This window comes from Ensifer sp. Root127, from assembly GCF_001425225.1.
Classification (GTDB): Bacteria; Pseudomonadota; Alphaproteobacteria; order Rhizobiales; family Rhizobiaceae; genus Ensifer; species Ensifer canadensis.
In genome coordinates this window covers 169763-226963 of the sequence record NZ_LMDX01000034.1, presented here as the reverse complement: position 1 = coordinate 226963, position 57201 = coordinate 169763, and the positions used below count along the sequence as shown (strand labels likewise).

General features: G+C 63.0%; 53 protein-coding genes (2 of these 53 only partly in view). 15 read left to right on the top strand and 38 right to left on the bottom strand.

Annotation, left to right across the window (positions count from 1 at the left end; all coding sequences use genetic code 11):
• On the bottom strand, window positions 1-966 hold the 5' portion of the coding sequence (locus ASD03_RS28545; protein ID WP_025427685.1) for an efflux RND transporter periplasmic adaptor subunit. It extends 219 nt beyond the left edge of the window; only the first 966 of its 1185 coding nucleotides appear in the window; it begins with the start codon at window positions 964-966; its stop codon lies beyond the left edge, outside the window.
• A gap of 316 nt (window positions 967-1282) precedes the next feature.
• On the opposite strand from ASD03_RS28545, the gene ASD03_RS28540 reads away from it, so the two are divergent.
• The 4 genes from ASD03_RS28540 (at window position 1283) to ASD03_RS28525 (ending at window position 5906) form a co-directional block, all read left to right on the top strand.
• Entirely contained in the window at window positions 1283-2104 is an 822-nt protein-coding gene (locus ASD03_RS28540) for a cyclase family protein (protein ID WP_025427686.1), read from the top strand.
• A gap of 132 nt (window positions 2105-2236) precedes the next feature.
• Window positions 2237-2641 carry a carboxymuconolactone decarboxylase family protein gene (locus tag ASD03_RS28535; protein WP_025427687.1) on the top strand — a complete coding sequence of 135 codons (405 nt, stop codon included), beginning with the start codon at window positions 2237-2239 and terminating at the stop codon, window positions 2639-2641.
• Window positions 2642-2776: 135 nt separating this feature from the next.
• Window positions 2777-5221 (top strand): UvrD-helicase domain-containing protein, encoded by a 2445-nt coding sequence (locus ASD03_RS28530; protein WP_025427688.1) that lies wholly within the window; start codon window positions 2777-2779, stop codon window positions 5219-5221.
• 382 nt (window positions 5222-5603) lie between these two features.
• Window positions 5604-5906 (top strand): hypothetical protein, encoded by a 303-nt coding sequence (locus ASD03_RS28525; protein ID WP_128090488.1) that lies wholly within the window; start codon window positions 5604-5606, stop codon window positions 5904-5906.
• 34 nt (window positions 5907-5940) lie between these two features.
• Here ASD03_RS28525 and ASD03_RS28520 read toward each other — a convergent pair whose 3' ends face one another.
• From ASD03_RS28520 to ASD03_RS28505, 4 genes are all read right to left on the bottom strand, one after another.
• On the bottom strand, window positions 5941-6387 hold the full coding sequence (locus ASD03_RS28520; protein WP_025427690.1) for a DUF488 domain-containing protein: 447 nt from the start codon (window positions 6385-6387) through the stop codon (window positions 5941-5943).
• 51 nt (window positions 6388-6438) lie between these two features.
• Window positions 6439-6900: a GNAT family N-acetyltransferase gene (locus tag ASD03_RS28515; protein WP_025427691.1), complete on the bottom strand. Its 462-nt coding sequence runs from the start codon at window positions 6898-6900 to the stop codon at window positions 6439-6441.
• 190 nt (window positions 6901-7090) lie between these two features.
• Entirely contained in the window at window positions 7091-7732 is a 642-nt protein-coding gene (locus ASD03_RS28510; protein ID WP_225906331.1) for a cysteine hydrolase, read from the bottom strand.
• Between the two features lie 130 nt (window positions 7733-7862).
• Window positions 7863-8537, bottom strand: a complete 675-nt coding sequence (locus tag ASD03_RS28505; protein ID WP_025427693.1) for a phosphoribosyltransferase — start codon at window positions 8535-8537, stop codon at window positions 7863-7865.
• Window positions 8538-8785: 248 nt separating this feature from the next.
• Here ASD03_RS28505 and ASD03_RS28500 point away from each other — a divergent pair, with 248 nt between their 5' ends.
• Entirely contained in the window at window positions 8786-10030 is a 1245-nt protein-coding gene (locus tag ASD03_RS28500) for a GGDEF domain-containing protein (RefSeq protein WP_025427694.1), read from the top strand.
• 107 nt (window positions 10031-10137) lie between these two features.
• A complete protein-coding gene (locus ASD03_RS28495; protein ID WP_025427695.1) occupies window positions 10138-10638 on the top strand; it encodes a CreA family protein in 501 nt (166 codons plus the stop codon).
• An 82-nt stretch (window positions 10639-10720) separates the two neighbouring features.
• Here ASD03_RS28495 and ASD03_RS28490 read toward each other — a convergent pair whose 3' ends face one another.
• From ASD03_RS28490 to ASD03_RS28475, 4 genes are all read right to left on the bottom strand, one after another.
• Window positions 10721-11017: a hypothetical protein gene (locus tag ASD03_RS28490; protein ID WP_025427696.1), complete on the bottom strand. Its 297-nt coding sequence runs from the start codon at window positions 11015-11017 to the stop codon at window positions 10721-10723.
• A 247-nt stretch (window positions 11018-11264) separates the two neighbouring features.
• Complete coding sequence (locus ASD03_RS28485) at window positions 11265-11729, bottom strand: chemotaxis protein CheW (RefSeq protein WP_018326507.1); 465 nt, start codon at window positions 11727-11729, stop codon at window positions 11265-11267.
• A gap of 2 nt (window positions 11730-11731) precedes the next feature.
• Window positions 11732-13867 (bottom strand): methyl-accepting chemotaxis protein, encoded by a 2136-nt coding sequence (locus ASD03_RS28480; RefSeq protein ID WP_038577246.1) that lies wholly within the window; start codon window positions 13865-13867, stop codon window positions 11732-11734.
• Between the two features lie 179 nt (window positions 13868-14046).
• Window positions 14047-14460 carry a MarR family transcriptional regulator gene (locus ASD03_RS28475; protein ID WP_309141651.1) on the bottom strand — a complete coding sequence of 138 codons (414 nt, stop codon included), beginning with the start codon at window positions 14458-14460 and terminating at the stop codon, window positions 14047-14049.
• A gap of 148 nt (window positions 14461-14608) precedes the next feature.
• Here ASD03_RS28475 and ASD03_RS28470 point away from each other — a divergent pair, with 148 nt between their 5' ends.
• The 4 genes from ASD03_RS28470 (at window position 14609) to ASD03_RS28460 (ending at window position 17848) form a co-directional block, all read left to right on the top strand.
• Window positions 14609-15808, top strand: a complete 1200-nt coding sequence (locus ASD03_RS28470; RefSeq protein WP_057217695.1) for an NAD(P)/FAD-dependent oxidoreductase — start codon at window positions 14609-14611, stop codon at window positions 15806-15808.
• 64 nt (window positions 15809-15872) lie between these two features.
• Window positions 15873-16031, top strand: a complete 159-nt coding sequence (locus tag ASD03_RS40060) for a hypothetical protein (RefSeq protein WP_200957361.1) — start codon at window positions 15873-15875, stop codon at window positions 16029-16031.
• A gap of 186 nt (window positions 16032-16217) precedes the next feature.
• Window positions 16218-16817: an SCO family protein gene (locus ASD03_RS28465; RefSeq protein WP_025427701.1), complete on the top strand. Its 600-nt coding sequence runs from the start codon at window positions 16218-16220 to the stop codon at window positions 16815-16817.
• A 155-nt stretch (window positions 16818-16972) separates the two neighbouring features.
• A complete protein-coding gene (locus ASD03_RS28460) occupies window positions 16973-17848 on the top strand; it encodes a 50S ribosomal protein L11 methyltransferase (protein ID WP_025427702.1) in 876 nt (291 codons plus the stop codon).
• A gap of 66 nt (window positions 17849-17914) precedes the next feature.
• Here ASD03_RS28460 and ASD03_RS28455 read toward each other — a convergent pair whose 3' ends face one another.
• Complete coding sequence (locus ASD03_RS28455) at window positions 17915-19678, bottom strand: adenylate/guanylate cyclase domain-containing protein (RefSeq protein ID WP_025427703.1); 1764 nt, start codon at window positions 19676-19678, stop codon at window positions 17915-17917.
• Window positions 19679-20414: 736 nt separating this feature from the next.
• Between ASD03_RS28455 and ASD03_RS28450 the strand changes: the two genes are divergently transcribed.
• Complete coding sequence (locus tag ASD03_RS28450; protein ID WP_025427704.1) at window positions 20415-22250, top strand: aminopeptidase P family protein; 1836 nt, start codon at window positions 20415-20417, stop codon at window positions 22248-22250.
• A 259-nt stretch (window positions 22251-22509) separates the two neighbouring features.
• Here ASD03_RS28450 and ASD03_RS28445 read toward each other — a convergent pair whose 3' ends face one another.
• From ASD03_RS28445 to ASD03_RS28420, 6 genes are all read right to left on the bottom strand, one after another.
• Window positions 22510-22749: a hypothetical protein gene (locus ASD03_RS28445; protein WP_025427705.1), complete on the bottom strand. Its 240-nt coding sequence runs from the start codon at window positions 22747-22749 to the stop codon at window positions 22510-22512.
• A gap of 228 nt (window positions 22750-22977) precedes the next feature.
• Window positions 22978-23292, bottom strand: coding sequence for an AzlD family protein (locus ASD03_RS28440; RefSeq protein WP_025427706.1), 315 nt, complete (start codon window positions 23290-23292; stop codon window positions 22978-22980).
• Window positions 23293-23295: 3 nt separating this feature from the next.
• Window positions 23296-24015 (bottom strand): AzlC family ABC transporter permease, encoded by a 720-nt coding sequence (locus ASD03_RS28435; RefSeq protein WP_025427707.1) that lies wholly within the window; start codon window positions 24013-24015, stop codon window positions 23296-23298.
• 418 nt (window positions 24016-24433) lie between these two features.
• Entirely contained in the window at window positions 24434-25255 is an 822-nt protein-coding gene (panB, locus tag ASD03_RS28430; RefSeq protein ID WP_025427708.1) for a 3-methyl-2-oxobutanoate hydroxymethyltransferase, read from the bottom strand.
• 2 nt (window positions 25256-25257) lie between these two features.
• Window positions 25258-26133 (bottom strand): pantoate--beta-alanine ligase, encoded by an 876-nt coding sequence (panC, locus tag ASD03_RS28425; RefSeq protein ID WP_025427709.1) that lies wholly within the window; start codon window positions 26131-26133, stop codon window positions 25258-25260.
• 196 nt (window positions 26134-26329) lie between these two features.
• Window positions 26330-26716: a VOC family protein gene (locus ASD03_RS28420; RefSeq protein ID WP_025427710.1), complete on the bottom strand. Its 387-nt coding sequence runs from the start codon at window positions 26714-26716 to the stop codon at window positions 26330-26332.
• Window positions 26717-26787: 71 nt separating this feature from the next.
• On the opposite strand from ASD03_RS28420, the gene ASD03_RS39775 reads away from it, so the two are divergent.
• The 3 genes from ASD03_RS39775 (at window position 26788) to ASD03_RS28410 (ending at window position 28379) form a co-directional block, all read left to right on the top strand.
• Window positions 26788-26979: a hypothetical protein gene (locus ASD03_RS39775; protein WP_144239155.1), complete on the top strand. Its 192-nt coding sequence runs from the start codon at window positions 26788-26790 to the stop codon at window positions 26977-26979.
• 124 nt (window positions 26980-27103) lie between these two features.
• Complete coding sequence (locus ASD03_RS28415) at window positions 27104-27514, top strand: VOC family protein (RefSeq protein ID WP_025427711.1); 411 nt, start codon at window positions 27104-27106, stop codon at window positions 27512-27514.
• Between the two features lie 211 nt (window positions 27515-27725).
• On the top strand, window positions 27726-28379 hold the full coding sequence (locus ASD03_RS28410; protein ID WP_198956844.1) for a CatB-related O-acetyltransferase: 654 nt from the start codon (window positions 27726-27728) through the stop codon (window positions 28377-28379).
• Window positions 28380-28413: 34 nt separating this feature from the next.
• Here the strand turns inward: ASD03_RS28410 and ligA are convergent, their stop codons facing one another.
• The 10 genes from ligA to aqpZ all read right to left on the bottom strand — a co-directional run bounded on the left by ligA (window position 28414) and on the right by aqpZ (window position 41907).
• Window positions 28414-30567 (bottom strand): NAD-dependent DNA ligase LigA, encoded by a 2154-nt coding sequence (gene ligA / locus ASD03_RS28405; protein WP_025427713.1) that lies wholly within the window; start codon window positions 30565-30567, stop codon window positions 28414-28416.
• 81 nt (window positions 30568-30648) lie between these two features.
• Window positions 30649-31611, bottom strand: coding sequence for a hypothetical protein (locus tag ASD03_RS28400; protein ID WP_025427714.1), 963 nt, complete (start codon window positions 31609-31611; stop codon window positions 30649-30651).
• Window positions 31612-31694: 83 nt separating this feature from the next.
• Window positions 31695-33368, bottom strand: coding sequence for a DNA repair protein RecN (recN, locus tag ASD03_RS28395; protein WP_025427715.1), 1674 nt, complete (start codon window positions 33366-33368; stop codon window positions 31695-31697).
• Window positions 33369-33388: 20 nt separating this feature from the next.
• On the bottom strand, window positions 33389-34255 hold the full coding sequence (locus ASD03_RS28390; RefSeq protein WP_025427716.1) for an outer membrane protein assembly factor BamD: 867 nt from the start codon (window positions 34253-34255) through the stop codon (window positions 33389-33391).
• A 172-nt stretch (window positions 34256-34427) separates the two neighbouring features.
• Entirely contained in the window at window positions 34428-35381 is a 954-nt protein-coding gene (lpxC, locus tag ASD03_RS28385) for a UDP-3-O-acyl-N-acetylglucosamine deacetylase (protein WP_025427717.1), read from the bottom strand.
• Window positions 35382-35718: 337 nt separating this feature from the next.
• The gene (gene ftsZ, locus ASD03_RS28380) at window positions 35719-37488 is read right to left on the bottom strand and encodes a cell division protein FtsZ (protein ID WP_025427718.1); all 1770 of its coding nucleotides are present in this window, start codon (window positions 37486-37488) and stop codon (window positions 35719-35721) included.
• A 207-nt stretch (window positions 37489-37695) separates the two neighbouring features.
• A complete protein-coding gene (gene ftsA, locus ASD03_RS28375) occupies window positions 37696-39027 on the bottom strand; it encodes a cell division protein FtsA (protein WP_025427719.1) in 1332 nt (443 codons plus the stop codon).
• Entirely contained in the window at window positions 39024-39929 is a 906-nt protein-coding gene (gene ftsQ / locus ASD03_RS28370) for a cell division protein FtsQ (protein WP_225906334.1), read from the bottom strand. The genes ftsA and ftsQ overlap by 4 nt, the downstream gene beginning before the upstream one ends.
• A gap of 32 nt (window positions 39930-39961) precedes the next feature.
• The gene (locus ASD03_RS28365) at window positions 39962-40888 is read right to left on the bottom strand and encodes a D-alanine--D-alanine ligase (protein ID WP_025427721.1); all 927 of its coding nucleotides are present in this window, start codon (window positions 40886-40888) and stop codon (window positions 39962-39964) included.
• A gap of 332 nt (window positions 40889-41220) precedes the next feature.
• On the bottom strand, window positions 41221-41907 hold the full coding sequence (gene aqpZ, locus ASD03_RS28360; RefSeq protein WP_025427722.1) for an aquaporin Z: 687 nt from the start codon (window positions 41905-41907) through the stop codon (window positions 41221-41223).
• 323 nt (window positions 41908-42230) lie between these two features.
• Here aqpZ and ASD03_RS28355 point away from each other — a divergent pair, with 323 nt between their 5' ends.
• A complete protein-coding gene (locus ASD03_RS28355; protein ID WP_025427723.1) occupies window positions 42231-43541 on the top strand; it encodes an MFS transporter in 1311 nt (436 codons plus the stop codon).
• Window positions 43542-43659: 118 nt separating this feature from the next.
• On the opposite strand, the gene ASD03_RS28350 is transcribed toward ASD03_RS28355, so the two are convergent.
• From ASD03_RS28350 to rsmH, 12 genes are all read right to left on the bottom strand, one after another.
• Window positions 43660-44106, bottom strand: coding sequence for a hypothetical protein (locus tag ASD03_RS28350; protein ID WP_025427724.1), 447 nt, complete (start codon window positions 44104-44106; stop codon window positions 43660-43662).
• A gap of 280 nt (window positions 44107-44386) precedes the next feature.
• Window positions 44387-45361, bottom strand: coding sequence for a UDP-N-acetylmuramate dehydrogenase (murB, locus tag ASD03_RS28345; protein WP_025427725.1), 975 nt, complete (start codon window positions 45359-45361; stop codon window positions 44387-44389).
• Window positions 45362-45363: 2 nt separating this feature from the next.
• Window positions 45364-46773, bottom strand: coding sequence for a UDP-N-acetylmuramate--L-alanine ligase (murC, locus tag ASD03_RS28340; RefSeq protein ID WP_025427726.1), 1410 nt, complete (start codon window positions 46771-46773; stop codon window positions 45364-45366).
• The gene (gene murG / locus ASD03_RS28335) at window positions 46770-47894 is read right to left on the bottom strand and encodes an undecaprenyldiphospho-muramoylpentapeptide beta-N-acetylglucosaminyltransferase (RefSeq protein ID WP_025427727.1); all 1125 of its coding nucleotides are present in this window, start codon (window positions 47892-47894) and stop codon (window positions 46770-46772) included. The genes murC and murG overlap by 4 nt, the downstream gene beginning before the upstream one ends.
• A gap of 3 nt (window positions 47895-47897) precedes the next feature.
• Window positions 47898-49052 (bottom strand): putative lipid II flippase FtsW, encoded by a 1155-nt coding sequence (ftsW, locus tag ASD03_RS28330; RefSeq protein ID WP_025427728.1) that lies wholly within the window; start codon window positions 49050-49052, stop codon window positions 47898-47900.
• A gap of 99 nt (window positions 49053-49151) precedes the next feature.
• A complete protein-coding gene (gene murD / locus ASD03_RS28325) occupies window positions 49152-50543 on the bottom strand; it encodes a UDP-N-acetylmuramoyl-L-alanine--D-glutamate ligase (protein WP_057217693.1) in 1392 nt (463 codons plus the stop codon).
• A gap of 7 nt (window positions 50544-50550) precedes the next feature.
• Window positions 50551-51651, bottom strand: a complete 1101-nt coding sequence (gene mraY / locus ASD03_RS28320) for a phospho-N-acetylmuramoyl-pentapeptide-transferase (protein WP_025427730.1) — start codon at window positions 51649-51651, stop codon at window positions 50551-50553.
• A 236-nt stretch (window positions 51652-51887) separates the two neighbouring features.
• The gene (locus ASD03_RS28315; RefSeq protein WP_025427731.1) at window positions 51888-53327 is read right to left on the bottom strand and encodes a UDP-N-acetylmuramoylalanyl-D-glutamyl-2,6-diaminopimelate--D-alanyl-D-alanine ligase; all 1440 of its coding nucleotides are present in this window, start codon (window positions 53325-53327) and stop codon (window positions 51888-51890) included.
• A 1-nt stretch (window position 53328) separates the two neighbouring features.
• Window positions 53329-54792, bottom strand: a complete 1464-nt coding sequence (locus ASD03_RS28310) for a UDP-N-acetylmuramoyl-L-alanyl-D-glutamate--2,6-diaminopimelate ligase (RefSeq protein ID WP_025427732.1) — start codon at window positions 54790-54792, stop codon at window positions 53329-53331.
• A 67-nt stretch (window positions 54793-54859) separates the two neighbouring features.
• A complete protein-coding gene (locus ASD03_RS28305; protein ID WP_025427733.1) occupies window positions 54860-56608 on the bottom strand; it encodes a penicillin-binding protein 2 in 1749 nt (582 codons plus the stop codon).
• Window positions 56608-56991, bottom strand: coding sequence for a hypothetical protein (locus tag ASD03_RS28300; protein WP_025427734.1), 384 nt, complete (start codon window positions 56989-56991; stop codon window positions 56608-56610). The genes ASD03_RS28305 and ASD03_RS28300 overlap by 1 nt, the downstream gene beginning before the upstream one ends.
• Window positions 56992-56998: 7 nt before the next feature.
• Window positions 56999-57201: the 3' portion of a 16S rRNA (cytosine(1402)-N(4))-methyltransferase RsmH gene (gene rsmH / locus ASD03_RS28295; protein WP_025427735.1), read on the bottom strand. 823 nt of this gene lie beyond the right edge of the window; the window shows 203 of its 1026 coding nt (coding positions 824-1026); its start codon lies beyond the right edge, outside the window — the gene reads right to left on this strand; its stop codon occupies window positions 56999-57001.

Here is a 57201-nt window from a genome sequence, read left to right as displayed (position 1 = left end):
TTCGGAGCTCCACTGGATCGCGAGCGGATCGACGGTCGGATAGGTGTCGCCATCGAATGCCATGGTCACCGAGAAGGACATGCCCGCCCGCAACGTGTCGTCAGGATTTTCCAGCCGCGCCCGCACGCGCAGCGTCCGGCTTGCCTGGTCCAGGCGGTTGTCGATGGCGTGAATGACGCCCTCGAGTTGGCTGCCCGGCTGGGCAATGGCGTGCGCTGTCACCGGCTGGCCGACGACGATCTTGCTCGCAAAACGCTCCGGCACCCAGAAGTCGACGAGGATTTCCGAGCGGTCGTCGACCACGGCGATCGGCGTCGTCGTGGTGACGTAGTCGCCGACATTGACGGTGATGATGCCGACAACGCCCTGCGACGGCGCAACGATATCGCGGCGCTTGAGGTCGAGCTCGGCGGTCTTGAGCGCAAGCTCCGCGGCCTGCATGGCGATTTCGGCGTCGCGCACGTCGACGGCGGTCACCGCGCGCGCTGTGCTGAGGTTGCGATAGCGCTCCAGTTTTTCGCGGGCACTGTCGCGCGTCAGCCGCGCCTGGTCGGCAGCAATCTTCTGGTCGTCGCTATCGAGCTTGGCGATCACCTGCCCCTGCGCCACCTTTTCGCCGGAGCGCACGAGAATTTCGGTGAGGTTGCCGGTGGCCGTCGGCGTCACGGTGACGGAGTGGATCGCCTCGCCGTTGCCGATCGCGTTCAGCCGGTCATTGACGACAGACGTTGCCGAAGGGCGAACCATGACGAGGATGGCGTCGTTGCCGCCCTGCCTGCGTCCGCCGCTGCCTTGGCCGCCCTCGCCCCCAGCGGCACCGCTCTGCTTGGAGATGGCATCGATCAGCGGATGCGAGACACCGATCGCGGCCAGCGTTTCGCCTGCTCCGGGCACGAACCGCACCCAGACGCCGGCACCCACCAAAAGCACAACGGCGCTCACCGCCAGCTGTTTCCAAACCCGCATTCATGTCTCCAAATATGCAAAACGCGCTCCTGCGCGGCACGCGCCGGCGGAACGTTCCGATTTGCCCAGAGTATCGTTGTTCGCACCTTTGTGGGCAACGGCGGAATGCCATCATTACGCAATTGTAATAAAAGCGTATTTGTTGGCGGCATGATGACATCAGCGCCATCGTGCGCCGGCAATCGCGATCGCCGTGTCATTCCATCAAAACGCACGGGACAAAGACCGTTTACAGCGATTTCCTCTGAGGTATCCTGCAACCGCTGGCAGCCATTGCCATCAGGTTTCGACCGCTTCTTGAGAGGGAAGCAAAGACATGTGCGATGCGTGCGTCGTGGAATCCGTAAAGCAGAAAATGTTGTCCCGCCGCAGCTTCTTCAAGGCAGCAGCCGTCGGCACAGCGGGCATCGCCGCCGCGAGCGCCGGTATCGCCCCGCCGGCGCTCGCCCAGGGACACACCGGCGTCACCGACCTCACCCACGAACTCTACGAGGAGTTCCCGACCTTCTTCGGCCAGCAGCAGTTCTTCCGCGAGCAAAAGTTCAGCTACGCCAAGGACAAGTTCAACCTGTTCGAGCTCCGGGTGAACGAACACACCGGCACCCATGTCGACGCGCCGCTGCATTTCTCCGCCGATGGTCTGTCGGTCGCCGAGCTGCCGGTTGAAAAGCTCGTCGTGCCACTCTGCGTCGTCGACATCCGCGAGAAGGCGTCCGCCGATGCCGATGCGCAAATAACACCCGACGACATCAAGGCCTGGGTCGCCGCCAATGGCGACATTCCGGAAAACGCCTGCGTCGCCATGCTTTCCGGTTGGGGAGCGCACCTTGGCACTGACAAGTTCCGCAATGCCGATGCAAACGGCAAGATGCACTTTCCCGGTTTCCACGCCGAGGCGGCGAAATACCTGCTCGACGAGACCAAGGCGGCCGGCATCGCCGTCGACACGCTTTCGCTCGACCATGGCCCCTCGCCTGATTTCGCCACCCACTATGCCTGGCTGCCGGAAGGCCGCTGGGGACTGGAGGCGGCCGCCAACCTCGACAAGGTGCCCGTCAAGGGCGCGACCCTCGTGCTTGGCGCGCCCAAACACCGCGGCGGCACCGGCGGTCCGGCGCGCGTGTTTGCGCTCGTCTAGAGCATACCCAGGAAAAATGCGAAGCGGTTTTCCGTGAGGAAATGCGTACAAGCAAAGAGGGATACCAACCTGCCGATCCGGCGGCGTCCGCCGCCGGACGCCCCCCGATTGACCCTATGACCAGGAGACGTCATGAGCACCATCGCCCCGCCTGCCGATCCGGAATCCGACGCGCGCGTAAAAGCCGTGTTCGACGACATTCGCGCCACCCGCAAATCGGATTTCATCAACAATATGTGGCTGTGGCTCGCCTTCGATGCCGACCTGCTGGAGCAGACCTGGCGCGACGTCAAGGCGGTGATGGCAACGCCCTCCGCGCTCGATCCGCTGGTCAAGGAAATGCTCTACATCGCCGTTTCCGTCAGCAATGGCTGCGGCTACTGCGCCCATTCGCATACGGCTGCCGCGAGAGCCAAGGGCATGAGCGACGCCGAACATGCCGATCTCTTGCGCGTGATCTCACTTGCCGCCAGAACCAACCAGCTGGCGACCGCCTTGCAGGTGCCGGTGGACGCTGCCTTCGACAGGACGGCCTGACGGCGGTGAGCGCGAGAATAAGCGGCTTCGAAATCGCCTGTCTTTCCACAGGCTTGGTGCGGGTGGCGCAGAAAACGGAATAAAAGAAGAACATCCTTTCTGGCCTTTCGCCTCCGAATCACTACATTGAGCCGCATGATGAGTGGTTTCGACGACATTCCCTTCTTCGACGAAGAGCCGGCCCCGCGCAAGCAGCCGCCAGCAACGGGCGGCATCGCCGCGCGCGCCATGGCTGCCCGCGACCGCCAGCAGCGCCCGGATTATCTCTCCGGCCTCAATCCGGAACAGGCCGAAGCGGTCGAATCTCTGGATGGCCCGGTGCTGGTTCTCGCCGGCGCCGGCACCGGCAAGACCCGGGTTCTCACCACCCGCATCGCCCATATTCTTTCCACCGGCCGCGCCTTCCCCTCGCAGATCCTTGCGGTGACCTTCACCAACAAGGCGGCGCGCGAGATGAAGGAGCGCGTCGGCGTGCTCGTCGGCCATGCGGTCGAGGGCATGCCCTGGCTCGGCACCTTCCACTCGATCGGCGTCAAGCTGTTGCGCCGCCACGCCGAGCTGGTGGGCCTGCGCTCCGACTTCACCATTCTCGACACCGACGACGTCGTCAGATTGATCAAGCAGATCATCCAGGCCGAGGGCCTCGACGACAAGCGCTGGCCGGCCAAGCAGTTCGCCGGCATGATCGACGGCTGGAAGAACAAGGGCCTCGACCCGGCGCAGATCCCCGAGGGCGATGCCCGCGCCTTTGCCAACGGCAAGGGCCGCGAGCTCTACGCCGCCTACCAGAACCGGCTGCGCACGCTGAACGCCTGCGACTTCGGCGATCTGCTGCTGCACCCGATCCGCATGTTCCGCAGCAATCCGGATGTGCTGAAGGAATACCACGACAAGTTCCGCTACATCCTCGTCGACGAATATCAGGACACCAACACCGCGCAGTACATGTGGCTGCGGCTTCTGGCGCAGCGCGCCAAGGGCGTGCCGCAGAACGTTTGCTGCGTCGGCGACGACGACCAGTCGATCTATGGCTGGCGCGGCGCGGAAGTGGACAACATCCTGCGCTTCGAAAAGGATTTCCCCGGCGCCAAGGTCATCAAGCTCGAGCGCAACTACCGCTCGACCGAGCATATTCTCGGCGCCGCCGCGCATCTGATCGCCCACAACGAGGGGCGCCTCGGCAAGACGCTGTTTACCGAACGCACCGACCCGGATGACGAGAAGGTGCAGGTGCACGCCGCCTGGGACTCCGAAGAGGAAGCCCGCGCCGTCGGCGAGGAAATCGAACAACTGCAGCGCAAGAGCCACAAGCTCAACGACATGGCGATCCTGGTGCGCGCCTCGTTCCAGATGCGCGAATTCGAAGACCGCTTCGTCACGCTCGGCCTGAACTACCGCGTCATCGGCGGCCCGCGCTTTTACGAGCGGCTCGAGATCCGCGACGCCATGGCCTATTTCCGGCTCGTCTGCCAGCCGGCCGACGACCTTGCCTTCGAGCGCATCGTCAACACGCCGAAGCGCGGCCTTGGCGACACCACCATTCGCACCCTGCACGACTATGCCCGCGCCCGCGACGTGCCGATGCTTGCGGCTGCGACTGACATCATCGAGACCGACGAACTGAAGGCCAAGGCCCGCAAGGGGCTGTTCGATGTCGTCGCCGATTTCCGCCGCTGGCAGAGCCTGCTCGAAACCACGCCGCACACCGAACTTGCCGAGCAGATCCTCGACGAGAGCGGCTACACGGCTATGTGGCAGAACGACAAATCGGCCGAAGCGCCGGGCCGGCTCGAAAACCTCAAGGAACTGATCCGCTCGATGGAAGCCTTCGAGAGCCTGCGCGGCTTCCTCGAACACGTCGCGCTGGTGATGGACGCCGAGCAGAACGAAAACCTCGATGCCGTCTCGATCATGACGCTGCATTCGGCCAAGGGGCTGGAGTTCGACACCGTGTTCCTGCCCGGCTGGGAGGAAGGCCTGTTTCCGCACCAGCGCGCGCTTGACGAGGGCGGCCGCTCCGGCCTCGAGGAAGAACGCCGTCTTGCCTATGTCGGCATCACCCGGGCAAAGCACCGCTGCCACATCTGGTTCGTCTCCAACCGCCGCATCCACGGGCTGTGGCAGTCCACCCTGCCCTCGCGCTTCCTCGACGAGTTGCCGAATACCCATGTGGAGGTGGCCGAGACCGAGCAGTCCTATGGCGGGTACGGCCGCGGCGGCTATGGCCAGTCGCGCTTCGACAAGGCCGATCCCTTCCAGAACAACTACTCCACCCCCGGCTGGAAGCGCGCCCAGCAGAACCGCTCGGATGCGACGCGCGACAACTGGGGCTCGCGCTCCGGCCACGCCGTCGAGCGCATCGGCTACGGCGAAAGCGGCCCGCGCAGCCGCACCATCGATGGCGAACTGGTGGCGAAATCCACCAGCACCGAGCCCTCGCGCTTCACCGTCGGCGACCGCGTCTTCCACATGAAGTTCGGCAACGGCAACATTTCAGCGATCGAAGGCAACAAGCTGACGATCGACTTCGACAAGGCCGGGCAGAAGCGCGTGCTGGATGGATTTGTCGAGAAAGCGTGAGCGCAACGAGTCTGCTAGGCTGGCACATCAGGTGGCAACCAGTTGGGACAACGGACGATTTGGATTGCCGGCATCGGATTCTAAATCGCCCAGGCGGAACGGCCAATATGATTGACACCTCCCGCACCGTCGAAGTCAAAAAATCCTGGCCCCAATTGATAGGAATCCTCGCCGCCGCCGCAGCACTGTCGGCGGCTTCCCTAACAACTGTACTGAACTGGGTGTAGAAGCAGGTTCTGGTCGCTTGTTGTTCGCCCGCTATCTCGGCTCGATAGCTTGGCCCGCTGCATTCCTGGGTGTACTCGTCCTCTACGTTCCGATGCGACGCAGCGTTATCATGTTGTCCCCTCAGGGGTTTAGCGATGCTCGACTGGCTCCGAGCATGATCCCCTGGCCCGCGATCGTCGGCCTCAATCCGATCGAGTATCACAAACAAAAAATGATTGTGTTGACACTCGATCCGAACACGATCGGCCGCCTACATAAGAAAATTGGCGCGAAGATTCGGCGAAGCGGCATGTTTGGAACACCCAAAGGGCTCCTAGTGGTCTCGCACGGCCTTGCCATTACTTTTGCCGAGCTACATTCACTACTCCTTGCCTACCATCGCGACCATGGCCACAAGGCTGATGTTGTTCAAACAGCTTGCGAGTACGGGAGCGTTCATCAAGAGCGTGACGGTTGAAGGAGACGGCACAGCTGCTGGCGACTGTCAGGTCCTACAGATGCTCGACGCGAAGGCGGCCTCCCCAACGATCGTTGAGATATTCGCAGACGAGGGTGCGGTGGCAGCGGTGCGGTTTGTCCTCGGCGCAGAGCAGGCAGGCGCCCTGCAGCGCCTCCGGCTTCACGTGCTGCTCGACCTTGCGCTCCGCCATCAGGTCGAGAAAGTCCCGCGAAAAGGTCTTCCAGTCGCCCTTGTCGGTCTTGTAGGCCTTCATGATCGCCTCGGTGGGCGCAAAAAGCGGCTGGTGCACATAGTCGATACCGCCGATCTTCTTCAGGAAGAACGCAAGGTCATTGGCCTTGGCGAAGCCGGCAAGCTGCGAGGTATTGTGCAGCCGGACATCGACGATCGTCTTGACGCCGGCCTTCTGCAGGCGATCGAAAAAATCTTCCGCCGATGATTTTGTGAAGCCGATCGTAGAAACCTGCACGTTGTCCATCGCGTCCACCCCAGTTGCCCGCTGTCACACAGCCTTCAGCCAAGCTAAAGCCTAGATCATCTTGCGGTAGACGAGAAAGCCTGAACGCTCCGCCACCTTGTCGTAAAGTGCCATCGCTGTGGCATTGGTCTCATGTGTCTGCCAGTAAACCCGCGGCGAGCCGGCCGTGCGGGCGGCCTCGTAGACGCCTTCGATCAATGCCGCGCCAACGCCCTTGCCGCGCGCAGCTTCGCTGGTGAAGAGATCCTGGAGATAGCAGTTCGGCCCGATGGACGTCGTGCTGCGGTGAAAGAGGTAGTGGGTGAGCCCGACCAGCCGTCCCTCGTTTTCGGCCACCAGCGCGTGCATCGGCTCGTAAGCATCGAAGAATCGCGACCAGGTCATTGCGGTGATATCAGGATCGAGCGCCGTTGCACCCGACCTTCCATAAAAGGCGTTGTAACCATCCCAGAGCGGCAGCCATTGCTGGTAATCGCTGCGGACAATCGGGCGGATGCGAACTGCGTCGGTCATATCTCTATCCTGCTGGATCGATGCGAATGAACTATGGGGATGATGGCGTGATGTCTTTCCATTCATAGCCTGCCTGCGCAAGGCGTGCTCAGCCCTCAAGGGGCGAAGGCGCCACGGTCTTCGCGATTGCGAGGACCGTGCACCCACTGAAACAGCCCGAGCTGGAGCGGACCAGCGACAAAGACTGCCGCTACATTCGGCCCTTGGCCATCGCCCCGATGATCTCGTCCACGCCGGTCAGGATCGCGTCGCCCATGAAGGCGATGTTGTCCATCGAGCGCTCGCCGGCCTCGTGGTGGCCGGCGCCGCAGGCATCGCGGATGACGATCGGCACCAGCCCAAGATCGGCGCCATGGCGCACCGTCGGATCGATACCGATTTCGGTTGCAATGCCGCAGATGGCAAACGAGGTCAGTCCGAGATCGCGCAGGATGATGGCAAGGGGCGTGCCCTCGAAGGCCGAGAACGTGATCTTGTCGAGAATGGCCTCATCGTCGCGCGGCGCCAGTTCCGCCACCAGCTCGAAGCCCGGCGTGCCGCGCAGGAACCAGGGCTTGACGGCATCGGGATCGTCCGTGCGCTGCCAGGCCATCGCCTGGCGCATCTGGAACGCGCCCATCAGCGGCTTCGGCATCGACAGATGCCGCAGAAAGATGATGGGATAGCCGCCGGCGCGCGCGGCCTCCAGAACCTTCAGCACCTCAGCCAGGATCGCCGGGCCATTCTTGACCTGATTGGTGATCCCCGCCTGCATGTCATAAACCACCAGCGCCATCCGGTCCGGTCGGCAAAAATCGGCAAGCGTTTTCCCAATGTCCAGTGAAACTGCCATCATTCCCCTCTTCCGGCCCACCTCCTCCGGCGGCCGTCCTCACGCTTCAATCAAGCACCGGGAATGTGGCGCGGCGGTTCCAAGGTTTCAATACGGCCGGAGGCAGATGTTGGCGGTAACAACCTCCGTCTCAAGCGTCATCGCACCCGCCTGCCCTCGCCCTGCTGATCAAGGTCATGACCTCGGCATCCGAGGTCTGCTCGAAGTCGCGGTAATGCAGGCCGACGGCGCGGAAGAAGGCGGGGGTGGAGAGACAGACGATGCCGTCGACCGACGGCCGCAGGCTTGCGAGCGCGCTCGCCGGCGCAACGGGAACCGCCAACAGCAGGCTACGCACACCGGTCCGGCGCAGCGCCTGGATCGCCGCGCGGATCGTGCCGCCGGTGGCAATGCCGTCGTCGACGAGCACCACATTGCGATCCCTCGGCGAATGCGGCTCGCGATCGCCGAGATAGAGCACCCGCCGTCTTGCGATTTCCGCGCGTTGGCGCTCGGCTTCGGCGGCGATGTAGCCGCGCGGCGGCCGCACCAGGCGCACGGCCTCGCGGTTCAGCACCAGTTCCGCCTCTTCGCCATCGACCAGTGCGCCAAGCCCGAATTCCTGATGACCCGGCGCGCCGATCTTGCGCACGATCAGCACCTCAAGCGGTGCGCGGAGATACGTGGCAATCTCGAAGGCAACCGGAACGCCGCCGCGCGGCAGCGCCATGACCAGGGGCTCCGGCGGCGCCTCGACGGCCACCGCCTGCGCCAGCCTGCGGCCGGCGTCGGCCCTGTTTTCGAAGAACACCGGTCCCGTGAACATGTCGCCTCTCCCGGCCCGCAGAAGGCCGCTTGAACCGCCTGGCACCGCGTCACCGCCGACGAAACGCCTGACCATCCGGCAGTTGTCACTCCGCATCGGTGGACAACCGTGTCAATTTCGGCAGTCGCTAAAATTGCAGCGATTTCCGCCGGGTTTCGTTAAGGCGCCAAAGCTACCAATTGACCCCTGCATATTTGGCATTGACGTAAGCCGCCTTCCTCGATTTTAGCACGACAGGCCGTTTCGAAATGAGCTTTCTCCCCGCCCTATCGATCATATGCCTACTGGTGATGCTGCCGGTACTGCTTTCGCTGCAGAAATCATCGATGCCAGGCGCTGCGGAGTTCGCTTCCGGCTGTGCCATGACAGCCATTGCCATGACACTGGTGATGCTGGCCGAGATCCAGTCTCTCCGGCCGCTGCTGCTTGTCGGCTTTGCGTTTCTTGCCATCGCCTGTCTCTTCGTACTCGCCGGGTTCCGCTCGTTCTTCGCTCTACCCAGCTGGAGGCCGGCAATCCTGCCGCTCGGCGCAACGATGGTTGCAACCATCTCGGTTCTGGCTGCGTTCGGCGCTGAGAGTACCGCGGCTCGGGCGCTGATCACGCTCGGCATCGCCGCCGCCGTCTTCGTGGTCGCCTCCATTTCCGTCCTGAGGCTGCGCACAGCGAGCGACCCGACAACACGGAAGGCAATCGTCATCGGTGCCGCCATTGCCAGCGTCACGCTCCTGCAGATCGCCGCGATCTCGCCCCCTTCCCCCGTGAACGAGGCGGGCCCGGCTCCCCTTGTTGCTTGGAACTTTCTGCTGGCTGCGATGTGGCTGCTCTACATGCCCATCCTGTTTCTCGGCGTCATCCTGATGACTCATGACCGCGTCATCGCCGATCTCAAGACCACGATTGCCCGCGACGAGTTGACAGGAGCGCTGTCGCGGCGCGCCTTCATCGAACTTGGCGAACGCATCTTTGCCTCGTGCACGGCGCACGCGCGCCCCGCCGCCTTCCTGCTGCTCGACCTCGACTATTTCAAGCAGATCAACGACCGCTATGGCCATGCGGCCGGCGATGCCGCGCTCGGCCATTTCGCCGACACGGTCACCGCCTGCCTTGCCGGACGCGGCACATTCGGCCGCATCGGCGGCGAGGAATTCGGCGTGGTGCTGTCTGACCATACCGAAGGCGAAGCGTTTCTGCTGGCCGAGGAGATCGGCCGTACGGTCCGCGTCACCCCCGTCGGACGTTTCGGCCAGCCGATCCGATTGACTGTCAGCATCGGCATTGCCAGCGCGGGCCTTGGCGATACCATGACCGACGTGATGATCCGGGCGGACATGGCACTCTACGCCTCCAAGGCCGACGGACGCGACCGCTGCACCATCGCCGGGAGGCTGCAGCCAGACGCCAGCGGTCGCGTGCTTGCCGCTGCCGCCGCACAGCTTCGCGCTGCCGAGGCCTATTCGCTCGCACCGCAACTGCTGCGCGACACCGGCTGATCCGGGAACCTCCGCTCAGCCCGGTTCACGTGTCCACCTTGCGCTGGCCATCTTGCATTGATTGGGGCAGAACCTATGTGAACGGTGCAAACCACCGGAGGAAATTCATGTCCCGTTCGTTCCGCGTCTTGATGCTAGCCAGCCTTGCCGCTTTCGTAACGACAGTCTCTCCCGCCCGGGCCGAAACCGTCGGCGAAGTCGGCGTCGACTGGCTCGGCAACGACATCATCGTCGACGCGGTCAGCGATCCCAAGGTCAAGGGTGTGACCTGTCACGTCACCTATTTCGATCGCGGCGTCATCGATAGGCTGAAAAACGGCAACTGGTTCGAGGATCCATCCAACAACTCGATCGCCTGCCGCCAGACCGGCCCGATCGAGATCGGCGACATCGACCTTTCGAAAGAAGGCGAGGAAGTGTTCCGCTCCGGCTTGTCCTTGATCTGGAAAGACCTGCTCGTCACCCGGATCTATGACCGCAAGAACGACACGCTGATCTATCTTGCCCACTCGCGCGAACTGACCGACGGCTCGGCCAAGATGTCGATCACGACGATCCCGCTCTACGGGCAGACCGTCAACTGGCAGGAAGGCAAGCCGAAGCCCTGACAAAACGAACCCTCCCGGAAGAGTGTTCCAGGAGGGCTTTGTCACCGGCCAGTCCCCACAACTGGCGTCAGGCCATCGATGCTCAATAGGTAGGCGGGACGATACCCTGGTAGTAGTCGCCGTCACCACCCTGATAGCGATCAGTTAACGGCTGCTGGTAGGCACGCGGAACGGTTCTGTAGATACTGCCTGTCGACATCCTATCGACTGGAGCAACGGTGGTGCGCATCGGGGCGACCCTGGCGCGATACTGTGTTCCGGGAGGATTGTTCGCGTCGATGCCCTGATAGTAGCTGTCAGCCAGAACTGGCCCGGCGGCGCCGGCAATGAGCGTTGTTACGGAGAGCGCGGCAATGAGTTTCCTTACAGACATGGTCATAGGTTCAACTCCTGTTTCAAAAATACGGTACCCGGCCTCCGAACAGGTACGCTGCGACAACGCTAAAGTAGTACAACTGTTCCGTCAGCGCTCATGACGTTTTGTCACGATAGCCTCGCCCAAGCGTGAAAATCATGACGCAAGTTTAACTTGACCTGCGGGCTTTCTGACCGACGTGCCACGCGCAAAACGCGAAACGCCCCGGGAAAGCCCCAGGGCGCATCGCCAATCCGCGGCTCGAAGGTGGTCAGGCGGCCTGCGCCAGCTCGTCGGCAATCACCGTGTCGAGGTTGAGGAAGCAGACCATGGTCTTTTCCAGCGCGACAATGCCGCGGCAGAAGGCACGTTGCGCTTCCGGAATGATCTCCGGCGCCGGCTGCAGATCTTCGCTCTTGATGGTCATCATGTCGGATACCTGCTCGACGAGCAGGCCGACCAGCTTGCCGGCAATGTCGGTGACGATGATCGCCGAACGTTCCGACGGTTCGGTCATCTTCATGCCGAGACGGCAGGCCATGTCGATGACCGGGATCACCGCGCCGCGCAGGTTGATGAGGCCGAGCACGTAGGGCGGCGTGTGCGGCATCGGCGTCACCGGCGCCCAGCCGCGGATTTCGCGGATCGCCATGATGTCGATGCAGAATTCCTGGTCGCCCAGATGAAACGAAACGATTTCGAGATAGGCACCGGACTGCTTGATTGCGTTGGACATGATCAGAATTCTTCCCAATTCTCACCGGAGGCCGACGTCGATGGCACGGAGCCCGGTTGGTTGCCGAATGCGCCCGCTAGCTTGCCCATCAGGGCCTTGGCGGGGGATGGAGCTGGACGCGAGGTCGATTTTGCCGAGGCAAGGTTGTGCAAAGGCACCGCCTTGTGCGTGCCCCTGGGTACGAGCCTTGCAGCTGCAGGCGTCGTTGCGGCTGCGATCTGCGTTGAAGCCCGCGTCTGGACAGGCGCTGCCGGCTTCACGGTCGTAACTGGCTTCACGCTCGCGGTCGTCTGCGACGGTGCGTTGGAGCGCATCAATGCTTGGACGGTCCGGCCCTCGTGGAACTGGCCGACGAGTTGCGTCAGCTTTTCCGCGTCCTGCGCCAGCGTGTGGCTGGAGGCGTTGGTCTGTTCGACCATCGCGGCGTTCTGCTGCGTCATCTGGTCGAGCTGGCCGACCGCCGTGCTGATTTCGTTGAGCCCGGTCGACTGCTCACGCGCCGCCATGACGATGGAACTCATGTGCTCGTTGATCCGCGCGACATCGGCGCCGATGCGACCGAGCGCCTCGCCCGTCGCCTGCACCAGCCGGACACCGGTGCCGACCTCGTTGCCCGAGCGGCCGACGAGCGTCTTGATATCCTTGGCGGCGCCTGCGGCGCGCTGCGCCAGCGCGCGCACTTCCTGCGCCACGACGGCAAAACCCTTGCCGGCTTCCCCTGCCCGCGCTGCCTCGACGCCGGCGTTCAGCGCCAGAAGGTTGGTCTGAAAGGCAATCTCGTCGATGACGTTGATGATCGTGCCGATCTCGTTCGAGGCATCCTCGATGCGGGCCATGGCGCTGATCGCCTCGCCGACGATGCGGCCGGATTCCTGCGCATTGGTGCGGGTCTCGTCGACCATGCGGCTCGCCTCTTCGGCGCGCTGGGTCGCGGTGCGCACGGTCACCGTGATCTCGTCGAGGGCGGCGGATGTCTGCTCCAGCGATGCGGCCTGCTTTTCGGTGCGGCGCGCCAGGTCGTCGGCGGCGGTGCGCATCTGGCGGCCATTCGTCTCGATCGAGAGCGCGTTTTCCTTGACGTTGAAGAGCACGTCACGCAGGCGCTCGACCGTCTGGTTGAAATTGCGGCGCAGCGTATCGAGCTTGCCATCGAAGGGGCGGTCGATGGTGACGGCGAGATCGCCTTCGGCAAGCTGCGTCAGTGCCAGGCCGAGGCTGTCGACCGCAGCCTGGATGCGGCGAACCGCTTCGTCGCGCTCGCTTTGCTGCTGTTCGCGTTCCTTCTCGATTTCGCGGCGGCTTGCCGCCGCATTCTGCTCGAGCGATTGCTTTTCTATGGCCGAGGCACGGAAGAGATCGACGGAGCGGGCCATGACGCCGATCTCGTCGCCACGGTCAAGCGCCTCGACCTTGGAGCCGAGCTCGCCCTTCTGGATGCGCTGCATGCTGTCGCGAAGCCCGAGGATGCCGCGGCGCAACGTCGCCCCGTGAAACCAGAGCAGGCCGAGCAAGGTCGCCATGGCGACGAGACCGGCTATAGTCTGCAGCAGAAGCGCATCGGCCGAAACGGCGCGCGCTTCGTCGACCCGCGTCTGAACCAGTTGTGTCGCAGCCTCGGAGAGCTGCGAAAGTGCTTTACCAAGCCGTTCGCCGGCACCGTCGATCGCGTCGTCGATCTTGCCGAATTCTTCCGTCGAAGCCTTGCCTTCGACCAGCGTCTTCAGGTCGACGCCGATTGCCTGGCGAAGTTCGGTGAGATCCGCGTCGAAGGTCGAAAGCGCGTCAGTCCGGCCGAGCAGCGTCGCCAGCGTCTTGATATCCGCCTTGCTGGCTTCGAGAAGGCTAAGCGTGGTTGCGATGCCTGCGGCGCGCTCCGGATGGATCACGCCTTCGTTACGGTCGACGATGGTATCCATGGCGTTGAGCACGAGGTTGGTGGTGGCAAGCCGCATCTCGTCGACGGCGGTCAGGCCGCGCTGCGCGGTGATCGCCCCGTTCAGCGCCTCGTTCGAGCGCATGTCCTCATACCAGCCGACGCCGAGCACGGAGCCGAAGCCAACGAAGGCGGCACCGGCGAGCGTGGCAAGCCGCTGGCTGACGGTGAGGTTCTTTTTCAGGGGCGCAGACGTTGCGGTCATAGGGCAGTCCATGGTCACGGACCTGCCAAAACCAGGCGAAGTCCTCCGTTAAAATCGATGCGGAAAGCCGGGCTCGATCAAACCGGATGACGTCATGTCATGTAGAGGTGAAGCACTTCACCCGCGTTGGCAAAACACTGGCAAACAGACCTTAAGCATTCGCTAAGCCGACCCCCGAATCATGGGGAGAAACGCAGCGCGGCGAGATGCTTTTGCTGGAGCGCGGTCGCCCCTTCGAGAAAGCGCAGCAGAACCGCCTGCTCCTCGGCTGAAAAGGTCGCGAGGAAGCCGGCACCTTCCTCGGCGATCGGCCGGTAATAGGGCGCCGTCAGCATCTCCACTGCATCGGTGTTTTCCACCATCACCTTGCGCCGGTCTTCGGCGCTGCGCGTCCGCTGCAAGAGGCCGCGTGCCTCCATCCGGTCGATCAGCGCCGTCACCGCCGCTGGCGTCAGTCCCGTCTCCTCGGCAATCGCGCCGGCCGGTCGCGGGCCGGCATGCAAGAACGCGAGGCAGCGGCGCTCGGCGGCATTGAGCTGCAGCCGCTCGCCCACCGCCTCGTCATAGGCTTGGGTCGCATCCTGCCAGCGCATCACGGCGCCGCCAATTGCTCGGACGAGTCCGTCCGGCGCCGGGCTTGACGAATTTACTTCGATCATCTAAATATTAATCCATCGTACTTTTCATTCATCGCAACAATATGAACTTCGCTTGCAGCGGACGCAAGCCTTGGAGACGCATATGCCAAAGCAGAATTCCATCGCGATAACAGGCGCCGGCATTGCCGGCCTGTCCCTCGCCATTCGCCTGCGCCAGACCGGCCACTCAGTCCAGATCTTCGAGGCGCGGCCGCGGGAGGCGTCCGGCGAAGGCGCCTTCCTGACGCTGGCGCCGAACGGCATCAATGCGCTGCGCGCGCTCGGCCTTGCCGAGCGTGTCTCTTCCCTCGGCATCCCGACGACCGGCATTGAAATCCTCAACGCCGCTGGCCGACGGCTGGCATTGCTCGATGAGCGGGAAGCCCAACGGCAGGCGGGCGCCGCGAGCATCACCCTGCGTCGCGCCGACCTGCTGGAGGCGCTACGCCAGACAGCGTCGGCGCAGGGCGTCGACATTCGCTATGACCACGCGCTCATCGACATCGAGCGGAAAGCGGACGGCGTGACCTTGCGCTTCGGCAACGGCGAGAGTGCGCATGCGCATTGGCTCGCCGGCTGCGACGGGGTCTGGTCGCGCACGCGGCGCCTCGCATTGCCCGCCTCGCCCGAGCCGCTCTATACCGGGTTGACAGGCACCGGCGGCTTTCTCGATTGTCCTCACGTGCCGTCGAGCGGCGGCGTGCTGCGCCTGATGTTCGGCGAAAGCGCCTTCTTCGGCTACATCAAGGCGCAGGAAGGGCCGGTGTTCTGGTTCGATTCCTTCACGCTCGACGAGGAGACGGCGATCGGCCGGCCGGATCCGTCAGCCCTTGCCGCCCGCACCCGCGCCCAGCACGCCGGCGACGCCGCCCCGGTCCGCGACATCGCCGCGGCCGTCACCTCGGTGCCGCGCGCCTATCCGGTCTTCGACATGGGCCACCTGCCGCGCTGGTTCGACGATCGCGTCGTGCTGCTTGGCGATGCCGCCCATGCGGTCTCTCCCCATGCCGGCCAGGGCGCCTCGATGGCGATCGAGGATGCCGTCGTGCTCGCCGCCTGCCTCACCGCCTATGGCGCGCCGAGCCGGGCCTTCAGGGCCTATGAGACGCTCCGGCGCGACCGGGTGGAACACATCGTCCGCATCAGCCGCCGCCGTGGCGCCAAGAAGCAGGCAAAGGGCCCGGTCGCACTGTTCCTGCGCGATCTTCTCCTGCCGCTTCTGTTGCCCTTCGACGCGAAAACGACCCAGGCCGTCCAGCGCTACCGCGCCGATCTCGACCCGCTGGTGTTGCCGGCCGCCTGAACGCCGATCTCCGGCCCGGCCGGAGATCCCTTCCCCTTGGCGCTCCGGATGCTATGATAGGGTCATGAACACGAGAACGCAGAGATCGATCCGGCTTCCGCTGCTTGCGGGTCTTGCGATGGCGCTTGCCGTCGTGACGCTTCTCGCCTTCCGCGGCTGGATGGCGAACTGCGCCGATATCTTCCTGGCGCTCGCCCAGTCCGGCCTTGCCTGGTGCATCTGAGCTGACGGGCATTACTGCCGGAGGATTTCCAGGAAAAGTGCGAAGCGGTTTTCCGTCCGGAAATGCTTCAACACAAAGAGATTGCCTGCGGCAATTGTCCCATTTGCGTGGCTGCGGCGGAGACGGTATCAAAAGCCGATCAACCTGATATGGCCGGCCAAGGCCCCAACTAAATCGGTAGCACGCATGAAAACCATTCGCATCGCCCTTTGGGCCGCCGTCGTCGTCATGGCCGGCGTTCTCGGCTGGCTGACCTACGAGATGACCCAGTCGAAGCAGCAGGGCGCCTCCGGCCCCTTCGGCGTGCCCTTCACGCTGGTGGCGCAGGATGGCAAGGAGATCACCGAGAAGGCTTTCTCCGGCAAACCGACCGCGCTGTTCTTCGGCTTCACCCATTGCCCGGAGGTCTGCCCGACGACGTTGTTCGAGCTGAACGGCTGGCTGGAAAAGGTCGACCCGGAAGGCAACAAGCTGCAGGCCTATTTCATCACCGTCGACCCTGAGCGCGACACGCCTGAAATTCTCGGCCAGTACGTCTCCAACGTGTCCAAGCGCATCACCGGCATTTCCGGTCCGGCCGACAAGGTGCTGGAGATGGTCAAGGGCTACCGCGTTTACGCCAAAAAGGTGCCGCTCGACGCCGAAAAGCCTGACGGCGACTACACCATGGACCATACCGCCTCGGTGTTCCTGCTCGACGCCGACGGCAGCTTCTCCGGCACCATCGCCTACGGGGAAAACCCCGAAACCGCGATCAAGAAGCTCGAGAACCTCACCAAGGGTTGAGGACCGCTCCTGCCCCAATCGAACATCTTTGCTAGCGCCGGCATCGCCCGGCGCTTTGCGTTTGCCAAGCTTTCATGCTAGCGGCGGGGGCTTGCAGCGGCGCACGTCGGATAGGGCGTGCGGCGATTATGCAGAGCCAGCCGAAGGACAGAGCCTTGAGCGAGATCAGACTTTTCGTCACCACCACCGAGAAGCAGGCGGAAGCCGTGCTCGACCGCATGAGCGAGGTCTTCGGCGAAGAGGATTTTGCCATCGGCACGACGGAAGTCGACGAAAAGCGCGACGTCTGGGAAGCCTCGATCTACATGATGGCGGCCGACGAGGAGAGCGTCAACGAGCGGCTGACGGAGGCGCTTGCCGACGACTTTTCCCATCTTGCCATCGAACGCGAAGTGCTGCCGGATATCGACTGGATCGCCAAGTCGCTCGAGGGGCTGGCGCCCGTGCGCGCCGGCCGTTTCGTCGTGCATGGCTCCCATGACCGCGACAAGGTCCGCACCGGTGAGATCGCCATCGAGATCGAGGCCGGCCAGGCCTTCGGCACCGGCCACCATGGCACGACCGCCGGCTGCCTCGAAGTGCTGGCGACCGTGGCGCGCACCCGCACGGTGCGCAACGTGCTCGACCTCGGCACCGGCAGCGGCGTGCTGGCGATCGCTGCCTGGAAGCTCCTGCATGTGACGGTGCTCGCCACCGACATCGACCCGATTGCCACCCGCGTTGCCGAGGAAAATGCCCGCCGCAACGGCGTCGTCACCGGCATGACCTTTGCGACGGCCCCCGGCTTTCACTCCACCGCCTTCAGCGGCAACGGCCCCTTCGACCTGATCATCGCCAACATCCTCGCCCGTCCGCTGATGAAGATGGCAGCGCAACTGACCGCCAACCTCGCCCCCGGCGGCTCGGTGATCCTCTCGGGCATTCTTGCCGAGCAGCGCTGGAAGGTGCTTGCCGCCTATAACGGGCAGCACCTGCGCCATGTCCGCACCATCTGGCGCAACGGCTGGGTGACGATCCACCTGGAGAAGTGAGGCACGCGTCCGGAGCGACAGCCGCAGGGTTTCTTCGCAAAGCCTGACCTGGTCTCGGTTTGCAGCCTATCCCTTCGCCGGACGGCGGTGGGAGAACTGAGCGATGGATATGCCGGCTTTGCGGAAGCCGTTCAGCCAGAGCTCCGCATCCTCTGACAAGGAGCAAATCTTCGCGGTGTTTCGGGCGTAGACGTCTGCATCGAACGCCGCGGGCATCGCGCGCGTTATGATTGCCGCCTCCTCCGCCCTGCCGAGCTGGGCGAGACAGGCCGCCTGGTTCAATCGGAAGAAATACGGCGGATCGATCAGGGTTCCGTAGGCGGTCAATGCCGCATCGAACCTGCGCGCGAGATAGTAGCAGTCCCCGAGACTGGAGAGGAACGCCGGCGGCAGGAGCGGCTCGAACTTGCAGCCCCGTTCGACAAGCGCCAAGCCTTCTTCATGCATTCCCGCATAGGAAAGGATCATGCCTCGGGCGACAAGGACGTTCATGTCGCGCGGGCTCATCGAGATCGCAATGTCGGAGTAGCGCAGGGCCTCGTCAATTTTCCCGACCAACAGAAAGCATGCAGCAACGCTGGTGAGGACGAATGGATCGTTTCTGTCGGCAGCGATCGCCCGCGCGGCATATTCCTGGCACTCAACCTCAAGCCCGGCATCTGTCGCAGCATCAGGCTCACTGAACCGCCAGTATGCGTAGAGCAATCCTAGCGAGGCGAGAGCGGGCGCATAGGTCGGGTCGACGCGGATCGCCTCCTGCATGTGCCCGCGTGCACCCTGTTCGTCACCGTTGCGCCAGGCAGCCCCTGCCCGGAGCCAGGACCTATAGGCGGAGATATCCGTCGTCGAACTCCTTGCGCGAACGGCCCCGGCCACCTCTTGAAGATTGAAAAACAGGCGACCTATGATCGCATCGACGATTTGATCCTGGACCGCGAAGATGTCCGCCATTTCGCGATCGAATCTCTCGGCAAAGACATGCGCCCCTGTCTGTGTGTCGATCAATTGCACCGAGGCGCGCAGGCGCTGGCCAGCCAGCCGGACACTGCCTTCGAGGACGAATTCCGCACCGAGCTGCCGGCCCACCTCCGCCACGTTCACCGATTGGCCCCTGTAGCTGAACGTGGTGTTTCTGGCGACGACGGAGAGATTCCGGAAGCGGCTCAGCTCGGTGATGATGTCCTCGGTGAGGCCGTCGGCGAAGTAGTCCTGCTCTGTGCTTCCCGACATGTTCGTGAGAGGCAGAACGGCGATGGTGGTAAATTCCCTGCCGCGAGAAAGTGTCGTTTGGAGCAGTGCCCGGGCCGTCTCCATTCCGAAGATCCTGACCGGCGCAGCAATGTTCTTGAGCTGCACCAGTCCGAGGTCTTTCATCACGACGGGGATCTTGCCTCGGACTTCATTGTGCACCTTCTCGGACATGCAGATGCCACCCGGCTCGGCCAGCGCTTCCAGTCGCGCTGCGATGTTGACCCCCTCGCCATAAATGTCTGAACCCTCGCCGATGACATCGCCGATGTTGATGCCGATGCGGAGCAGGATCTCGCTGGGTTCTGGAACACCGGCATTCGCCTCCGCCATCTTCCGCTGAAGCTCGAGCGCGGCCTCGACGACGTCAATCGCGCTGGCGAATTCGACCAGCACGCCGTCGCCCATCAGCTTGACGATGCGTCCTCCATGGGCGCGCACCACCGGGTAGAGCACATGACTTCGCCGCTCCTTCAGCGTCTCATACGTCCCGGCTTCATCGGCTTCCATCATGCGGGAATAGCCGACCACATCGGCGACGAGGATCGCAACAAGGCGGCGGTGGATTGATTTCTCGACCACGCTCCCACGTCTCCTTCGGGTGGCGCACTCTGTTGGGAAACCGAACTCGTCCACAATATCGGGATTGTGACCTTGTGCAAAATCATCTTGTGGCACGTGCTCCATAACGGCGCACGAAAGAGCCGTTGATGTCAGGGTGCCAGCGCCAAAAAGCCAAGCCGAAGAAAAACGAAAAGGCCGCCACGTCTTTCATGACGGGCGGCCCTTCGAAACAAAGGCGATGCCAGGGGCATCGCCTGCTGGTTCGGCTTGAGACCGAACCATGCCCGCGAGCCTGAGGAGGAGGAGCGCTCGAGCGGGCGTCTACCGTTCCGAAATTGACCACCCTTGAGGGAGGAGGAGAACAGAGTGATCAACTATTCTCGGAACTGCAGGCTTTTGAACCACCGGATGTTCGTCCGTGTTCGTTGAGGCGGCTTATAAACTATTATTCCGATAGAGATAGCAGCTTCTTGGCATAGGAGCCATGCAGAAAGCGCATATGTATGGTAAATGAGCAATTGCCCTCTAAAGCATTTCCGATTTATGCGGAATCGCAAAAACGCTCTATCTCTTTGTTTTTACACATTTCCTGACGGAAAACCGCTTCGCACTTTTCCTGGAAATGCTCTGATTCTGTGCACGTCCTGCCGCCGGCATGCCCGGCGGGATCTCGCCTCTTTCCTCCCCATGGACGTTTCCGCTAAGATCGCGCATCTTTCCCGCGGTTCTCCGCCCAATTTACCGGAAATCCCTCATGTTTCAGTCCTTTGAAGTCACCTCCACGCCCCAGTTCGGCAAGGAGCGCACAGAAGCCTTGCGCGCCACCTTCGCCGCCCTCGGCATCGACGGGTTTCTCGTACCCCGTGCCGACGAGTTCCAGGGCGAGTATGTGCCGGCATCGTCGGAGCGGCTTTCCTGGCTCACCGGCTTTACCGGTTCCGCCGGCGTCGCCCTCATTACGCAGCGTCAGGCTGTCGTTTTCGTCGATGGACGTTACGTGACCCAGCTGAAGGAACAGGTCGACGGCCAGGTCTTTATCGGCGGCGATCTCATCGGCGAGCCGCCGCATCTCTGGCTGGAAAATAACGGCACCAAGGGCTTCAGGCTCGGCATCGACCCGTGGCTGCACACAGGCGCTGAAGTGCGCCGGCTGGAAAAGGCGCTTGCCGTCCTCGGCGGCTCGCTCGTCTTCCTCGACCACAACCCGCTCGACCGCATCTGGACCGGTCGCCCGGCAGCCCCGCTCGGCCGCGTCTCCATCCAGCCGATCGAGCAGGCCGGCGAGCTTGCCAAGGACAAGATCGCGACCATCGCTGGCGGCCTCGAAAAGGCCGGTGCCAGCGCCGTGGTTTTGACCGACCCCTCCTCCGTCGCCTGGACCTTCAATATCCGCGGTACCGACGTGCCGCACACGCCGCATCCGCTCGCCCGCGCCATCATCCATGCCGACGGCCGCGCCGAGATCTTCCTCGACAAGCGCAAGACCGGCATCGAGCAGGAAGCCTATCTCACCCAGATCGCCGAGATCGCAGCACCCTCGACCTTCGACGACCGCCTGTCGACGCTCAGTACTGCGGGTGCTGCCGTCATGCTCGACCCGGACCTTGCCTCCTTCGCCATTTCCGAGCTGATCCGCTCCAAGGGCGGCAAGGTCGTCGAGGCCGTCGACCCAGCCCGCCTGCCCCGCGCCCAGAAGAACAGGGCCGAGATCGAGGGCTCGACCCGCGCGCATCTGCAGGATGGCGCCGCGATGGTCGAATTCCTCGCCTGGCTCGACAAGGCCGAGCCCGGCACCGTCACCGAGATCGGCGCTGCCAACCAGCTGGAAGCCGCCCGTGCCACCGTCGGCGAGCGCATGCAAAACCCACTCAAGGACATTTCCTTCGACACCATCTCCGGTGCCGGCTCGCATGCGGCGATCATGCACTACCGCGTGACGACCGAAACCGACCGCGCGATCGAAGCAGGCACCATGTTCCTGATCGATTCCGGCGCGCAATACATCAACGGCACCACCGACATCACCCGCACGGTGGCGGTCGGCGCGGTTCCGGAAGAGCAGAAGCGCTTCTTCACGCTGGTGCTGAAGGGCATGATCGCCATCAGCACCGCGCGTTTCCCCAAGGGCTCGCGCGGTGTCGACCTTGACCCCTTGGCCCGCATCGCGCTGTGGAAGGCTGGCGCCGACTACGCCCATGGCACCGGCCACGGCGTCGGCTCCTACCTCTCGGTGCATGAGGGACCGCAGCGCATCGCCCGGCTTTCAACCCAGGAACTGCTGCCCGGCATGATCCTGTCGAACGAGCCCGGCTATTACCGCCCCGGCGCCTTCGGCATCCGCATCGAAAACCTCATCGTGGTGCAACCGGCCGAAGAGATCGCCGGCGGCGACCTGGCGATGCTCGGCTTCGACACGATCACCTATTGCCCGATCGACAGCCGCCTGGTGCTGCCGGCGTTGCTGACCGACGAGGAACTGGGCTGGTTCAACGCCTACCACGCCGAGACGCGCGAAAAGCTGATGCCGCTGTTGGTGGGCGACGAGACCCGCAACTGGCTGAAGACCGCGACGAAAGCCATCACACGCTGAGTGGGGCATTGCGAAGGGGCTGAAGCGCGTTTCCAGTCCCCAAAGCATGTCGCGCAAAGGTGCGCAGTGGTTTTGCGATAACGACATGCGCAAAAACAAGAGCTTAAAGCGCAACAAGCGAATCCGGGAGAGCGCCCGGCGCTGTAGCAAATTGGGGCGGGATGCGGCCGGAAAACCGCACGCAGTTTTCCTCATCCCGCTCTGACGCCGGCTTTCAAGAAGAAGCACAAAGGCTTGGGGGAAGCCCCGGCTTTTCCTTTCAGATTCCCAACAGTTTCTTGGCCTGGCCGAGCGTTGCCTCCGACGCGGCGTGATCGCCGGCCTTGTGCTGGTCTTCGCCCTGCTTGCGCAGCGCCGTGACCTTCGCCATGTCGGCCTCGGAAAGAGAGGCCGTCGGGATGGCCGCATCGATCGCAGCCATCATGGTGGGGCACTGGTTGGCAAAGGCCGTCGCAGGCGCAAGCGCGAGCAAAAGGGCAATCGAGATCCTGGTAATCATGGTCGCTCCTCCACCACCGGGAGGCTGCAGCAAGTCAAAGTGCAACCGCGACCTTTGCGCGTCAGACAGGGCGCGCGGCGCAGCCGTACCTCTCCGGCAATCAGAGGATGATAATCCAGGACGCGCCCGAAGCCAACGCCGGAGCGTTCAGCGCACCCTGCCCTGCCCGCGCCGTCTTCGACGACACGACCAGCGACAGGGATTGCCCGCACAAAGGCGGTGAGGAACCTACAGGACGAGATGCCGGATCAGCATCACCACCACCCAGCCGATGACGAGCATGCGCAAGGTGGAGAGATTAAGCCCGAGCGCAATGGCGAAGGCGACGAACATCGAGACCGCGACGTCGAAGCCGCCATAGACGAAGGCCGGCGCCACCAGCGTCGTCAGCACCGCCGCCGGAACGGCGTTCAATGCCGATTCGAGCCGCGGCGGGATCTGCTTCATCTGGGTGATGAGCACATAGCCACCGATGCGGGTGATGAAGGTCGCAACGGCCGCCGCGATGATCAGATAGATGAGATTGAGGTGTTGCGGGTCCATGGCTCAGGCCTCCTTCTCGATGGCGACGGGCGGTGCCGAAACCGTCTCGGTCGGCGGCAGGCAGGCGGCGAGCAGCACGCCCGCCAGCGCCCCGATGCTGACATGCCAGGGCGAGCCGACGAGATGCATGCCGGCAACCGACGCCACGGCAGAAACCGCAACGATCGGCAAAAAGCGGTCACGCTTGCGAAAACCCATCACCAGGCCGAGGAAGTAGATCGGCAAGAGCACGTCGAGGCCGATGGCCTTGGGATCGCCGATCAACTGACCGAAGATCGCGCCAAGCAGCGTGTTGAAGATCCAGGGGAAATAGATCACCAGGCCGAAGCCGAGATACCAGGGGAAGGTCACCGGCAGGCCACGCTCGCCGCGCTTCTCGGTCTCGGCATATTGCGGATCGACCAGCAGGAAGAAGGCAAAGAACTTCTGGACCGGGGTGAAATGCCGGATGTATTTGGCGATCGAGGCGGAATAGAGCACGTGGCGGAAGTTGACGGCGAAGACCGAAAGCACCACCAGCCATGGCTGGACATGGTTGCCGAACAGCTCGATGCCGACCATCTGGCTGGCGCCGGCATAAACCGTCGCGCTCATGAACACGGTATCGGCGATGGTAAAACCATTGTCGACCGCAAGCGCACCGAACAGCGCGCCAAAGGGTGACGCCGCTAGCATGATCGGGAAGCCGCCGCGCACGCCTTCCCAGAATTCGTCTTTTCTCATGGAATCCTCCCGCGGCGCCGGCAATGGGCGCCCGCGGCATGCCGTCTTTAATCGGGATCGATCAAGGCCACATGCAGCATTTCAAAACTGCGACAGCGACTGTGCACCTCAAGGCGCGCGCGGCTGTCGTCCTGTGCCGGACAGATAGGCGTTCCCGCCCCGACCAACAATTCAATTGCGCTTATACAATGATTGAATTTTATGATGCCTGACCGCGGCAGGCTTGAACGAAATGCGCACGGGTCGATAAGCGATCGCCGTTTTTTCACCGCCGCCTCGCCATCGACCACCTGGCGGTGGGGCATTTATCCGAAGATCGCTCCCCCAGTGGGATAGGGCGCAAGCCGCATGACCTGCGCCCTCCTGTTCAAAGTCGCCGTGTGCTCGTTGGCGCGGCCAGGTCGTGCAAAGAGATGTGTCAGCGCTTGACCTGGAACGTATGCTCGACACCCGGGAACGTGCGCGCCTTGACCTCGTTGGCGTATTCCTCCGCAGCCTTCGAGATCGCCGGCGCCAGTTCGGCAAAATGTTTGACGAAGCGGGGCTTGAAGTCGTTGAACAGGCCCAGCATATCGTCAGAGACGAGGATCTGGCCGTCGCAGGCCGGCGATGCGCCGATGCCGATGGTCGGCGAGCGCAATTCCCCGGTGATCTCGCGCGCAACCGGCTCGACGGTGCCTTCGACGACGATCGCAAAAGCGCCGGCATCGTCGATCGCCTTGGCGTCGCGGCGGATCTTGGCCACTTCCTTCTCGTTGCGACCGACCGAGCGATAGCCGCCGGTGGTGTTGACGAGCTGCGGCATCAGCCCGACATGGCCGAGAACCGGAATGCCGCGGCTGACGAGGAACTCGACCGTCTCGGCCATCTCGGCGCCGCCCTCGAGCTTCACGGCGCTACAGCCGGTTTCCTTCAAAACGCGTGCAGCACTTCGGAAGGCCTGTTCCTTGGATTCCTGGTAGGAGCCGAACGGCAGGTCGATGACAATGCAGGAGCGCTCCGAGCCGCGCATGACCGCCTGGCCATGGGCGATCATCATCTCGAGCGTGACGCCGACGGTGGTGTCGAGACCGTAGAGCACCATGCCGAGCGAATCGCCGACCAACAGGAAATCGACATGCGGATCGAGCAGCCGGGCAATCGGTGTCGTATAGGCCGTCAGGCTGACGATCGGGCGCTCGCCCTTCAGCGCCTCGATATTGGCAGGGCTCAGGCGGCGTCTGGCAGATTGTACGCTCATTCTCAGGCAACCTTTGCAAAATGGGCGGATTTGGCGGCAATCACGCGGTTGTCGAGCAGCTTCGTCGTGCCGAAGCGCACGAAGAGCAGCAGCAGCACCGGCTTGTCACCGATCTCTTGAATTGTTTCGAGCGTGCCAGGATCGCGCAGCGCCACGACTTCGGGTCGAGCCAGCGGTTCGGCGGAAAGAAAAGCCGTCACGGCCCTTTCCACTTCGACGGCATCGGTGATCCCGGACGCGACCAGCCGCTCGGCCTCGGCAAGTGCCTTCGGCACGATGGCAGCCGCTTCACGCTCAGCGGCGCTGAGGTAGACATTGCGCGACGAACAGGCGAGCCCATCGGCCTCGCGCACCGTCGGCACGCCGATGATCTCCACCGGCTGGGCGAGATCATCGACCATACGGCGAATGATCTGCAGCTGCTGGAAATCCTTCTCGCCGAAATAGGCGCGGTCCGGCTGCACGATGTTGAACAGCTTGGTGACGACAGTCGCAACGCCGGCAAAGTGGCCGGGACGCACGGAACCTTCAAGCTCGGAGCCGAGCTTCGGCACGTCGACCACCGTTTCCATCGGTCGCGGATACATGTCGGACACCCCTGGCGAAAACAGGAAGTCGACGCCGCCCTCTTCCAGCATCGCCTGATCGCGGGCGAGATCGCGCGGATATTTGCTCAAGTCTTCGTTGGGGCCGAACTGCAGCGGATTGACGAAGATGCTGGCAACGACGACGTCATTTTGCCCGCGCGCACGGCGCACAAGCTCCATATGGCCGACATGCAGATAGCCCATGGTCGGCACGAGCCCGACCGTCTTGCCTGCCCGCCGGTATTCGGCAAGGGCTGCGCGCAGCTCGGTGATGGTGGTGATGGTCTTCAAATCCGGACCCTCCAATCCGCGAAGGCGCCGCTAGCGCCCCGCCCCGCGGCCTGTGGCTCTTGGCCCGCTCCGCGAAAAGGCAATTGCACAAAATTTGGCTGCAAACCTCTATCTTGTGCAGCGCAAAAAGACAAACGGAATTGGTGCCGCTGCGAATAGAGCCAAGCCAATTATCGCACGGTCCGGGCGGGCAAGCTCAGCTGTGGGCGGAACTCGGCACCCGCCAGGGCGGATCGAGCCTGTTGGCGCCTGCGAAATAAAGTACGATGCGGTTGCCGGCGGGATCAAAGATTTCGGCTTCCCGCCACAGCCAGCTCTTGTCGGCGGGACTGCTCGCAAACAGGATACCGGCCTCGATCAGCCGGCTGACGGTCAGATCCAGATCGTCGCACTCGAAGTAGACGGTTGTGCCGCTGCCGCCCGCCTCGCCCTGATGCAGCGAAAACGAACTGCCGCCATCCGGGCAGACGAAGCGCACATAATGCGGCCGCGCATCGACGATCGGCTGCAGCCCGAGCGTGCGGTAGAACTCCCACCCCGCATCGAGATCGGGCATCGTCACCGTCACCTGGTTCAAACGCATCGTGTCTCCTCACATCCCGGGCGCCGACAGTCATCGTTGCTCGCCGCACCTCTTCACGAGGTCCGGAGACCATGGAACATCCGCCAGAAATGTGCGAGGTGCAAACGATGCGGATTCAGCATGGACCGCCAAACTCTGATCGGCCTCGTGTGGCACTCGCCGCCGTTCCAGATGTGCTCGCCCATTTCGAGCGCGCCGCCGGCACCTTGCCGAGCGAATTGCCAGTAATCTCGGGTGAACCGGAAATGCTTGAAAACCTATGATTGCACACCACATCAGCAGGGACACTTCGCATTTCTCAAAAAATGTCTGAACGGCTGTCGGCTGCGTGTCACGCCGAACGTCCTAGTTATGTTCAATCAAGAAAATCCCTACGAGGAGCATTCCATGCGCATGATTTTTGTAAACCTGCCCGTCAAGGACCTGAAGGCGTCCCGGGCCTTTTTCGCGGCACTCGGCTATACCTTCAACGAGCAGTTCTCCGACGACACGGCCGCCTGCACGGTGATCTCGGACAATATTTTCGTCATGCTTTTGACCGAACCGAAGTTCCGCGGCTTCATCACCGGCGAGATCAGCGATGCCAGCAAGGGCACCGAGGTCATCACCGCCCTTTCCGCCTCGAGCCGCGCCGAATGCGACGACATGCTCGCCAAGGCACTCGCTGCCGGTGCCAAGCCCTGGAAGCCGGCACTCGACTACGGCTTCATGTACGGCATCAGCTTCCAGGATCTCGACGGCCACGTCTGGGAATTCATGTGGATGGACATGGAAGCCGCCCAGCAGCAGGCCTCCTGATCTGACGCAATCCCCTTGCCTTGCGCCCGCCGCGTTTCGCGGCGGGCGCTTTTTTTTGTCTGATCCGGTGCACGCAACTATGAGCGAGGCTATCGGCCGCAGAGGTTTTGGGGAGAAATTGCCCGAAAAACCGGATAGTTGGGGAACCCATACGTCGAGAAGGCGAGTGAGCCGTCGCTGACGCTTGCAATGAGCAGAATGAGGAAGCCCCATGTCCATGAATGTCGAAGCCAAGCATTGGTCCAAGGTCGAGCTTTTGCACGAGACCGTGCGCAACCCGAATATCCATGTGCGCGGCACCAACAGCTACTACAGCAACGCTTGGACGGGTTCCTTCGAGGAGAGCGTCGTTCGCTACCTCTATGGCGACGACTACAGCCTCAAGGCCTGGGAGCCGCAATGGCCGATCGACCAGTTGCGGATCGGAGACTACGTCGCGATCGGTGCCGAGGCGGTAATCCTGATGGGTGGCAACCACACCCACCGCACCGATTGGGTCAGCCTCTATCCGTTCATCGATATGATTGGCGAAGCCTATATCGGCAAGGGCGACACGATCATCGGCGACGGCGCCTGGATCGGCATGCGCGCCATGATCATGCCGGGAGTCACCCTTGGTGAAGGCGCCGTCATCGCTTCGGGCGCGATCGTCACCAGAGACGTGTCGGCTTACACCATCGTTGCCGGCAATCCGGCCCGCCCCGTTCGCCAGCGCTTTCCCGAAGCAGACATCGAGACGTTGCTCTCACTCGGCATCTACCGATGGGAGAGGTCGAAGTTCGACGCGCTGCGCAATGTCATCTGCGCCGACGACATCGCCGCGCTGAAGGCAGCATCCGAAGCCTACGACGCGGAACAGGCATAACGACAACGCCTGCCAGCGCCCCTGATCGTGGGCATCAGCCCCCGATCAGCGCCAGCCACTCGTCCTCGTCCATCGTCTGCACGCCGAGTTCGCGCGCCTTGTCGAGCTTGGAGCCCGCTCCCGGGCCGGCGACGACGATATCGGTCTTCTTCGACACGGAACCTGCCACCTTGGCGCCGAGGCTTTCCGCCTTGGCCTTGGCCTCATCGCGCGTCATCTTTTCGAGCGAACCGGTGAAGACCACGGTCTTGCCGGCGACCGGGCTGTCGCTCGCAACCGGTATCTCCGCCCCTTCGGGCGTCACTTCGGCAAGCAGTCGCGTCACCACTTCAAGGTTCCTCGGCTCCTTGTAGAACTCGACGATGGCGCGGGCGACGACTTCGCCGATGCCGTCGATACTGTTGAGTTCGTTCCAGGCATCACCCGTAAAGGTGCCGGCTTCGCTCATGGCTGCGCCGAAGGCCTCGTAGGTGCCGTAGGAGCGCGCGAGCAGCTTGGCCGTGGTCTCCCCGACATGGCGGATGCCAAGCGCGTAGATGAAGCGATGCAGCGCGATCGAGCGGCGGGTGTTGATCGCGTCATAGAGCTTGCGCACGCTGACGCGGCCGAAGCCGTCGATGTTTTCGAGCTTTGTCAGCGACGTCTCCTGGCGCTTTTCCAGCGTGAAGATGTCGGCCGCCGTGCGGATCGACAGCGTCGGATCCTCGCTCTCGAAGAAGAACTCGATCTGCTTGGAGCCGAGGCCTTCGATGTCATAGGCATTGCGCGAGACGAAATGCTTGAGATGCTCGACCGCCTGCGCCCGGCAGACGAAGCCGCCGGTGCAGCGGCGCACTGCATCCACCTTGCCGGACTTCTCGTTGATGTCGCGCACCGCATGGCTGCCGCAGACCGGGCATGTCGTCGGAAAACGATAGGGCTCGCTCCCCTCCTTGCGCTCGTCCATCACCACGTCGACGATCTGCGGGATGACGTCGCCCGCCCGCTGGACGATCACCATGTCGCCGATACGGATGTCGCGACCCTCGCGGATCGGTTCGCCGCTGTTGCCGAGCCCCTTGATGTAATCCTCGTTGTGCAGCGTCGCATTGGTCACGACGACGCCGCCGACGGTGATCGGCTCCAGCCGTGCCACCGGCGTCAGCGCGCCGGTGCGCCCCACCTGGATGTCTATGGCCGTCAGCCGCGTAAATGCCTGCTCGGCCGGGAACTTGTGCGCCGTCGCCCAGCGGGGCGAGCGCGAGCGGAAACCGAGCCGCGCCTGCAGGTCGAGCCGGTCGACCTTGTAGACGACGCCGTCGATATCATAGTCGAGATCAGGCCGTTCGCGCTCGATATGGTGGTAATGCGTCAGCAGCTCGTCGGCCGACGAAATCCGCTGCATCAGTGGATTGACCGGGAAACCCCAGGCCTTGAATGCCTCGACCATGCCGAATTGGGTATCGGCAGGCATTTCCGACATTTCGCCCCAGGCATAGGCAAAGAAGCGCAGCTTGCGGCTGGCAGTCACCTTGGCGTCGAGCTGGCGGAGCGACCCGGAAGCGGTGTTGCGCGGGTTGACGTAGAGCGGCTTGCCGAGCGCTGCCATCTCGGCGTTGAGTGCGGCAAAGTCGGACTTCGCCATGTAGATTTCGCCGCGCACCTCGACGATCTCAGGAGCGCCGGCCGGCAGCGTCTGCGGGATCATGCCGATGGTGCGGATATTGGCGGTGACGTTTTCACCTGTTGTGCCGTCGCCACGGGTCGCCGCCGTCACCAGCCGCCGGTTCTCGTAGCGCAGCGACATCGAGAGGCCGTCGATCTTCGGCTCGGCGGTAAAGGCGATCGAATTATCCGGCAGCTGCCCGAGGAAGCGGTAGACCGAGGCGACGAAATCGCGGGCGTCCTCGTCGGAAAACGTGTTGTCGAGCGACAGCATCGGCCGGGCATGAACGACCGGCTGGAAGGTAACGGATGGCGCTGCCCCCACCTTCTTCGATGGGCTGTCCTCGCGCGCAAGCGCCGGAAACTGCGCCTCGATCGCATCGTTGCGCCGCTTCAGCGCGTCATAGTCCGCATCCGTGATCTCCGGCGCGTCGTTGCCATGATAGAGCGCGTCGTGCCGGGCAAGCTCGGAGGCGAGAAAGGCCAGCTCCTCGGCGGCTTCCGTTTCGTTCAGCTTCTCGACGGGTTTCAGTTCACTGGACATGCGCGACGACTCCGGATTGGGAGTCGTTTTTTAGAGCAACTGTCGGGAAAGAAAAGAGCGGCCGTTATCGGTCTCCCCTGATCATCCGGCCGGAGCGACACTTGGCTCGACGTCGGCGCAGCGGCGGATCTCCAACTCACACCAGCGCTCGTATCGCTTCTGGTAGCGCGCGCGTATCCCTTCCAAATCCTGCCGGTGGACGCCGCGTCTGGTGTAGATCCATTTGCCTTCCGCAAGGCCGCGCATGACGCGACCAACCGGATCGAGGCCGAACATTTTCAGGATGGCGGCGCCGCCCTTGTCCCAGCCGATGCCATAGAGGTCGATACCTTCGGGCGGAAACTCCTGGTACTCCAGGATCGCCGACACCGTCGCCCAGACGAGGATGCCGTTCTGCCGCCGGCGTTCGCTGCGCATGGAATCGAGCAGGTAGCTGAGATTGAGGATGGTAGCGAGATAGACCACCTTGGCCTTGCGCGCCTTCGGATGGACAAGCAACCCGTTGGCAAGCAGGTCGTCGAAGCCATAGTCACCTTGCAGGAACAGCTTGAAGTGCTTCTTCTCGAAGGCGTAGTAGTCGGTGAAACCGTAGATATTGTCGTCGGAGTCCTGCAGGCAGATCAGGCTGTAGGGATCGGAGAAGAAGGCTTTCATATCCTCCTCCGGATCGATCGCGTCGCTCTGAAAGACGTCCTGCGCCTTGCGGATGACATCATAGGCAACCGCCGTCGATGGCGGGACACGCACCAGGTACGGGCGGTCATCCTCAGCGCTGGAGCGCAGAAACCCGAGCGGTGCGGCGCCATCGTCCTTCTCGTCCGGCAGTTCGATGCTGCGCGCGCCGCGAAGTCGCGCGACCAGATAGGGGATGAGCGCCGTGCCGGCCACCACCGCCAGGATGCCGATCACCCCCAGCTGTTTGTTGGCTTCCTTCATCGTCAGGATGTAGCCGACGAAGGCGAGAGAATAGAGCAGGATCAGTTCCGGATGCTTGCGCATCTGGTCCAGTCGAAGCTGAATTCGCTGCTGGAGCTGTTCCCACATGCCAAAGCTCGCATATCCGCGCAACGCCTAATAAAGACACGCGCTCGACCGGGAGACAACTTGGCGAGAAGGCGTAGCGGGCACTAACCGTTGCCGGAAAGCAATCGGGCGGCGGCCGCCCTCGCCTCTTCGGTGATCGAGGCACCGGCGAGCATGCGGGCGATTTCCTCGGTGCGGGCCTTGTCGTCCATTCGGGCGACGCGGGTCGAGATCATCTCGGCCTTTTCGGTCGATGGTCCCTTGGAGATCAGCAGATGCGTCGCCGCGCGTGCGGCAACCTGCGGCGCATGGGTGACCGAAAGCACCTGCACCGTGCCGGAAAGGCGCTTCAGTCGCTGGCCGATGGCATCCGCGACCGCGCCACCGACTCCGGTGTCGATTTCGTCGAAGACGAGGGTCGGCGCCGAGCCGCGGTCGGCAAGCGCCACCTTCAGCGCCAGCAGGAAGCGCGAAAGTTCGCCGCCCGAAGCCACCTTCATGATCGGCCCCGGCCGGGTGCCCGGATTGGTCTGGACATGGAATTCGACCAGATCGATGCCGTCGACGGTCGGCTGGGCCGCATCGCTCTGCACTTCGACCATGAAGCGGGCACGTTCGAGCTTCAGCGCCGGCAGCTCGGCCATGACTGCAGCAGACAGCGCCGACGCCGTGTTCTGTCGCTTGTCGGACAAGGTGCGCGCCGCAGCGTCGAAAGCCACCCGTGCCGCAACAACCTGCATGTCGAGTTGCTTCAGCTTCTCCTCGCCGGCATCGAGGTCGGCCAGGTCGGAAATCATCCGCACCGCCAGCGCCGGAAGCTCGGCGACCGGCACGGAATATTTTCGGCTGGCGCCACGAAGCGCAAACAGGCGCTCCTCCACCCGCTCCAATTCCTTCGGGTCGAATTCGGTGTTGCGCAGCGCTCGCTCGACGGCCATTTGCGCATCCGAAAGCTGGTTCAGCGCGGCATCCAAGAGCTCGACGGTTTCTTCCAGCAGCCCCGGCGCCTCATGGCTCTTGCGCTCCAGCCGGCGCACCAGCGAGGCAATCAATGGAACCGGCGAGCCGTTGCCGTTGAGAAATTCGGAGGCTTCGTTGATGTCGCCGGCGATCCGCTCGGACTTCATCATCCGCGCGCGCTTTTCGGCAAGCTCGTCCTCTTCGCCATCGCGCGGGCTGAGCTTTTCCAGTTCTTCGACAGAGGAGCGCAGATAGTCCGCTTCGCGTGCTGCCGCCTCGACGCGCTCGCGATGCTTCTTCAGTCCGCGTTCGGCATCTTTCCAGGCGCGGTAGAGGCCGGAGACCTGCTCTGCCTCGTCGGTCGTGCCGCCAAAGGCGTCGAGAAGCGTGCGGTGCGCGTCGATATCGACAAGCGCGCGGTCGTCATGCTGCCCGTGGATTTCGACCAGTGTCTGGCCAAGTTGCCGCATCAATTGAACGCTGACCGGCTGATCGTTGACGAAAGCCTTGGTGCGGCCATCGGCCGACTGCACGCGACGGAAAATCAGATCGCCATCATCGTCGACGCCGTTGTCACGCAGCATCAGCCGTGCCGAGTGCCCCATCGGCACGTCGAAGACCGCCGTCACCTGGCCCTTGTCCGAGCCGTGACGCACGAGCGAGCCGTCGCCGCGCCCGCCAAGGGCCAGCGACAGGCTGTCGAGCAGGATCGATTTTCCGGCACCTGTCTCACCGGTCAACACGGACAGGCCGGCCTCGAACGCCAGATCAAGCCGTTCAATCAGGACGATATCGCGGATCGAGATCTGGGCGAGCATCCGGGGTCAAATCTTCCGTGTCAGGCGCCGATCAGCTTCTTGCCTGCGCGCGCAATCCAGGAATTGCCGCTTTCGCGAGGCTCGAGGCCACCCGACTGCAACAGCTTGAAGGAATCACCATACCACTGGCTGTCCGGATAGTTGTGTCCGAGAACGGCGGCAGCGGTCTGCGCTTCGGAGGCCACGCCCATTGCGTAATAGGCTTCGACCAGACGGGCCAGTGCTTCTTCGACCTGGTTGGTATTGGGATACTTCTCGACGACGGTGCGGAAACGCGACACGGCGGCGAGGTATTCCTTGCGCTCGAGATAATAGCGGCCGACCTGCATTTCCTTGCCGGCGAGCTGGTCGCGGGCAAAGCGGATCTTCGCCTGGGCATCCTCGACATATTGCGAGTCCGGATACTTGTCGACGACGGCCTGCATCGCCTCGATCGCCTTAAAGGCCGGCTTCTGGTCCTGCGTCACGCCCGGGATCTGCTTGGTATAGGCAAGCCCCTGAATGTACTGCGCATAGGCCGCATCTTCCGACTGCGGATAGAGGTTCAGGTAGCGCCCGGTGGAATTGATCGCCTCCTGGTACTGGCCGTTGCGATAGCTGACGAAGGCGTTCATCACGAGCGCCTTGCGCGCGTATTCGGAGAAAGGATGCTGCCGGTCGAGCGCTTCGAACTTGCGCGCCGCTTCCGTGGTCTTGCCGGCATTGAGGTTGGCGAGACCCTGGTTGTACAGCACCTCCGGCGGATCGGTCTCGGCCGTCAGCTTGGTGATGTCGATATCGGGATCGTTCTGGCAGGCGGTAATCAGGGCGCTGCCGGCAACGGCCGCGACTACCACGGCGAACACACGCGCTGACTTTTTCAAATCAACAGAAACTGCAAGAACCATCGGATATTCCCGTTCCATTCTGCGGGCATCGACCCCGCCAGACATGCGCTTTTAGAGCAAGTTGCCTCAATGCCGCAACGTCATGATCGGTGATTCATGCAAATTTATGGCGGCGCCGACATGAAAATGCCGGCCTTTCGGCCGGCGACTGGAGGAGAGTGTCTTTTTGTTGTTATGCGGACCAGGGCGCGAAGCCCGGAACTGCAACCGCAACCATGTCGCGCGCACGGGTGCGCTGACGTGGCGTGGCGGTTTCGACGACCTCGTAGGCCGAGGGATCACTGAGCAGAGCCTTGAGCACATTTGCGTTCATCTTGTGACCACCGCGATAAGAACGGTAGCAGCCGATAAACGGTGCGCCGGCAAGCGAAAGGTCGCCAACGGCGTCGAGCGTCTTGTGGCGCACGAATTCGTCCGTATAGCGAAGGCCTTCGACATTGATGACCGAATCGTCATCGGAGATCACGACCGAGTTTTCCAGCGACGAGCCCAGCGCGTAGCCGGCAGCCCAGAGGCGCTCGACGTCGCGCATGAAGCCGAAGGTGCGGGCACGCGACAGTTCGCGCTTGAACACCGAAGGCGTCATGTCGCCCTTCCAGGCCTGGCGACCGATCAGCGGGCAGTCGAAATCGATCTCGACCTCGAAGCGCATACCGTCATAGGGCGTGAATTCCGACCAGGACGCACCTGATTCGATCCGCACCGGCTTGATCACGCGGATGTAACGACGCTTGACCGCCAGCGCGCGAACGCCCACCTGCTCGATCGCATCGATGAAGGGTTCGGAGCTGCCGTCCATGATCGGCATCTCGGCGCCATGAACCTCGATGGTGAGGTTGTCGAGGCCGAGCGCGTAGATGGCGGCCATCACATGCTCGATGGTTGCGATCGAGGTGGCCGGCGACATGCCGAGAACGGTGCAGAGATCGGTGTTGCCGACCTGCGAGGAAACCGCCTTGAACTCGCTCAGGCGGCCGTTGGCGAGAACGCGCTGGAAAACGATGCCCGCATCGGCTTCGGCCGGATGAAAGGTGATTTCCACCTCGGCGCCCGAATGAACGCCAATTCCCTTGAGCGTTACCGGGCTAGCAATCGTGGTCTGAAATCCGAGCAGTTCGATTCCCATTCTCGTCGTCACTTTCAATACCTATGGCCATAAGGCCCAAACATCAGGCGGATGCAGCGGTTTTCAGGGCGCAAGAAAGGCGCCCGAGAGTTTCGGCCCAAAGGCCGGAACTCTGCGTTTCGAACAGACAGCGCGTGATCGAATCGCATGCATCCCCAATTCCGAGCTTGAAAATAGTGGTTCTGAGGCACCATTCCAAATCACTGTTCGTTTCGTTTTGTTACGCATCTGTAACACGCCGTTCGACGCCGGCAACCTATTGAAAGAATGCTAGAAATACAAAAATGCCCGGGCGGTAGCCCGGGCATTCGGCAAGGTGAAGGAACGGGCCTTCAAATCAGTTCGATTGACGGCGCAGGAACGCCGGGATCTCGAGCTGATCATCTTCGTGCGAGCGCGCCTGCGGTGCGGCGCGACCGTGATCGTCAAGCTGGCCGCGACGCGGCGCATAGAGGCTGGCCTCCGGCGAAAGCGGACGGCGCTGCTGGGAAGCCGCACTCGGCGCACCGGCCGTCATGTCGGCGTTGACGCTGGGGCTTTCCCTTTCGCGCAGGCCGAGCGAGCTGGTGATGCGGTTGAGAAGACCCATCGGGCCGCGCTCTTCCTGCAACTGCGGCGCCGGCTGGGCGCGCTGGTCCATCTCGGCCTTTACGACGGGCGGGAAGTCCTCGACCTTCGGCATGCGAACCGGCTCGGCCTGCTGGCGCACCACCGGAGCGATCGGCTCCTGGCGCTGAACCGGCTGCGGCTGGACCTGTGCGTGAACCGGCATTTCGACCGGACGCTGAACTGGAGCCGGCTGGCGCATGACCGGAGCGGCTTCTACCGGTGCGGCACCGGCAAAGAGCTTGCTCTGGGGACGAAAGTCGTCGTGAGCCTGCTGCATCGGAGCCGGAGCCTGGGTGGCGGCGCGGGTTGCGATGTCGAGTTCGCGTTCCATTTCCGCTTCGCGGATCGCAAGCGCGATCTGGTCGACGGAGTTCTGCTGCTGCACCGGCTGGGCGACCGGCTGCTGGACCGGAGCGGGCTGGTGCTGGGCAACCGCCGGCTGCTGTGCCGGAATGGCTGCGGACGGACGGATGATCGGCTTCTGCGCTGCTACCGAACGAAAGTCGGCCGAACGACCGGCTACCTCCGCGGCCGTGCGATCGATACCGGTGGCAACGACCGATACGCGGATCAGGCCTTCAAGTTCTTCGTCGAACGTGGCGCCGAGGATGATGTTGGCGTCCGGATCGACTTCTTCGCGGATGCGGGTCGCAGCTTCGTCGAGTTCGAACAGGGTCAGGTCGCGACCACCGGTGATCGAGATCAAGAGGCCCTGTGCGCCCTTCATCGAGGTTTCGTCGAGCAGCGGGTTGGCGATCGCAGCTTCGGCAGCGGCCATTGCGCGGCCCTCGCCCGAGGCTTCGCCGGTGCCCATCATGGCGCGACCCATTTCGCGCATCACCGAGCGGACGTCGGCGAAGTCGAGGTTGATGAGGCCTTCCTTGACCATGAGGTCGGTGATGCAGGCAACACCCGAATAGAGGACCTGGTCGGCCATCGCGAACGCATCGGCAAACGTCGTGCGGTCATTGGCGATGCGGAAGAGGTTCTGGTTCGGGATGACGATCAGGGTGTCGACCGACTTCTGCAGTTCGGCGATGCCCTGGTCGGCGAGCCGCATGCGGCGCTGGCCTTCGAAATGGAAAGGCTTGGTGACGACGCCGACAGTCAGGATGCCCTTGTTGCGGGCGGCCTGCGCGACGATCGGGGCTGCACCGGTGCCGGTGCCGCCGCCCATGCCGGCGGTGACGAAGCACATGTGGGTGCCATGCAGGTGATCGATGATCTCATCAATGCACTCTTCAGCAGCCGCGCGGCCGACTTCCGGCTGCGAGCCGGCGCCCAGACCCTCGGTCACGGCGACACCCATCTGGATGACCCGTTCTGCCTTGGTCATGGTCAGCGCCTGCGCGTCGGTGTTGGCAACGACGAAGTCGACGCCTTCAAGACCCGCTGTGATCATGTTGTTGACGGCATTGCCGCCGCCGCCGCCAACACCAAAGACGGTGATGCGGGGCTTCAGCTCCGTGATATCCGGCTTCTGCAAGTTGATAGTCATAGTACCCGTTCCTTCTGTTTTCTGGCCGCCTTGCCGAGCCGACCAAATCCTTGAAATTCCAACTTTGTCTTCGTCCGGCATCGTCCCTGTTCGGTGCCGGCCGTACTCCGCGCATAACCCCGAAAATCGTCTGCGATTTTCGGAAAGGCTTATGCACGTCACAAACCTTAGAGCGCGCTTTGCACGTCCATCCGGACGCGCGGCGCTCTAAAAACTTTCCTTCAGCCACTGGCCCATGCGGGCGATGCGGCCGTTGCCGTTGCCGATCGACGAGAACATGCCGCCCTGGGCCGCATGCGTTTCGAGGTCGGCGACCTGCGGATAGATCATCAGACCGACGGCCGTGGAGAACGCCGGTCCCTTGGCAGCAGCCGGCAGCCCGGAAACTCCGAGCGGACGGCCGATACGAACATTGCGCGCCAGGATGCGGCGTGCCGCTTCCGGCAGGCCGGTCAACTGGCTGGCGCCACCCGTCAGCACGATGCGCTTGCCGACGATCGGGCTGAAGCCCGAGCGCTGGATGCGGTCGCGGATGAGCTCCAGCGTTTCCTCGATGCGGGCGCGTACGATCCGCGACACCAGAGCGCGCGGCACGTGGGTCGGCTGGTCGCGGTCGTCCTCGCCGATCGGCGGGACCGAGACGATGTCGCGCTCGTCGGCGCTGTTGGGCAGGGCCGAGCCGTGCACGACCTTCAGCCGTTCGGCGTCTTCGATGCGGGTCGAAAGACCGCGCGCCAGGTCCGTCGTCACATGGTGGCCGCCGAGGCTGACCGCGTCGGCGTGAACCAGCTTGCCCTCGGCAAAGACCGAGATCGTCGTCGTGCCGCCACCCATGTCGATCGCGGCGCAGCCGAGTTCGACTTCGTCATCGACAAGAGCCGCCAGACCGCTGGCATAGGGCGTCGCAACGATGCCCTCGACCGAGAGATGCGCTCGGTTGACGCAAAGTTCGAGATTCTTCAGCGCCGCCCGCTCCGCGGTCAGCACGTGCATGTCGACGCCGAGCACGTCGCCGAACATGGCGAGCGGATCGCGGATGCCGCGCTCGCCGTCGAGCGAGAAGCCAGTCGGCAGCGAATGCAGGATGGCGCGGTCGGAACGCAGCGATTGCTGGCCGGCGGCCGACAGCACTCTCTTCAGGTCGCTGGCATCGACTTCCTGGCCACCGAGGTCGATGGTCGCGGTATAGACGTCGCTCTGCAGGCGGCCTGCGGAAATGTTGACGATGAGGCTGTCGATGGTGAGGCCGGCCATGCGCTCGGCCGCATCGACGGCGAGCCGCACGACGCTTTCGACCGCATCGAGATCGGCGACGACGCCGTTCTTCACGCCGCGGGATTTCTGGTGGCCGATGCCGATGATCTCGACGCTATGCGTGCGGTTCGGCAGGATCTGGCTTTCGGCGCGCGGCGTCAGCCGGCCGATCATGCACACGATCTTCGTCGAGCCGATATCCAGCACCGAGACGACATGAGACCGCTTCGAAGAAAGCGGCTTCAGGCGCGGCAGGCCAAAGCTGGAGGAACCGAACAAACTCATATCCGCCCCTCTTTCTTTCTCTCCGTCTCCTGCGCCTTCAGCATCTTGTCCCTCGCCTTCAAGGCAACTTCGCGCCGGGTGACCGCATCCGGCGTCAATTGAACTGTGGTTCGATCTTCCAGCCGCAGATCGACTGCGGCGATGTCGCGCTCGAGCAGCTGGTGCTCGCTTTCCATCTCCGACAGAACCTTCATCGCACGGGCGACATCGTGTTCCGGCAGCTTGACGACGATGCCGTTGTCGAGGCGCAGATCCCAGCGACGGCCGGCGACGCGCACGAAGGCCCTCACCCGCGAGCGAATCTCCGGCCAGCGGGAAAACTCGTCGTAGAAATCGGCCGCTGCCGTCTCGGCGTCGCGGCCGACGAACAGCGGCAGGGCTGCAAACTTGTTGTCGCGCAGCGGCGCAATCGCGCTGCCGCTGCGCTCGATCAGCGACAGGTCGGAGCCGTGCTGCCAGATGCCAAAGGCCTTGCGCTCGGTGAGCGTGACTTCGATCGTGCTCGGATAGACCTTGCGAACCGTAACGCCCTGCACCCAGGGCAGTTCGGCGATCAGCTTGCGCGCTTCGATGATGTCGAGCGCCACCAGCGACGTCGTGCCGTCAAGGCCGAGCTGCTGCAGGATATCGATCTCGGAGGTCTGCTCGTTGCCGGAGACGCGCACGTCCTCGATGGCAAAGCCGGCCGCCGTCGTCGATGCCTGCGCGACGTTCTGTGTATGGCCGCCGAGCGACATGCCGTAAAAGCCGGTGGCGGCGAAAAACGCGACGGCAGCGATCGTGCCGGTATGGGCTGGAAAGCGGACGCGGCCGCTGCCGAGGCTGACCAGGAAGCGAACGGCCTTGCGAAGCGGCCGCGGCAGAACGCGTGCGCCATCCGCCTCGGCAGCAACTGCGCCCAGCGGGTCACGAACTCTCTTGCCCCTTTTGCCCCTTACCGCAAGCACGAAGCGTCCTCCACCATCCAAGTCAGAAACTCGCCAAAACCAAGGCCAGCATGCTGAGCCATCTCGGGCACCAGGGAGGTTGGGGTCATGCCGGGCTGGGTGTTGATTTCCAGCCAGATCAATTCGCCTTCACCGGAGGTACGGTCATCGAAGCGAAAGTCGGATCGGCTGACGCCCCGGCAACCGATTGCCTGATGCGCCTTCAATGCGAGTGTTTGTATTTTTTGGTAAATATTTGGTGAAACCTGTGCCGGAATGACGTGTTGCGAGCCACCTTTTACGTATTTGGAATCATAATCGTAGAAGGCGTGGCCCTGCGGGATGATTTCGGTGACGCCAAGCGCCTTATCGCCCATGACGCCGCAGGTGAGTTCGCGGCCGGCGACATAACGTTCGACCATGATTCGGTCGCCATAACGCCACTCGCTCGAGGTAACGACCTGCGGCGGATGCGACTGATCTTCCTTGACGATGACGACGCCGAAGCTCGAGCCTTCGCTGACCGGCTTGACGACGTATGGCGGGCGCATCGGATGTTTCGGACCAAAGCCCCGGCGATCCATCACCAGCGCTTCGGCAACCGGAACACCGGCGGCGGCGGCCACGTGCTTGGCCTGCGCCTTGTCCATGGCGAGTGCGGAGGCCAGAACGCCAGAATGGGTGTAGGGAATTTCCAGATATTCAAGAATGCCCTGGATCGTGCCATCCTCGCCGAACGGACCGTGAAGGGCGTTGAAGGCGACGTCCGGGCGCAGCGCGGCCAGAACCGAAGCGACATCGCGCGCGACGTCTACACGCGTAACGCGGAAACCTTCCGCTTCCAGAGCATCGGCGCATGCAGCCCCGGACGACAGGCTCACCGGTCGCTCCGAAGAAAATCCGCCCATAAGGACAGCTACATGCTTGCCGTTCATTCATACCCCCGAAAATACGTCACTATCGCAACGCTTGCTTGCGCCTGGCTGAATCCGGCAACGCGAGTCACCGGTGGCCATCGGAGGCACTAGAACGGCATTATAGTTAATGAACCGTTTACTTTTATTAACCTTAGTCGGGAAACGATCGGCAGCCGTGCTCGAAAACGTTGCGATTACAACGCTTTCTGGCACGAAATCAGCGCGTTGGCGCGGCCTGTTTACACAAAACACAAACCGCTAAAAAATGAAGGCCCCGCACCAATTCGGTGCGAGGCCTTAACGATTGGCGGTATTTTCGGCTTAACGATCAGTCGTTTTTGCCGAAGCGATTAATCGTCTTCACCGACGATTTTCCAGACGATTCCCGCGATCGCGGCGCCGACGATCGGAGCCAGCCAGAAGAGCCAAAGCTGCGAAAGCGCCCAGTCTCCAACGAATAGCGCCTGCCCTGTGGAGCGGGCCGGATTGACCGATGTGTTGGTGACCGGGATCGACACCAGATGGATCAGCGTCAACGCCAGGCCGATGGCGATCGGCGCAAAGCCTGAGGGCACGCGGCCATGGGTGGCACCGAGAATGATGAACAGGAAGAAGAAGGTCATCACCACTTCCATCACCAGCGCGGCCGTCAGCGAATAGCCGCCGGGCGAATGTTCGCCATAGCCATTGGCGGCAAAGTCGCCGAGCTGGAAGTCCGCCTTGCCGCTGGCGACGACGTAGAGCACGGCTGCAGCGACGATCGCGCCCAGCACCTGGGCGATGATGTAGCCGATGAGGCTGGAGGCTGGGAACTTGCCGGCAACGGTCAGACCAACAGAAACGGCCGGGTTGAAATGGCCGCCGGAAATGCCGCCGACGGCATAGGCCATGGTGAGAACGGTGAGGCCGAAGGCGAAGGAAACGCCGAGCAGGCCGATCCCAACAGCCGGAAACGCAGCCGCCAGCACCGCACTGCCGCAGCCGCCGAAAACGAGCCAGAATGTACCGAGAAATTCCGCAGAAAGCTTCTTGAACATGCATTCGCTCCCGAAAACCGAAGCTGATCGCTTCAATCGCCCAGAGTTTGCCACATTTTGATTCCGGTCAACCCCGGTTGTGACAGGGATGTCATCGCCCGCAAAACACGAAACCGCACGCCGGGCCTTCACTTGTCTGCCTATTTTAGGAGCAGCCGTGCCTATGATTCGCGCGAGCCATGCACCCTCGGAATAATGCTGCGCCACCCCTCGGATTCGTTCGCATTTCTTACGAATTCAGGGTTTCAACATGCGGAAACTTGCGTTAAGACGCCCCGACCGCCTCCCAAGACGGCATGACATCCATATCAGGAACGACAACAATGACAGACGCGACAACCTCCCTGTCGCCGAAGGATAGCGCGTTGCAGACGCCGGCAGTGAACTCCCCTGCCCGGGTGCTGTTCGCCAGCCTCGTCGGCACCACCATCGAATTCTTCGACTTCTACGTTTACGCCACCGCAGCGGTGCTCGTATTCCCGCATCTCTTCTTTCCGACGTCCGACCCGACATCGGCCATGCTGCAATCCTTCGCCACCTTCTCCATCGCCTTCTTCGCCCGCCCGTTCGGCGCAGTGATCTTCGGCCATTTCGGCGACAAGGTCGGCCGCAAGGCGACGCTGGTCGCAGCGCTGATGACCATGGGCATTTCCACCGTCGTCATTGGCCTCTTGCCGACCTACGCGTCGATCGGCGTCGCGGCCCCGCTCTTGCTCGCCCTTTGCCGCTTCGGCCAGGGCCTCGGCCTCGGTGGCGAATGGGGCGGCGCCGTGCTGCTCGCAACCGAGAACGCGCCCGAGGGCAAGCGCACATGGTATGCCATGTTCCCGCAGCTCGGCGCCCCGATCGGCTTCATCCTGTCGGCCGGTACCTTCCTCATCCTCGGCGAAGTCATGACAGATGAGGCCTTCCTCGCCTGGGGATGGCGCGTGCCCTTCATTGCCAGCATCCTGCTGGTTATCGTCGGCCTCTATGTCCGCCTGAAGATCACCGAGACGCCGGAATTCCAGAAGGCGATCGACAAGCACGAGCGCGTCCAGGTTCCGATCGCGCAGATCTTCCGGTTCCACAAGCGCAGCCTCGTGCTCGGCACCTTCGTGGCGCTTGCCACCTTCGTCTTGTTCTACCTGATGACGGTGTTCTCTTTGTCCTGGGGCACGGCCAAGCTCGGCTATTCGCGTGAGCAGTTCCTCGTCGTGCAGATGACCGGTGTCGTCTTCTTCGGCCTGATGATCCCGGTCTCGGGCATCCTGTCGGACCGCTACGGCCGCCGCCTGGTGCTGATCATCACCACCATCGGCATCGGCGCCTTCGGCCTGGTCATGGCACCGCTCATGGCCGGCGGTCTCGGCGGCGCCTTCCTGTTCTCCATCCTCGGCCTCGGCCTGATGGGGCTCACCTATGGTCCGATTGGCGCAGCACTCGCCGCCCCCTTCCCGACCTCGGTGCGTTATACCGGCGCGTCGATGACCTTCAACCTCGCCGGCATCTTCGGCGCGTCGCTCGCGCCCTACATCGCCACCTGGCTTGCGACCAACTACAGCCTCGACCATGTCGGCTACTATCTGCTGGGGGCCGCTGCGATCACGCTCGTTTGCCTGGTGCTGTCGACGGAAGAAGAGGTTTCGGCCTGATTTCTGTTGCGCCTCGCCACACACGCGGCCTGTTCCACAAAAAACGAAAGAGCCGCAGCGACAACGCTGCGGCTCTTTCCGTGGGCCAGTTCTGGTAGCCAAGTCTCCGACCAGTTGCCTAGTCCGAACTTGCTCCGATGAAGATAGTTGCAGTTGCATCCGTTCTGAAGAGAAACGCGAAGTCCCAAAACACGGGATAGGCGGGATGCCCGTTGCTAAGCCAGAAGGTCTCGATTGTTGCTGATGTCTTGACCATCGTGTCGACCTGCGCCTTGAGCAGCTCAACTAAGGAAGTGAATTGTCCGGATTTAAGTGCTGTACTTGATGGACCAGCGCTAGAGTCACCAACATACAGCACGGCTTCCATAACCTCCGGCCACACCGACCCACTTTGTACTTCTTCTATTCCGCCCAACACAGCTCCTGTCCCCAACACCATCTGAACAATTGCAGTTGAATCTATCTGGCTCCCCAGTTGCACCTCGTACAACTTCAGAAAAACGGAATAATTTGTTGAACCAGCATTCAAAATGGCAGCGATTTTTCCCAGAGTTCCCTGATCCATTGTTAGTCCAGACGTTAGAGTATGCGGAAGTTAGCAGGTGCCAGCTTGGTTGCGGCACGTCATGACAAGTTGGCTTTAGCCCGCGACCCTCGTTGCCAGCAAGCTCTGATCTTGTCTCCCTGAATCCAATTTCCTGGATCCAGCCTCCGCGCAAAGATGCCGACCTGGACCCGTGGATGCGAGGATCAAGCCCAAGCATGACGGCGAGAGAAAGAGACTCCGGCTGAGGACGGCCGCAGCGTTGCCGCTGCGGCCCTTCATAAAACTATTCCCATAAGCCTCAGGCGATGCCGCGGCCGAGGAATTCCTTGATCTCGTAGCCCGGCATGAAGGTACCGATGCGCTTGATTTCCCACTCCAGCCGAACACCGGAATGTTCGAGCACGCGGTTCCGCACGGTTTCGCCGAGATATTCGAGCTCGTAGCCCGTCGCCTGACCGGTGTTGATCATGAAGTTGCAATGCAGCGGCGACATCTGCGCGCTGCCAATCATCATGCCGCGGCAACCCGCTTCGTCGATCAGCTTCCAGGCCGAATGTCCCTCCGGGTTCTTGAAGGTCGATCCCCCCGTCTTTTCGCGAATCGGCTGCACGGTTTCGCGGTGCTGGCGCACGGCGTCCATGTCGGTGCGGATCTTGTTCTTGTCCTCGGGATAACCTTCGAAGATGGCGTGCGTGAAGATTAGGTCCTTAGCCGCCGCGGAATGGCGATAGCCATAGCCCATGTCGGCATTCGACAGCACATGCGTATTGCCCTGACGATCGACCGCGTGCACCTCGACGACGCGCTCGCGGGTCTCCGAGCCGTTGGCGCCGGCGTTCATGCGCAATGCGCCGCCGATCGCGCCAGGAATGCCGTAGTAGAAATAGAAGCCGCCGATGCCGTTATCGAGCGCCATCGCCGCAATGTTCTTGTCCGGGCAGATCGCGCCGGCCTTGATGCGGTTCTCGCCGACGAGTTCGAGATCGCCAAAACCCTTGGCCGAAAGCCGGATGACGACACCAGGAATGCCACCGTCACGAACCAAAAGGTTCGAGCCGACACCCATGACCATGACGGGTACATCAGCCGGAACCAGCTTCAGGAAGGTGATGAGATCGTCAGTGTCGTGCGGCTGGAACATCAGCTCGGCAAGACCGCCGGCGCGGAACCAGGTCACGCGATCCATCGGCGCATCGGGCGTGATGCGGCCGCGAACGGCGCTGACTCCGCTTCCGAGTGCTTCGAGTAGTTTCTGACCGTTGACCTGTTTCATGCTCAATTTCCTGAAATGTCTGCGAGTTCCCGTGGCAGGGCAGCGGCCCAGTAGGTGATGCTGCCAGCCCCCAAGAGAACCACAAAATCACCCGGCTGCGCAATCTTGCTGACAACCGGCGCGATTGTTTCGGGTCCGACCACATGCCGGGCGTCGCGATGACCGCCGGCCTTGATGCGGTTGACGAGCTCTTCGGCGTTGACGCCGTCGATCGCTTCCTCCCCGGCCGCATAGACAGGCGCGATCAGAACCGTGTCGGCGTCGTTGAAGCAGGCTGAAAAATCTTCGAACAGGCTCGCAAGGCGCGAGTAGCGGTGCGGCTGGTGCACGGCGATGATGCGGCCCTGGCATGCCTCGCGCGCCGCCTTGAGCACGGCCTTGATCTCGACCGGATGGTGGCCGTAGTCGTCATAGATGCGCACGCCGTTCCAGTCGCCGGTAAAGGTGAAGCGCCGCTTGACGCCGCCGAAGGAGGCAAGCCCCTTGGCGATCGCCTCGGGGCTGACGCCGAGGCGCTGGGCGACCGCGATCGCGGCCGTGGCGTTCGACACATTGTGGCGGCCGGGCATCGGCAGGCGCAGATCCTTCATCGAGATCACCTGGCCGGTGCGGCGACGGCGGATCTCGATATCGAAGACGGAAGTGGCACCGTCCATGCGGATGTTGAGGAAACGAACGTCGGCCTGCGGGTTTTCGCCGTAGGTGATGACCTTGCGGTCCTCGATCTTGCTGACCATGGTCTGCACTTCGGGGTGATCGAGGCAGAGCACGCCGAAACCGTAGAATGGCACGTTCTCGACGAACTGGCGGAACGCGGCGCGCACGGCGTCGAAATTGCCGTAGTGGTCGAGATGCTCAGGGTCGATGTTGGTGACGACGGCGACATCGGCAGGCAGCTTGAGGAAGGTGCCGTCGGACTCGTCGGCCTCGACCACCATCCACTTGCCCTCACCCATGCGGGCATTGGTGCCGTAGGCATTGATGATGCCGCCGTTGATGACGGTCGGGTCGAGCCCACCGGCATCGAGAAGGGCAGCAACCATCGAGGTCGTCGTCGTCTTGCCGTGGGTGCCGCCGATGGCGATCGCATTGCGGAAGCGCATCAGCTCGGCCAGCATCTCGGCGCGGCGCACGACCGGCAGCAGTTTTTCACGGGCGGCGATCAGTTCGGGATTGTCCTTCTTGATCGCGGTCGACACGACGACCACTTCGGCATCGCCGATGTTCTCGGCCTTGTGGCCGACGTAGACCTCGATGCCCTTTTCGCGCAGCCGCTGGACATTGGCGCTATCAGACTGATCGGAGCCCTGCACCCGGTGACCGAGATTGTGCAGCACCTCGGCAATACCGCTCATGCCGATACCGCCGATACCGATAAAATGAACCAGACCGATCGTCTTCGGCATTTTCATGAGCGCTTTTCCTTGAATGTCTCGACTGTCAAACCGCTGGCAATAGCCTCTACCATCGATGCAAGCAAGCGCGCGGCGTCCGGCTTTCCGGTTTCGCGCGCATTGGCGGCCATCTGCGCCAGCGATTGTGGATTGGCCATGGCCTCAGCAAGAATGCCGGCAAGGCGCTCGGCGGTCAGCTCCGCCTGGGCGATCACCTTTGCGCCGCCCTTGGCGGCAATCGCCGCGGCATTGGCCGCCTGATCGTGATCGAGCGCATAAGGATAGGGAACGAGGATCGCCGGCCGGCCGATGACCGCAAGCTCGGAAACCGTCGAGGCGCCCGAGCGGCAGATGACCAGCTGGGCGCCGGCGATGCGCTCGGCCATATCGGTGAAGAACGGCGAGACCTCGGCGGGAACGCCGAGCTTCTCATAGGTGGCGATGACGCCGTCGCGATCTTCCGGACGCGCCTGCTGCGTCACCGTCAGCCGCTGGCGAAGTGCGTCGTCGAGACGGCAGATCGCCTGGGGGATCGCCTTGGAGAAATATTGCGCGCCCTGGCTACCGCCGAAGACGACGAGATGGAACGGCGCTTCGCCCGCCGCCGCGACATAAGGCACCTTGGCAGCATCGAGCACGGCCGGACGCACCGGGTTGCCCGTCGTCACCGTCTTGGCGGCAAAGGTACCGGTGCCCTCGGGCAGGAAGCCGCCGGCGATCGCCTTGACGCGGGAGGCGAGCGCCTTGTTGGCACGACCCATGACAGCGTTCTGTTCATGGATCATCGACGGCACGCCCATGCCGGTTGCCGCCAGCAGCGGCGGCACGGTCGGGTAGCCGCCGAAACCGACGACGGCCTTCGGCCGCAGCCGGGCGATCAGCCGGCGCGCGGCACGCATGCCGGTCCAGAGCGTCCACAGCGAGCGCACGACATGAATGGGGTTCTTCGAGCCGATGGTTGCCGACGGCACCACATGCACCTCGTCTGCCGGGAACTTGCCGGCGAAACGCTCGGCGCGACTGTCGGTCACCAGATGCACCGAATAGCCGTTGGCCTTCAGCTCATGGGCGAGCGCCTCGGCCGGGAACAGATGGCCGCCGGTACCCCCGGCGGCAAGAAGGATAATGCCTTTGGTCATTCTTTACTCCGCCGGCACGCCAATGCCGGACCGAAACAGGCTACGCTCCACGGCGCGCTTCTCTGGGCGATGGCGCGTGAGCGCCAGGATGAAGCCGGCGGTGACGCAGATCGCCACCATGGACGAGCCGCCATAGGAGATCAGCGGCAGGGTCATGCCCTTGGCCGGAAGCAGTTCGAGGTTCACGCCGATGTTGATCATCGACTGGATGCCGATCTGCAGCACGAGGCCGGCAACGGCGAAGCGGTTGAAGTCGTTGCGCTCGCGGAAGGCGTGGTTGAGGCCGCGCAGCACCAGGAAGGCGAAGATCATCACGATCAGCATGCAGAAGACGATGCCGAATTCTTCAGCCGCCACCGAGAACACGAAGTCGGTGTGGCTATCGGGAATGATGCGCTTGACGATGCCTTCGCCCGGACCGCGGCCGAACCAGTCGCCGCGGATGATCGCCTCGCGCGCCGTGTCCATCTGGAAGGTATCGCCCTCCCCGGTCAGGAATTTGTCGATACGGCCGGCCACGTGCGGCAGCATGGTATAGGCGACGAAGAAGCCGCCGAAGGCAGCGCCGGCGAGCACGATGATCCACAGCCACGGCATGCCGGCCATGAAGAACATGCCGCCCCAGACCGCGGTCGTCAGGATCGTCTGGCCAAGGTCGGGCTGGGCGACGAGCAGCGCGCCGACAATGCCGAAGAGCAGGATGGCAAAGAGATTGCCGGGAATTTCCGGCTGGCGCGCATGTTCCGAAAACAACCAGGCGCAGACGACCACGAAGGCTGGCTTCATGAATTCCGAGGGCTGGATGGAAATGCCGGCGATTGAGATCCAGCGCATCGAGCCCTTGACCTCCTGGCCGATGAACAGCACCAGCACCATCATCGCGAGCGACACGCCGAGCAGGATGATCGCGGCGCGGCGCACCTGCCTCGGCGACAGGAAGGAGATGGCGACCATCACCACCAGCGACGGCAAGAGGAAGACGGCGTGGCGCTTGACGAAGTGGAAGCTGTCGAGGCCGATGCGCTCGGCGACCGCCGGGCTTGCCGCAAACGACAGCATGAAGCCCACGCCCATCAACAGGATGAAGGTCGCCAGGAAGAACCTGTCGATCGTCCAGAACCAGTCGGCCACAGGGCCACGTTCGGCTCGGCTTACCATCTGTCAGTCCCCTTTATCAGGCGCGCCTGCGCCAAACGTCCGAAACCCCGGCATCACCGCCACCCGTCGCGCGCCGGATGGGCGCGCGGACGGCGAGCGTCAGATCAGCATCGTCACGCCCTGCAATGCCTTGACGTGCGTCACGAAGGCATCGCCGCGTATTTCAAAGTTCTTATACTGGTCGAAACTTGCGCAAGCCGGGGATAACATCACCGCCGACGCGCCTTTGTCATCGTGCTCGGCATCTGCTGCGGCATGCGCCACGGCCTTTTCCAGCGTGCCTGAAATCTCGAAGGGCACCGCCTCGCCGAGCGTTGCGGCAAAGGCCGGTGCGGCCTCACCGATCAGGTAGGCCTTGACGATCTTCGGGAAGAACGGCGACAGCGAAGTGATGCCGCCCTCCTTCGGAAGGCCGCCGGCGATCCAGTAGATGCGCTCGTAGCTCGACAGCGCCGGGGCCGCTGCATCCGCATTGGTCGCCTTGCTGTCGTTGACGAATACGACAGCACCCTTGCGGCCGACCGGCTGCATGCGATGCTTCAAGCCGGGGAAGCTTTTCAGCCCCTGGCGTATCTCGTCTTCGCTGACATCGACGGCAAGGCATGCGGCGATTGCCGCGGCAGCATTCTGCGCATTATGGCCGCCGCGCAGCGTCTGGATGCCATCGAGATCTACGAAGAGCCGCGACGTTCCGCCGTGCGCCTCAAGGACGCGCGAGCCTTCGGCATAGATCCCGTCGGCCAGAACATGCCGGCGCGAGATGCGAACCACCTTGGTGCCCGCCCGCTCGACGCGATCGGCAATCAGTGCGCAGAAGCTGTCGTCGACACCGACGATCGCCGTGCCGCTGCCGGCCACCAGCCGCTCCTTGATATCGGCATAGTGCTGCATGGTGCCGTGCCGATCGAGATGATCGGGCGTGAGATTGAGCAGGATACCGGCCGTCGGGTTGAGCGTCGGCGCCAGATCGATCTGGTAGGACGAGCACTCGACCACATAGAAGCGGCCGGCCTTCGGGGACTCAAGCGTCAGTACGGCCGTGCCGATATTGCCGCCGAGCTGGGTGTCACGGCCGCTTTCCCTCAGGATATGGGCGATCAGCGCCGTGGTCGTCGATTTGCCGTTGGTGCCGGTAATGGCGATGAACGGGGCATCGGGCGCCTGCGCCCGGCGCTCGCGCACGAAAAGCTCGACATCGCCGATGATCTCGACGCCAGCGGCATGCGCGAGGTCGACGGTCCAATGCGGCTTCGGATGGGTCAGCGGCACGCCGGGCGAAAGCACGAAGGCGGCAAAGGCACGCCAGTCGATGCCGTGCAGGTTCGCTGTCGGCACACCCGCCTCGCCGGCCTTGGCGACGCTGTCGGGATTGTCGTCCCAGGCCGTCACCTCGGCGCCGCCGGCGACGAGCGCCTGCGCAGTCGCCAGCCCCGAACCACCAAGCCCGAAAAGAGCGACCTTCTTGCCCCTGAATGTGCTGACCGCGATCATCGTCCGCTCACCGCAGCTTGAGGGTGGACAGGCCGACCATCGCAAGGATGACGGCGATGATCCAGAAGCGGATCACGACCTGGCTTTCCGTCCAGCCCTTCTTTTCGAAGTGGTGGTGGATCGGCGCCATCAGGAAGACGCGGCGCCCGGTGCGCTTGAACCAGAACACCTGGATGATCACCGACAGCGTTTCCATGACGAACAGGCCACCGATGATGATCATGACAAATTCATGCTTGACCGCGACGGCAACGGTGCCGATCAGGCCGCCGAGCGCCAGCGAACCGGTATCACCCATGAAGATGGCGGCGGGCGGCGCGTTGAACCAGAGGAAGCCGAGGCCGGCGCCGATGACGGCGCCGAGGATGACGGCCAGCTCGCCCGTGCCGGGCACGAAATGGATCTGCAGGTAATTGGCGAAAACGGCGTTACCGGCGAGATAGGCGATGAGGCCGAAGGCGGCCGCCGCGATCATGACGGGCACGATGGCAAGCCCATCGAGACCATCCGTCAGGTTCACGGCATTGCCGGCGCCGACGATGACGAAGCCACCGAACAGCACGAAGAAATAGCCGAGATTGATCACGAGGTCCTTGAAGAACGGGAAGGTGACCGAGGAGCCGAAGGTCGAGCCGGCAGCACCGCCCGAAAGCGACGCCTGCATCATGAAGAACACGGCAATCGCGGCGATGATGAACTCGAAGCCGAGACGCGCCTTGCCGGAAAAGCCTTTGTCCGACTGCTTGGTGACCTTGAGATAGTCGTCATAAAAGCCGATGGCGCCGAAACCGAGCGTGACGAGAAGGGTCGAGACCACATAGACGCTGGAAAGATCGGCCCACAGAAGCGATGACACGACGATGCCCGCAAGGATCATCAACCCGCCCATCGTCGGCGTGCCGGCCTTCTTGAAATGCGTCTGCGGACCATCGGCGCGGATAGGCTGACCCTTGCCCTGACGGATGCGGAGGGAGGCAATCATGCGCGGACCGAAAAGGAAAACGATCAAGGCCGAAGTGAAAAGCGCTGCACCGGTACGGAACGTGATGTAGCGAAAGAGATTGAAAAACTGAAAGTGGTCCGCCAGTTCCACGAGCCAGATGAGCATAAGGGACCTTTCCCCAAAGGTTTAAAATCGGACACCGTCCAACAGAATCATCTGAAAAACGATACGCGCTTGTATGCGAAAGTGTTAGGCCGCGCTGCCTAACCCAAGGCTGTATCCACCGCCGCCAGCATCGGCGACGACCACTACAACGCAGCGCGCCGCTTGAGGCACGCGAAGATCGTTGTCGTCATTTGGTCGACTGCATCATTGCCGCTGAACCGCTTGCAGTCCGGCAATCACGCAGTTGCTTCGTCCCCCTCGGCCTCGGGCTCCGGATAGGCTTCGATCAGCGCATGCACGATCTTGCCGCAGCCCGTGCCCTTCGAAGACTTGATCATCACCACGTCGCCGGTCGCAACCGCGCCGAGTGCATAGGCCTTCAGTTCGTCCACCGTTTCGCGGTAGACGACGGAGATTTCCGGCGGCAACGCGTCGCGCAGGTGGGCCATCAACGGCCCGGCAAGCCAGACATCGGTGATGCCGGCTTCGACGAGAGGTTTGGCGAGCGCGGCATGAACGCCGGCGGCGTGTTCGCCCATCTCCAGCATGTCGCCGAGCACGGCGATGCGGCGCCCGCCCGGCGCCGGTGCTGAATCCTGCAGCAGCGAAATCGCCGCGCGCATCGAGCTCGGATTGGCGTTGTAGCTCTCGTCGATCAGCGTCAGTGTGCCCGCGCCGATCAACAGTTGGTGCCGGCGGCCCCTGCCCGTTTCGGCCTGCATCGTCGCCAGCGACGAGGCGGCGTAGTCGACATCGGCGCCGACCAGCTTCACCGCCGCGAGCACGGCCAGCGCGTTCTCGGCGATATGACGTCCAGGAGCGCCGATGGTGATTTCCATCGTCCGGCCGCCAAGGGCGGCCCAAAGCACTGAACCGTCCGCCGCACCGGCAAACTCGACGAGGCGGAACTCCGCCTTCGGGTTGACGCCGAAGGAGTGGATATAGCTGACGCCAGCCGTACCCGCGGCCTTTTCGAGCAGCTTGTACTGGGCACTGTCGTGGTTGATGACCGCGTGGCCGCCATTGACGACGCCCTCGAAGATCTCGGCCTTGGCCTCGGCGATCTGGTCCAGGCTGTCGAAGTTTCCGAGATGAGCGGCAGCGATGCTGGTGACGATTGCCACATGCGGGCGGACCATCTTCGTCAGCGGCCGGATCTCGCCCGGATGGTTCATGCCGATTTCGAAGATGCCGAAATCGGTGGCCTCGGGCATGCGCGCAAGCGTCAGCGGCACGCCCCAATGATTGTTGAACGAGGCCACGGAGGCGTGCACGCGCCCTTGCGGCACCAGCACGTGCCGCAGCATCTCCTTGGTGGTGGTCTTGCCGACGGAACCGGTGACGGCGATGATCTTCGCAGCACTGCGGTCGCGCGCCGCGCAACCGAGCCGAATCATCGCTTCAAGCACGTCGTCGACGACGATCAGTGGCGCGCTGAGGCGGCCGAGCGCCGGCAGTTTGCCTTCGCTGACAACGAGGAGTGCGGCGCCATTGGCGAGCGCAAGGCCCGCATAGTCGTGGCCATCGACCCGGTCGCCCTTGATCGCGAAGAAGGCTTCGCCCTTGCCGACCGAGCGGCTGTCGATCGATATGCCGCTTACTCCTTCGGGCAGGTTTCCAACCGGACGGCCGTTCATTGCGGCCAGAAGATCGCTGCTTGTCCAGAGCCAGTTCAAATCACAGACCTCCCAATGCCTTGCGGACTTCCGCATGATCCGAGAACGGCAGCGTGACGGAACCGACCGTCTGGCCTTCCTCATGTCCCTTGCCGGCGACGATCAGCGTGTCGCCGCTTGTCAACATGCCGACGGCGGCACGGATCGCTTCGGCGCGGTCGCCGATTTCGGTTGCACCTGGAGCCGCAGCCATGATTTCCGAGCGGATCACCTCAGGCACTTCCGAGCGCGGATTGTCATCCGTGACGATCACGACGTCGGCAAGCCGCGTGGCGATCTCGCCCATGATCGGTCGCTTGCCCTTGTCGCGGTCGCCGCCGCAGCCGAAGACCACGATAACGCGGCCCGTCGTGAACGGCCGCACCGAGGCCAGCACATTTTCGAGCGCATCGGGCTTGTGGGCATAGTCGACATAGGCAAGCGCGCCGTCCCTGGTCTGGCCGACCAGTTCGAGGCGGCCGGAGGCACCCTGCAGCTTTTCAAGCGCGGAGAACGCCGCCTTGGCGCTGATGCCGGTGGAGATCGCAAGTCCCGCCGCGACAAGCGCGTTGGCAACCTGGAAATCGCCGGCAAGCGGAATATGGATTTCGAAGATGTCGTCGCCGACATGCACTTCGGCCGACTGCTTGTGGCGGAAATGTTCGACCCGCTTCAGCGAGATGAATTCGCCCTTGCGGCCGACGGTGCGCACGTCGAGCTTGGCCTTGCGGGCAGCCGCAATCGCCTGTTCCGACCACTGGTCGTCGGCAAAGACAACCGCGGGCGCGCCCTTCGGCAGTAACGCTTCGAACAGCCGCATCTTGGACGCCATATAGTGCTCGACCGTCGGATGGTAGTCCATGTGGTCGCGGCCGAGATTGGTAAAGGCCGCAGCCGAAAGCTTGACGCCGTCGAGCCGGCTCTGGTCGAGGCCGTGGCTGGAAGCCTCCATCGCCGCATGGGTGACGCCGGCATCTGCGAGTTCGGCAAGAAGCTTGTGCAGGGAAACCGGATCGGGCGTGGTGAGAGAACCGTAGTCGTTGCGGCCGGGCGCCACCACGCCTGTCGTGCCGATCATCGCGGCAGCAAGGCCCGAATGCGCCCAGATCTGCCGGGTGAAGGAGGCGACCGAGGTCTTGCCGGCCGTGCCCGTCACCGCAACCATCGTCTCAGGCTGGCGACCGTAGAACGCGGCGGCGGCGCGCGCGAGAAAGGCGCGCGGGTTGCCGAGCGAAAGAACGGGTGCGGAGGATCCATCAGGCTTGACGCCGGATTCAGCGACGACGGCAACGGCGCCGCGCGCAAGCGCGTCGACGATATAGCTGGTGCCGTTTGCCTTGGTGCCGGAGACGGCGACGAAAAGATCTCCTGGCTGCACATGCCGGCTGTCGGCCGTAATGCCGGCAACCTCGATCTGCGAGGAAGCGCCATCCAGTTGCGCAGAAAGTTCAGGGAAGCTCGTTCCCGCCAGGTCTTTTATCTTCATGAACCGCACGTCTCACATCGCTCTCAATTCGCCGGAATCGCGAATCGTCCGCATTCTCATTTCATGCCTAATAAGACACAAGCATGGCAGAACCATCTTCTCCGAACTTCGGTTCGACGCCGAGAAGCGGTGCGGAGCGGCTGATGATGTCGCGAACCATGGGCGCGGCATTCGAGCCGGCGGTCCGTCCGCCGCCTTCGCCGGTCTTCGGCGCGTCAATGAAAGTCAGCACGATGTACTTCGGATTGTCGATCGGAAACGCTGCGAGAAAGGCGTTGAAGTTCTGGTCGCTGGCATAGCGGCCGTTGACGACCTTGTCGGCCGTGCCGGTCTTGCCGCCGACGTTGAAGCCCGGCACCTGCGCGCGCTTGCCCGAACCGGCGATGCCGTTCCAGCGAAGCAGAAAGCGCATGTCGTCGCTGGTGCTTTTCTTGACGACCGTCGTCGCCAGTTCATCGGCCTGCTCCTGCGAGCGTGGCAGGAAGGTCGGCGGGATCAGCTTGCCGCCGTTGACGAGCGCGGCACCTGCGACAGCCGTCTGCAGCGGCGTCGTCGAAACGCCGTGGCCGAAGGAGATGGTGATCGAGTTGATCTTCTTCCATTCGCGCGGCTGGCTCGGGGATTTGACTTCCGGCAGCTCGGTCGGCAGCTTCGACAGCAGGCCGATCCGGGTCAGAAATTCCTTGTGGCCGGGAATGCCGATCAGGTCGGCGATCTTGGCGGTGCCGATGTTCGACGAATACTGGAAGATTTCCGGAACGGTCAGCACCCGGCGCTTGCCGTGGAAGTCCTTGATGGTGAAGCCGCCGATGCGGATCGGTGCCGAGGCGTCGAAGCTGTCGTTGAGCGTTACCTTGCCGGAATCGAGACCCATGGCGATCGTGAACGTCTTGAAGGTGGAGCCCATCTCGAACGTGCCGTTCGACATGCGGTTCATCCAGCCCTCTTCGGCACCTTCGGCCGGCTTGTTCGGGTCGTAATCGGGGACCGACGCCAACGCCAGCACTTCGCCGGTATTGACGTCGAGCACCACGGCCCCGGCGGCCAGCGCCTGGTAGTTCTTCATGCCGGCATCGATGACGTCGCGCACGATGTTCTGCACCCGAACGTCGATCGACAGCTTGACCGGCTCGAGCTTGGCATCGCTGGTCATGCCGATGGCGGCGAGATCGGCGAGCCCCTGCCCGTCGATGTAGCGCTCCATGCCGGCAACACCGCGGTTGTCGATGTTGACGTGGCCGAGAACATGGGCGGCGGTCGGGCCGCCCGGATAGAAGCGGCGCTTTTCCGGCCGGAAACCGACGCCGGGAATGCCGAGCGCCAGGATTTCGCTCTGCTGCTTCGGGGTCAATTGGCGGCGCAGCCACTGGAAGCGCGATTTCGACTTCAGCTTGTTGTAGATGTCGCGGGCGTTGAGATCGGGCAGCACGGTTGCAAGCCGCTCGACCGCCTCATCCGCATCGACGATCTTGTGCGGCTCGGCATAGAGAGAGACCGTGCGGATGTCGGTGGCGAGGATCTCGCCGTTGCGGTCGAGAATATCCGGGCGCGAGGCCATCAGATTGTCGGCGCGGCCGATACTCGAAACCGTCTCCGGCTGCGCCATGCCGTATTGCACCAGGCGGCCACCGATGACCGCATAGACGATGCCGAAGCTGGCGATGATGATCGCCACGCGGTTCTTCGCCTGATTGGTGGTCTTCTTGCGTGTGCCCTGGAAGGTGACGTTGAGCTTGGCCTCGGCCGGCAGGTTGTTGCCGCCTGCGGAGAAATGCGCCTTGCTCTTCAAGACCATGATGCGGGAGAGAAACGACATCAGCGCGCCACCGAACCCGTTGCGATATTATCGGTCTTTTTCTCCGACGCCTTGGCGGCGGCGAGCTTCTTTTCTTCTTCCGTCGGCGGCACGTCGGCCTTCAGCATCGGCAGCTCCTGCGGGCGCACGAGTTGCGTCGACGGCGTCGGTGCCAGTTGCAGATCAGCGCCGAAGGCGCCAACCAGACGTTCCAGCCGGTTCGGCTGCGTCAGCAGCGCCCAGTCGGCGCGCAGAAGGTCGATCGTGTCTTCTTCCAGCTTGATGGCGGCATCGAGCCTGCGCACCTCTTCCAGCTTGTTTTCGGCACGATGCTTGATCGTGTAGGTGACCGTGGCGGCTGCCGTCATGACGACGATCAGGACTATGTCGAGTGTTCGCAGCATATCTCTCTCAGCCCCCCAACCGTGCAAGGCTCGCCAGTTCCGGCAGATTGAAAATGGATAGATCGTTTCCCGGCGATGGCGCTTCCGTGCGGATACCGGCTCTGAGCTTGGCAGACCGGGCGCGCGGATTGAGGGACGCTTCTTCCTCGCTGGCGGCCACCATAGGCTTTCCAACTGGTGTGAAGGTTGCCGCACGCGCGGTCACCAGTG

Bases quoted from the DNA above. Each gene is read 5' to 3' on its own strand.
- panB (WP_025427708.1), bottom strand. From the start codon at position 25,255: ATGAGCGTACAATCTGCCAGACGCCGCCTGAGCCCTGCCAATATCGAG.
- ASD03_RS28310 (WP_025427732.1), bottom strand. From the start codon at position 54,792: ATGAAGATAAAAGACCTGGCGGGAACGAGCTTCCCTGAACTTTCTGCG.
- ASD03_RS28530 (WP_025427688.1), top strand. From the start codon at position 2,777: ATGATGAGTGGTTTCGACGACATTCCCTTCTTCGACGAAGAGCCGGCC.
- ASD03_RS28540 (WP_025427686.1), top strand. From the start codon at position 1,283: ATGTGCGATGCGTGCGTCGTGGAATCCGTAAAGCAGAAAATGTTGTCC.
- ASD03_RS28470 (WP_057217695.1), top strand. From the start codon at position 14,609: ATGCCAAAGCAGAATTCCATCGCGATAACAGGCGCCGGCATTGCCGGC.
- ASD03_RS28420 (WP_025427710.1), bottom strand. From the start codon at position 26,716: ATGCGTTTGAACCAGGTGACGGTGACGATGCCCGATCTCGATGCGGGG.
- murG (WP_025427727.1), bottom strand. From the start codon at position 47,894: ATGACCAAAGGCATTATCCTTCTTGCCGCCGGGGGTACCGGCGGCCAT.
- lpxC (WP_025427717.1), bottom strand. From the start codon at position 35,381: ATGGGAATCGAACTGCTCGGATTTCAGACCACGATTGCTAGCCCGGTA.
- ASD03_RS28520 (WP_025427690.1), bottom strand. From the start codon at position 6,387: ATGGACAACGTGCAGGTTTCTACGATCGGCTTCACAAAATCATCGGCG.
- ASD03_RS28515 (WP_025427691.1), bottom strand. From the start codon at position 6,900: ATGACCGACGCAGTTCGCATCCGCCCGATTGTCCGCAGCGATTACCAG.
- ftsZ (WP_025427718.1), bottom strand. From the start codon at position 37,488: ATGACTATCAACTTGCAGAAGCCGGATATCACGGAGCTGAAGCCCCGC.
- ASD03_RS28355 (WP_025427723.1), top strand. From the start codon at position 42,231: ATGACAGACGCGACAACCTCCCTGTCGCCGAAGGATAGCGCGTTGCAG.
- ASD03_RS28450 (WP_025427704.1), top strand. From the start codon at position 20,415: ATGTTTCAGTCCTTTGAAGTCACCTCCACGCCCCAGTTCGGCAAGGAG.
- murD (WP_057217693.1), bottom strand. From the start codon at position 50,543: ATGATCGCGGTCAGCACATTCAGGGGCAAGAAGGTCGCTCTTTTCGGG.
- ASD03_RS39775 (WP_144239155.1), top strand. From the start codon at position 26,788: ATGGAACATCCGCCAGAAATGTGCGAGGTGCAAACGATGCGGATTCAG.
- recN (WP_025427715.1), bottom strand. From the start codon at position 33,368: ATGCTCGCCCAGATCTCGATCCGCGATATCGTCCTGATTGAACGGCTT.
- ASD03_RS28440 (WP_025427706.1), bottom strand. From the start codon at position 23,292: ATGGACCCGCAACACCTCAATCTCATCTATCTGATCATCGCGGCGGCC.
- ASD03_RS28350 (WP_025427724.1), bottom strand. From the start codon at position 44,106: ATGGATCAGGGAACTCTGGGAAAAATCGCTGCCATTTTGAATGCTGGT.
- ASD03_RS28390 (WP_025427716.1), bottom strand. From the start codon at position 34,255: ATGGTTCTTGCAGTTTCTGTTGATTTGAAAAAGTCAGCGCGTGTGTTC.
- ASD03_RS28445 (WP_025427705.1), bottom strand. From the start codon at position 22,749: ATGATTACCAGGATCTCGATTGCCCTTTTGCTCGCGCTTGCGCCTGCG.
- aqpZ (WP_025427722.1), bottom strand. From the start codon at position 41,907: ATGTTCAAGAAGCTTTCTGCGGAATTTCTCGGTACATTCTGGCTCGTT.
- ASD03_RS28435 (WP_025427707.1), bottom strand. From the start codon at position 24,015: ATGAGAAAAGACGAATTCTGGGAAGGCGTGCGCGGCGGCTTCCCGATC.
- ASD03_RS28490 (WP_025427696.1), bottom strand. From the start codon at position 11,017: ATGACCATGTCTGTAAGGAAACTCATTGCCGCGCTCTCCGTAACAACG.
- ftsW (WP_025427728.1), bottom strand. From the start codon at position 49,052: ATGGTAAGCCGAGCCGAACGTGGCCCTGTGGCCGACTGGTTCTGGACG.
- ASD03_RS28495 (WP_025427695.1), top strand. From the start codon at position 10,138: ATGTCCCGTTCGTTCCGCGTCTTGATGCTAGCCAGCCTTGCCGCTTTC.
- ASD03_RS28510 (WP_225906331.1), bottom strand. From the start codon at position 7,732: ATGGCAGTTTCACTGGACATTGGGAAAACGCTTGCCGATTTTTGCCGA.
- ASD03_RS28365 (WP_025427721.1), bottom strand. From the start codon at position 40,888: ATGAACGGCAAGCATGTAGCTGTCCTTATGGGCGGATTTTCTTCGGAG.
- ASD03_RS28305 (WP_025427733.1), bottom strand. From the start codon at position 56,608: ATGTCGTTTCTCTCCCGCATCATGGTCTTGAAGAGCAAGGCGCATTTC.
- ASD03_RS28525 (WP_128090488.1), top strand. From the start codon at position 5,604: ATGATCCCCTGGCCCGCGATCGTCGGCCTCAATCCGATCGAGTATCAC.
- ftsA (WP_025427719.1), bottom strand. From the start codon at position 39,027: ATGAGTTTGTTCGGTTCCTCCAGCTTTGGCCTGCCGCGCCTGAAGCCG.
- ASD03_RS40060 (WP_200957361.1), top strand. From the start codon at position 15,873: ATGAACACGAGAACGCAGAGATCGATCCGGCTTCCGCTGCTTGCGGGT.
- ASD03_RS28410 (WP_198956844.1), top strand. From the start codon at position 27,726: ATGTCCATGAATGTCGAAGCCAAGCATTGGTCCAAGGTCGAGCTTTTG.
- ASD03_RS28475 (WP_309141651.1), bottom strand. From the start codon at position 14,460: ATGCGCTGGCAGGATGCGACCCAAGCCTATGACGAGGCGGTGGGCGAG.
- ASD03_RS28480 (WP_038577246.1), bottom strand. From the start codon at position 13,867: ATGACCGCAACGTCTGCGCCCCTGAAAAAGAACCTCACCGTCAGCCAG.
- ASD03_RS28505 (WP_025427693.1), bottom strand. From the start codon at position 8,537: ATGTTCACGGGACCGGTGTTCTTCGAAAACAGGGCCGACGCCGGCCGC.
- ASD03_RS28500 (WP_025427694.1), top strand. From the start codon at position 8,786: ATGAGCTTTCTCCCCGCCCTATCGATCATATGCCTACTGGTGATGCTG.
- ASD03_RS28400 (WP_025427714.1), bottom strand. From the start codon at position 31,611: ATGTGGGAACAGCTCCAGCAGCGAATTCAGCTTCGACTGGACCAGATG.
- ASD03_RS28415 (WP_025427711.1), top strand. From the start codon at position 27,104: ATGCGCATGATTTTTGTAAACCTGCCCGTCAAGGACCTGAAGGCGTCC.
- murC (WP_025427726.1), bottom strand. From the start codon at position 46,773: ATGAAAATGCCGAAGACGATCGGTCTGGTTCATTTTATCGGTATCGGC.
- ASD03_RS28535 (WP_025427687.1), top strand. From the start codon at position 2,237: ATGAGCACCATCGCCCCGCCTGCCGATCCGGAATCCGACGCGCGCGTA.
- ASD03_RS28485 (WP_018326507.1), bottom strand. From the start codon at position 11,729: ATGTCCAACGCAATCAAGCAGTCCGGTGCCTATCTCGAAATCGTTTCG.
- mraY (WP_025427730.1), bottom strand. From the start codon at position 51,651: ATGCTCATCTGGCTCGTGGAACTGGCGGACCACTTTCAGTTTTTCAAT.
- ASD03_RS28300 (WP_025427734.1), bottom strand. From the start codon at position 56,991: ATGCTGCGAACACTCGACATAGTCCTGATCGTCGTCATGACGGCAGCC.
- ASD03_RS28465 (WP_025427701.1), top strand. From the start codon at position 16,218: ATGAAAACCATTCGCATCGCCCTTTGGGCCGCCGTCGTCGTCATGGCC.
- murB (WP_025427725.1), bottom strand. From the start codon at position 45,361: ATGAAACAGGTCAACGGTCAGAAACTACTCGAAGCACTCGGAAGCGGA.
- ligA (WP_025427713.1), bottom strand. From the start codon at position 30,567: ATGTCCAGTGAACTGAAACCCGTCGAGAAGCTGAACGAAACGGAAGCC.